Here is a 57,485-nt window from a genome sequence, read left to right on the forward strand (position 1 = left end):
GGCCCGTACCCGTGAAGCAGTGGAGGCGGCTATCCAAACGGCCGTGGACTGGATTTCCAGCAAGGACGCCAAAGCCTGGTTCAACCATTGCGGCTATCATGTATACCGTTCATGAATCCGCTATAGCAACTGACAATAGCGAGAAAAATGGACGAGCCACAAAACGAAACACCCAACCAACTATCTGCCAATACCCCCAAAGTGACAGGCATTGGCGGCATTTTCTTCTTCTCCGACAAGCCAAAGGAAACGCGGGAGTGGTACGCCCACAACTTGGGGCTGGAAGTCAACGACTGGGGCTCCACGTTCGAATCTCGGAGCGTGGACAAGCCGGAACAGGTCAATTCGCTGCAATGGAGCCCGTTCCAGACCGGCAGCGACTATTTCGCGCCATCTACCAAAGGCTTCATGATCAATTACCGAGTACAGAACATCGAAGGGCTGGTGGCGCAACTAAAAGCCAACGGCGTGACGGTGCTGGACGATATTGCCAGCTACGACTACGGCAAGTTTGTGCATATTCTGGACGCCGACGGGAACAAGGTGGAGCTGTGGGAACCTGCGGGCTAGGCTGTTTAGAAAGTTATCAGCCTATTTTGAACGTCATGCAGAGCGAAGCGAAGCATCTCGCGTGCTGACGTTGCATAGCGTTCAGACGTCAGCACGCGAGATGCTTCGCTTCGCTCTGCATGACGTTTGGTTACTTACAAAACGTATTCAACACCAGAACCGCCACTTAGCACCGGTTGTGAGTAGTTCTTAAACAAGAAGCCCCGCCTCACACCCGAAAAGGTGCAAGGCGGGGCTTCTCAACTCGCTAAATGCTCTATTCGTTGCCGGTGAAGCTTGGCGTGCTGATGCTCCGGTTCTTGTTGCGGTTGTAGAGATACGCCGCACCGGCCGCCAGCAGGGCCCCGCCCAGTAGTTTGTTGTTGAATCCGCCGGAGCGTGGGGCTGCACCAGTAGAATCGGAGGTAGAAGTGTTGACTGCTTTGCGGCCGCCAAATAGGCCCGACAGGAGGCCTCCTAGTGTACCGCTCGGGCGGTCAGAACCAAAGATGCTCATGATTGACAAAGGAAATGGTGGAGTTTCTAATACGTATACCGCACCGCGCGGTTGTCCGGGTTTCTCCCGGTAGCTTTGGGTATCTTCGCTTCTGTTCCTTCTTCCATTTACCCTATGAAACTACCCATCCTGCTGACTTGCCTGGTTTTCACCGCTGCTGCCCACGCCCAGACTTCTCCCGTGAAGGTAGAAGTCCGGCAAACGCAGGGCCGCTATGAGTTGGTGCGCGCCGGTAAGCCCTACTTCATTAAGGGCGCGGGCGGTGGCCAGTTTCCGGAGCGGGTGCGGGCCTACGGCGGCAATTCCCTGCGCACCTGGGGCACCGATGGTGCCGCTAAAGTGCTGGCAGATGCCAACAAAAACGGCCTCACCGTGATGCTGGGCCTGGATGTGGCCCGGGAGCGGCACGGCTTCAACTACGACGACCCGCAGGCCGTGGCCGCCCAACTGCAGAAAATCAGGACTGAGGTACTCAAGTACAAGGACAACCCTGCGGTGCTGTTTTGGGGTATCGGCAACGAGCTGAACCTGGAGTACAAGAACCCCAGGGTGTGGGACGCCGTGGAGCAGATTGCCCGCATGATTCATGAGGTAGACCCCAACCACCCCACCAGCACCGTGCTGGCCGGCTGCAACCCGCCGGAAGTGGCTTACATCAAGCAGCGCTGCCCCTCGGTGGATATTCTGAGCATTAACACCTACGCCGGGCTGGCAGCCATACCGCAGCAGGTGCGCACCGCCGGCTGGGCCGGGCCCTACGTGGTGGCCGAGTGGGGCCCCACCGGCCACTGGGAAAGCCCCGTAACGCCCTGGAAAGCCTCCGTAGAGGAAACCAGCAGCCAGAAAGCCGCCGTGTATCAGAGCCGCTATGAGGCTTCGGTACAGAAAGACACCATTCAGTGTCTGGGCACGTACGTGTTTTTGTGGGGCCAGAAGCAGGAGCGCACGCCTACCTGGTACGGCATCTTCACGGAGGATGGGAAGGAATCGGAGGTGGTGGATGTGATGCAGTATCTGTGGAGCGGCAAGTGGCCCGCCAACCGCGCCCCGCACCTGGCCTCGTTCACGCTTGATGGCAAGCAGGCTACCGACAACGTGTACCTGCAGCCCGGCAAAAAGTATCCCGTGCAGGCTGCCATTACGGACCCCGACAAGGACCGCCTGACCTACCGCTATGAGCTGTTGCCCGAAAGCACCGACCTGAAAAGCGGCGGCGACCGGGAAAGTCGGCCTGCTGCCGTTGCCGGAGCCGTGCCAGCCGGAGCTACGGCCACTACTACCCTTAGTGCGCCTAGCAAAGAAGGAGCCTACCGGCTGTTCGTGTACGCCTACGATGGGCACGACAACGTGGCCGTAGCCAATATTCCGTTCTACGTGCGCGGCCGGTAGCGCCGCCAGATATTGAAGCTGTTTAGGAAGATATAGGCTGTTATCAGAACGTCATGCTGAGCTTGTCGAAGCATCTCTACCACTTCGTCAGGTAACATGCAACGAAGTGGTAGAGATGCTTCGACAAGCTCAGCATGACCGTGCCGGACTTTTTAAACAGCTTCATTGGTTGCTGCCTGACTTCCGGTGGTAGGCAAGACCGGGAATATTTGTCCGACGATTGCCGGGCATTTTTGCCATGTTTATTCTGGGCTTCTTCTGGAAGAAAACGACTTCCACGGCGACCCTGTTTGCTACTACCGGTAGCTTTTTGCTGTCGGTGCTGCTCAAGCTCCTGCCCAACTTCGCTAATCTGTCGTTTCTGGCCCCCTTCGGGTTTGCGGTGCCCAATGCAGCCGGCATCTACGAAATCCCCTTCCTCGACCGGATGGGTTTCGTGTTCCTCATCTGCGTAGCCATGATGATGCTCATCAGCCTGGTTGAAACCAGCCGGGGCGTGAAAACCAATGGTCTGGAAGTGGATCAAAGCATGTTTAAAACCACTCGCGGCGTTGCCATTGGGGCCATCACTATCATGGTGCTGCTTACCGTGCTATACACCGTGTACTGGTAGCCGGTGCTCCGGGCATACCGCAGGCACTGGCAGAAGCTCCCGGCTACTTCAGCTCCTGCACCCAGATGTTGCGGAAGCTGAGCGGCGCGCTCGGGTCGCCGTGCGACTGGAGCTTGATGGGAGCGGCTCCGTGGGCCTCGTACTGGGGCAGGCCAATGTAGCGGGTGGGGCCGGCCAGCGCCACGTTTTTCTGCACCGTTACGCCGTTGAACTCCACCGTCACGCGGGCGGGGGTGTTCACCGTGCCATCAGCCTTGAAGGAGGGGGCCGTCCACCACACGTCGTACGACTGCCACTCGCCGGGCTTGCGGCCAGGGTTAGCCAGCGGGATGCGCTGCTTGTATATGCTGCCCGCCATGCCGTTCACGTAAGTCGGGTTCTGGTACGGGTCGAGAATCTGGAGCTCGTAGCCCAGGTCGCCTTTGCCCAAAGAGGCCAGGAATACGCCGCTGTTGCCGCGCAGCTGGCCCTGTCCGGTAATATCAGCGGGCACGCGCCACTCCAGGTGCAGGCGGTAGTTGGTGAAGGTGCGCTTGGTTTCGATGTTGCCCTTGGGCTTATCCACCGTCAGCAGGCCGTCGGCCACCGTCCACTGGGCCGGCTGGGTGCGGTCATCTGCCGATACCCATTCGCTCAGGCTTTTGCCATCAAACAGCACAATGGCCTTGGCCGGTGGCGGCGTGGTTTTCAGCTTGCCCACTACCGTTTTCGGCACGGGTTTCCATACCTCGGTATCTTCCGGCTTACCGGCTTGTTGCGCGTAAGCGGCCACGGAAACACTGAACAGAGCGGCAGTCAGAAGCGGGAGTTTCATGAATTGGGAGGTTAGAACGATGTAGAGACGCGACACTTCGCGTCTACCCGGTGAACTGAGCAATGATATCAACATCAGCAACGACGAGACTCGAAGTGTCGCGTCTTTACATCAATCAAACGTCGCAGAGCTGCACCGCCTGGCGCAGGGAAGCCAGCTTGTCGGCCTGCTTGGGGATGAATTCCTGAGCTACGTATCCTTTGAAGCCGGTGGCCTGGATGGCGCGCATAATGGCCGGGTAGTTCAGCTCCTGGGCGTCATTCAGCTCGTGGCGGCCGGGCACGCCGGCGGTGTGGTAGTGGGCAATATAGGCGTGGTGCTCGGTGAGGGTGCGGATAACGTCGCCCTCGTCAATCTGCATGTGGTAGATGTCGTAGAGCAGTTTGAAATGCTCGGAACCGAGGCGTTTGGCCAGTTCCACGCCCCAGGCCGTCCGGTCGCACTGGTAGTCTTTGTGGTCGATTTTGCTGTTGAGCAGCTCCATTACCAGCACCACGTTGTGCTGTTCGGCCAGCTTCATTAGGGGTTTCAACCCGGCTACGCAGTTGGCCCAGCCCTGCTCATCGGTTTTGCCCCGGCGGTTGCCGCTGAAGCAAATCAGGTTACGGTAGCCGGCCTTGGCTACCTGCGGAATCATATCGGCGTACTGCTGTTGCAGGCGGGTATGAAACTGCGGGTCGTTGAAACCGTCGGTGAGGTTGATTTCGGCCCCGTTGCACATGGGCGAGTCCAGCCCGTACTTTTTCAGCGTGGGCCACTCCTGTGGGCCCACCAGGTCAATTCCCTTGATACCCATTTCCTTAGCCGCGGCGCAGAGCTGGTCCAGCGACAAATCGGAAAAGCACCAGCGGCACACCGATTGGCGGATGTTTCCTTTCAGGACAGTGGGCATATTGGTTCGTTTTTCTTCAGGCGAGCAGGCTTCAGCCAAACCAATAGTGCCCACGGCGGCAGTAGTGGTGAGCATGCCCTTCAGGGCGGCGCGGCGGTTCCAGGTGGTGGGCATGTTTTGAGTGTATGGAATGAGCCGAAAGGTGGTCAGGCAGAGGCACAGCCGAGGCATTTCGCGTCTGAATAGTATTACAACGTCAGCACGCGAGATGCTTCGGCTGCGCCTCTGCATGACGTGCTAGTTGGCGTTGGCCAGGCGCGGAGCCGCGTTAGCACCGGTGGTTTCGGTGGGAGCGGGGGCGGGGTTGCGCTCCTTGAACAGCAGCAGGAACAGCAGCAGCACGGCGGCGGCAATACCGGCCGGAATTAGCCAGATCATGCGCCAGTCGTGGGCTCCGGCGGCCAGCTGGTACTGGTCGAAGATGCGGCCCGAAAGCAGGGTGCCAATCAGCATGCCCACTCCGTAGGTAGCCAGCGTGATGAAGCCCTGGGCGGAGCTTTTGAACTGTTCGCCGGCCAGGTTGTCGGTGTAAATCTGGCCCGTCACGAAGAAGAAATCATAGCAGATGCCGTGCAGCACGATGCCCGCAATCAGCAGCCAGTAGCCATTCTCCCCGCCACCGTAGGCAAAGCACACGTAGCGCAGCACCCAGGCCGCCATGCCAATGGCCAGCATCTTCTTCACGCCCAGCTTGCTGAAAAACAGCGGAATGGCCAGCATAAACAGCAGTTCCGACACCTGCCCCAGGCTCTGCACGCCGGCGGCGGCCTTCATGCCCACCTCGTTCAGGAAGGGGTTGGTGAAGCCGTAGTAGAACGCCAGCGGAATGCAGATGGCAATAGAAGCCAGAAAAAACGTGAGGTAGGAACGGTTTTTCAACATGCCAATGGCATCGAGCCCCAGCAAGCTGCCCACGGAGCTGGACTGGCCCTTTTTCACGGGCGGCGTGGCGGGCAGCGTGAAGCTGAACACACCTAGCAGGGCCGAGGCCCCGGCGGCCATCAGAAACGTAAGCTGCAGGCTGTTGCTCTGCTCCCAGTTCAGCCAGCCAATGGTGAGGCCGGCCACAATCCAGCCTAGCGTGCCCAGCACCCGGATGGGCGCAAACTCCTTCTGCGGGTTCTGCATCTGCCGGAAGGCAATGGAATTCACCAGCGCCAGCGTGGGCATGTACAGAATCATGTAGGTGAGGATGCTGGGGTAGAAGCTGCCGAAATCAGGGGCCTGAGAAGCCCGCCACAGCAGCACCGCCCCGGCCAGGTGCAGCACGCCCAGAATCTTCTGCGCCGAGAAAAATCGGTCGGCAATGAGCCCCACAATGAACGGGGCCACAATGGCCCCGATGGACTGCGTGAGAAACGCCACGCCTACCTGCGTGCCCGAGGCCCCCAGGTTGCGCAGCAGATACGTGCCCAGCGTGACAAACCACGCGCCCCAGATGAAGAACTCCAGGAACATCATAAGGGACAGTTTTACCCGGATTGTAGAAGTCATAAGCAGATGGGCGTGGGAAGAGGGTCGTGGTTGGGTTAACAGAGCGTTTCGCAGAACGTCATTCCGAGCGAATGCGCAGCCGCAGCCGAGGAATCTCGCGTGCTGGCATCGGTGTGGTAACTGTCATGCTGAGCGAAGTCGAAGCATCTCTACTGCTTCGACTTCGCTCAGCATGACGGTCTAGGGGCGTGCAGCTTCAGCTTTTACTTCAGGCTGAGAATGTAGCGGGTCATTTCCTCGGCGTCCTTCTGGGAGAGGCCTGCATGAGGCGTCATGGCCACGTCGCCCCAGTTGCCGCTGCCGCCCGATATGATTTTCTTGGCCAGCATCGTCACGTTGGCAGCCGTGTTGGGGTACTTGGCGGCAATATCCTTGTAGCCTGGACCCAGCAGCTTCTCGGCCTCGCGGTGGCAGGTGTTGCAGTCGGAGCCGGCAATGAGCTTGGCCCCGTCGGCGGCCGGCGTGCCGGTGGGCGTGGTCCCGATTTTGGTGGCGTTGGTATCTACCTGGGGCTGGCGGGCCACGGCGCTGAGGTTGGCGCCGGTGGTGCTATCCTGGGCAGTTTCAGCCTCATCGGCGAGGGTGTAGGATTCCTTGGCGGCGGGCTTGTCGGATTCGGAGCTGCAGGAAGCCAGACCGGCGCAGAGAGTCAGGAGCAGGAGGGCGTTTTTCATAGGAAAGGCGGGAAGGTTAGAGGCCGAGCAGGCCGTGGTTGCGGGCCGCGTCGATGCCGGAAGCGGCAAAGTCGTCGAAGGCCTTATCGGTGACGCGGATGATGTGGTTCTGGATGAAGGGCGCGCCTTCGCGGGCACCATCTTCGGGGTGTTTGAGGGCGCATTCCCACTCCAGCACGGCCCAGCCGGGGTAATCGTACTGGGTTAGCTTGCTGAAAATGGCCTTAAAATCTACCTGCCCGTCACCCAAGGAGCGGAAGCGACCGGCGCGGTCTACCCAGTTCTGGTAGCCCCCGTACACGCCCTGGCGGCCGGTGGGGTTGAACTCGGCATCCTTCACGTGAAAGGCCCGGATTCGCTCGTGGTAGATGTCGATGTACGCCAAGTAATCCAGGCACTGCAGCACAAAGTGAGAGGGGTCGTAGAGCAGGCAGACGCGCGGGTGGTGGTCTACTTCCTGCAAAAACCGCTCGTAGCTCACGCCATCATGCAGGTCTTCGCCGGGGTGGATTTCGTAGCATACGTCCACGCCGCACTCGTCAAACGCATCCAGGATAGGCCGCCAGCGGCGGGCCAGCTCCTCGAAACCCGTTTCCACAAGGCCGGCCGGGCGCTGGGGCCAGGGGTACACGTAGGGCCAGAGCAGGGCCCCGCTGAACGTGGCGTGGGCCGTGAGTCCCAGCCGCTGCGAAGCCTGCGCCGCGTACTTGAGCTGCTGCACCGCCCACTGCTGCCGGGCGGCGGGGTTGCCGCGCACCGCTTCGGGCGCAAACCCATCAAACAGCTGGTCGAATACAGGGTTCACAGCCACCAGTTGACCCTGCAAATGGGTAGACAGCTCGGTGATTTCCAGGCCGGCCGCCTGCACGGTGCCGCGTAGCTCGTCGGCGTAGGTCTGGCTTTCGGCGGCCAGCTTCAGGTCGATAAAGCGGCTGTCCAAGGTAGGCAGCTGCACGCCCTTGTAGCCCAGGCCCGCCGCCCACTCGCAGATGCTGGCGAGGCTATTGAACGGGGCCTGGTCGCCGATGAACTGGGCCAGAAAAATACCGGGTCCTTTGATTGTTTTCATGCTTTGAGCTGTTAGCTGATGGCTGTTAGCTGTGTTGGACGTCATGCAGAGCGCAGCGAAGCATCTTGCGTGCGATGGTATTCAGATTACTATGGCAACATCAGCACGCGAGATGCTTCGCTGCGCTCTGCATGACGTTCGATCATAAAGGGCGGCTAAACAGTAAAATCAGTCCACTTCTGCTCGGAGCGGCCCGAGGCAATGACGGTTTCGATGAAGGCCATACCCCGCACGCCGTCCTCAATACCGGGGAAATCCCGGGCTTCGGGAGGCGCGGGCTGGCCGGTTTGCTCGGCCAACAGGGTTAAGGCGAAGTTGCGGTAGAGGTTGGCAAAGGCTTCGAGGTAGCCCTCGGGGTGGCCGGCCGGAATGCGGCTGTTGTGGCGGGCGGCGGCGCTGAGGTAGCCCGCGCCCGTCCGCCGGATTTCGGTGGGCCGATCCAGCCACTTCACTAACAAGGTATTGGCATCGGCCTGCTGCCAGTCGAGGCCGCCTTTTTCGCCGTAGAGGCGCAGGCGCAGATTGTTTTCCTCGCCGGCCGCTACCTGAGTAGCCACCAGCACGCCGCTGGCCCCGCCCGTGAGGCGCAGCAGCACGGCCCCGTCGTCATCGAGCTGGCGGCCGGGCACTACGGTGTTGATGTCGGCGCAGAGCCGGGTAACCTGCCGGCCGCTTACGTATTCGAGCAGGTTGAAGGCGTGGGTGCCAATGTCGCCCATGGCCCCGGCCACGCCGCTGCTGGCGGGGTCGGTGCGCCAGGCCGCCTGCTTGTTGGCGCCGCCTTCCTCAAAGTTGCTCAACCAGCCCTGCGGATACTCCACGTACACCTTCCGGATGGTGCCCAGTGCCCCGGATGCAGCCAGGTGGCGGGCTTCCTTGAGCATGGGGTAGCCGGTATACGTGTGCGTCAGGCAAAGCTTGCGGCCGGTGGTTTCGACTACCTGCTGCAACTCCCGCGCCTCCGCCAGAGAAAACGTCATCGGCTTATCCAGCACCACATCAAAACCACTTTCCAGGGCCAGCTTGGCCGGCGCAAAGTGCAGGTGGTTGGGCGTGACGATGCTGATAACCTGCACCCGCTCAGCCGCCGGCCGCCGGGCTTCCTGCTCGATAAGCTCCTGATATGAGCCGTACACTCGCTCGGGGGCCAGGCCGAGTTCCTGCCCGGTGGCTCTCGATATTTCGGGGTTGCTGCTGAACGCCCCGGCCGTCAGCTTATACAGGCCATCCAGGGCAGCAGCCATGCGGTGCACCGCCCCGATGAACGCGCCCTGCCCGCCGCCAATCATGCCCAGTCGTAATTTCATTCAGTTGCTTTTCAGTTTCTAGTTGTCAGTTGCTGGTTGTTCGCTGTCAGTTGCTGGTTGCTTGTTGATGATTTGGAATACAGATCTGACAACTAGCAACTAACAACTAACAACTCATGTGGTGGCCCAGGCCCGGTCGCCTTTTTTGTAGGGTACGCAGCCGTCGTACTTGCCGGGAACGGGCAGGTAGCGCAGGGCTTTGGTGGCACCCACTTCGGAGGTGAAGTAGCCCAGCAGCGTGAGCTCCTTGATCATGCGGAAGTAGTGGTTGGGCTGCTCCGGGGTTTTGGTTTTGGCGTAATTTTTCTGCTCCGCGTCCAGGGCCGTGAGCAGGGCCGTGCGCTGGTCGGCATCCAACTCCATAAAGCCTTTGCTGTACTTCTGTTTGGCGGCAGCTTCCAGCTTGGTCAGGCCCTGCGTGAAAATCTGCTGGTCCTCGGGCTTGTAACAGTCGCGCACCATCACGGCCATAAAGCCACCCACGTCGGCCGCCTTGGCTCCCGGTGATTTGGTGGGGGGCAGAATGGTGTCACCCACCTCGTTCAGGTAGGCCACCTGCTCGGCATTCAGCACGGCGGGCAGCTCCTTCGGAATGGTGGCCGTAGGTTGTTTGGCCTTCGTTTTTTCCTCGCTGGGGGAGGAACAGCTGGTCAGGAAATAGTCGCCCCCGATAACGACTCCGCCCATCAGCAGAGCTACGCGGGCCAGGGCATCACGTCGGTTCATCATCGTTGGTAGGGGTTAGATGTTCTGTTTTTTCAACTCACCCACGGCGTGGTCCACGGCGCGGGCCGTGAGGGCCAGATAGGTAAGAGAGGGGTTCTGGCAGGCGGCGGAGGTCATGCAGGCCCCGTCGGTTACGTACACGTTGGGAGCGTCCCACACCTGGTTGTGCTGGTTGAGCACCGAGGTTTTGGGGTCGCGGCCCATGCGGGCGGTGCCCATTTCGTGAATGCCGCCGCCCAGGGTGTAGCCGTTGTTGTAGGTTTTCACGTTTTTCAGCCCCGCTTTTTCCAGCATCTCCTGGGCATCGTTCATCATATCGATGCGCATTTTCTGCTCGTTGTCCCGGATGGTGGCGTCGATGGCCAGCACGGGCAGGCCCCACTTGTCCTTGGTGGTTTTATCGAGGTAGGCGCGGTTATCGTGGTAGGGTAGGGTTTCGCCGAAGCCGGTGAGGCCCATTGTCCAGTCGCCGGGCTCGGTGAGGGCGTCCTTGAAGTCGCCCCCGATGCTGAGCTCGGCCACGTCGCGGCCCCAGCCTTCCCGGCCGGCTCCGCCCTGGTAGCCGAAGCCGCGCAGGTACTCGCGCTTATCCCCAAACAGGTTGCGGTAGCGGGGCACGTAAATGCCGTTGGCGCGGCGGCCGTAGGTGTATTTGTCCTCGTAACCGGGCATTTCGCCGTGGGCCCCCACCCGGAAGTGGTGGTCCATCAGGTTGTGGCCCAGCTCGCCGCTGCTGCTGCCCAGGCCCTCGGGCCACACGTCGGTAGCCGAGTTCATCAGCACCCAGGCCGAGTTCAAGGCCGAGGCGTTCAGGAACACGATTTTGGCGAAATATTCGTACGTCTGGTTGGTTTCGGCGTCCAGCACTTCCACGCCCTTGGCCCGCTTGGTATCCTTGTCGTAAAGGATTTTGGTAACAATAGAAAACGGCCGCAGCGTGAGGTTACCCGTGGCCATAGCCGCCGGCAACGAGGCCGACTGCGTGCTGAAGTAGGCCCCAAACGGGCAGCCCAGCCAGCACTTGTTGCGGTACTGGCAGTTCACACGGTTGTTGTGGGGCCGGGTGATGTTGGCCGTGCGGCCAATGACCATGTGCCGGTCCTTGAAGTTTTTGCGGATGCGGGCGGCCACGTCCTTCTCCACGCAGTTCATCTCCATGGGCGGCATAAATTCGCCGTCCGGGAGCTGGGGCAGGCCGTCCCGGTTGCCGCTGATGCCCGCAAACTTCTCGGCGTGGCTGTACCAAGGGGCCAGGTCTTTGTAGCGGATGGGCCAGTCCACGGCAATGCCATCTTTGGCGTTGGCCTCAAAGTCGTACTCGCTCCAGCGGTAGCTCTGCCGGCCCCACATTAGGGAGCGGCCGCCCACCTGGTAGCCCCGGAACCAGTCGAAGGGCTTTACCTCCACGTAGGGGCTTTCCTTTTCCTTCACCCAGAAATCCAGGTTGCTCTCGTTCAGGGTATAGTCGCGGCTCAAGACCGGATAATCCTTAATCATCTGTTGGGTTTTGCCGCCCCGGTGAGCAAACTCCCAGGGAGCTTTATTGGCATTCACGTAGTCTTTGATGTGCTCTACGTTGCGGCCCCGCTCCAGCATGATGGTTTTCAGGCCTTTCTCGGTCAGCTCCTTGGCCGCCATGCCGCCCGAAATGCCGGACCCGATGACGATGGCATCATAGGTATTCTTTTCCATGTCGAAAAAAAGTTTCTGGTTTCTGGTTGCTTGTTTCTGGTTAGTAGTGCGGTCTTGTCAGGCTTAGTTAAACAACTAGAAACCAGGAACAAGCAACTAGAAACTATACCAGGTTGCGCTTGATGTGGGTAATGCTCTGCTGAATGCTGTCGAAGGGCGAACCGGGTGTCTGGTCCTGCTCCACGAAGAAGTATTTCATGCCCGCCAGCTTGGCCTGGGCGAAAATGCGCTTGAAGTCGATGCTGCCGTTGCCCACTTCCGTGAAGCCGTGCTGGGGCGTCTTGTCCATATCCTTCACGTGCCAGAGCGGGAAGCGGCCGGGGTTCTTTTTAAAGAGGGCCACCGGGTCGTGGCCGGCTTTGGTGGCCCAATACAGGTCCAACTCCATCTGCACCAGGTTTTTGTCGGTTTCCGTGAGCAGGATATCGTAGGGCAGCTTCCCGTTCTGGGCCGCAAACTCGAAGTCGTGGTTGTGGTAGGCCATTTGGATGCCGGCCTTCTTGCACCGCTCACCGGCTTTGTTCAGGCGCTCAGCTAGCAGCTTGTAGTGGTCCAGGTTGCCGCGCTCCGAATCCAGTAAGTAAGCGCACACCATATACTTGATGCCCACCTGGGCGGCGTCGTCCACGGCTTTGTCCCAGCCGTGTAGGATGGTGCCCTGGGTGGCCTGGCCGTTGTTTTCCTGTTCTCCCAGCAGGTAGTGGCTGCTGGGCATCATCAGCCCGTTCTGCTTCAGCACCTTGGCAAAAGCGGCCGGCTCCATGCCGTAGAACTTCTGGTTGCCGGTGTAGGTAGCACCTTCCACCGAGTTGTAGCCCAGCTTGGCTACGCGGGCCAGCGCGGCGGCCGGGTCCTGCTGCATGGCGTCGCGCACGGTGTACAGCTGCAGGCCAATGGTAGCAGGCGACTTCGCCAGCAGGGACGGGGCCGTCAGCACACCTGCCGAGAGCAGGGCGGCGGACTTTACAAAGGCACGACGAGAAGTCATAGAGCAAATAAGAGTAGGAGAAAGGATGGGGTGACTCCGTAAAGATTCAGCACCCAGTTTCCCCGCTTATGCTCAAATCGTGCAGGTTAGGTTTTATTTGATAAAAATATGTAAAATAATGAAATTCAATATTTTATAATGAAAATAAATCGAAAGGAGGTGCATTTTCGTGTGTGATGTAAGCGTTCTGTGCACAATTATTTCAACTAACCCCGGTCTGATGGCGGGTGCGGAACTCGGATGGAGCTACGCCGTAGCGTGCTTTGAAGCTGGTAGAGAAATAGGAGTGCGAAGCGTACCCCACCTCATAGGCTACGGCCGTCACGCTCAGCGAGTCGTCGCGCAGCAGCTCACAGGCTTTCTGTAGCCGCACGCTCTGAATGAAGTCGGTGATGCTGGTGCCGAGTACGGCTTTTACTTTCCGATAGAGCTGCATGCGCGAGAATCCCAGCGCGTGGGCCAGCTCCTCCACCGTCAGGTCGGTGCGGGTAAGGTCGGCTTCCACCTGCGCGGTGAGTGCCTGAATAAAGGACTGGTCAGGGTGGGGCGCGGCGGTGGGTTCCGGCAGGGTCAGCAGCTGCCGGCTCAGGTGCTCCCGCTGCCGGGCCCGGTTGGCCAGCAGGGTGCGCACACTTTCCAGCAGAAAGGCCGGATTGAAGGGCTTGGTCAGATACACATCGGCCCCGGCCTGCACGCCCTCTACCTGCTGCTCGGGGGCGTTGCGGGCCGTGAGCATGATAACGGGGATGTGGGAAGTACGCCAGTCGGCGCGGAGCCGGGCCACTACTTCCAGCCCGCTCAGGCCCGGCATCATCACGTCGCACACTATCAGGTCCGGAATCAGATCGGTGGCCAGTTGCAACCCGGTCTTGCCATCGGCGGCCGACTGCACCCGGAAGGAGGGTCGGAGCTTGCGGGCCACAAACTCATTCACATCAGTATTGTCTTCGATGACCAGCACCAGCGCCTCCGCCTCCGAGGCCGGGCCCTCGGCGTCGCCGGCCGGCAACACCAATGGCTCATCTAGGGAAAACGCCTGTAGCGGGGCCGCATCAGTGGCGCGCAGCTCCGTGGGCAGCTCCCGGGGCAGCGTTACGGTGAAGGTGCTGCCCTGGCCCACCTGGCTGCTGAACGTGAGCTGGCCCTGATGGAGCCGCACCAGGCCCTGAGCCAAAGCCAGCCCCATACCGGAACCCTTGCCCGTGGCCGGCTGCTCGCCCTGGTAAAACCACTCGAAAATGTGCGGGCTGTCCTGGGCCCGGATGCCGCGGCCGGTATCGGTTACCTGCACCTGTACGGCGCGGCCTTCCTCGGCGGGCTGCACACGTACGGTAATCCGGCCGCCGCCGGGGGTGTATTTGAGGGCGTTGGACAGCAGGTTGAAAAAGACCTTATCCAGGACGTTGCGGTCAATCCAGGCCGGTAGCGCGGGCTCAGGTGCTGCAAACGTCAGGGCTACCTGCTGCACCCGGGCGGCCGGCTCAAAGGTTTCTACCAGCTCCCGCACAAAGGCCACCACGTCTTCCTGGTGGGCCTGCACGGCCATCTTGCCCACTTCAATCTTGCGGAAGTCCAGCAGTTGATTGACCAGCTGCAGCAGGCGCTGGGTATTGCGCCGGATCAGGCCCAGGTCGTGGCGCTGGGTGGGCTGCAGGGTGGCACTGTTGTGGCCGGTCAGCATTTCCTCCACCGGGCCCATAATCAGGGTGAGCGGGGTGCGCAGCTCGTGGGAGAAGTTGGTGAAGAACCGTAGCTTGGCTTCGGTTTCGCGCCGGGCCTGCTCGGCCAGGTCCGCAATCTGATTGCGCTGGGCCCGTATTTCTTCGTTCTGAGTGCTGAGCTGGCGGTTAATGGCGTCGTTGGCCGCATTCTGCCGTACCAGCTCCTGGTTGATGGCGTCGTTGGCCTTATTCTGCCGGGCCAGTTCCCGGTTAATGCGGCGGTTGTTACGGGCCGCCCGCCAGGCACTGGCCCCCAGTCCCACCGCCGCCAGCAGCGAAACCGCCAATCCATACAGCACGGTGCGCTGACTGGCGTACGTAGCCTGCAGCGTGCGTAGTAGCAACTGCTGCTGCTCAATGCCTTCCTGCTGACTAGTCAGCTTGGCGGCCTGCTGTTGCAACGTCAGCGCGTTGGTGGAATCGATGACAATGGTACCCAGGATATTTTCCCGCTCGTATGCCTGGTGATGCAGAATCCGAAGGGCTACGCGAATGGCCTCCTCGCCGCCGGGCGAGTAGAACAGGGAGGCGGTGCTGCGGCCCTGCTGCACCATTTCCAGCCCGTTGCCTTTGCCAGCCAGGCCGTCTACCCCGATAATGCGGATATCCGGCCGGCCCAGCTTCCGGCACACTTCGTACACACCCTGCGCCATCAGGTCGCTGTGGGCAAAAACCAACCGGGTTTCCGGGTTCTCCCGCAGCAGCTTTGTCAGGGCCGGCTGGAGGGAGGTCGAGCCCCAGTCGCCCACAATGGTGCCTGCTACGCGTATGTGTGGAAACGCCTTCAAGGCCTGTACAAATCCCTGGTGTCGCTCGTTTGCAACCAACGACGGAGTACCCGTTATTTCTATCACCTGGCCGTGCTGGCGAAGTAGTTGGGCGGCATAGCGGGCCGCCGAAGCCCCGGCTCCGGTATTGTCGCCGCCCACGTACGCGGCATAATGGGGCGAGGTGGTTCTGTGGTCGAGCAGAATCACGGGTACCCCGCGGCGGTAGGCTTCCTCAATGGCCGGCGACAACGCATGCTCCTCATTGGGGGCCACAATCAATACTTCCGCGCCGGCTTGCAGCAAATCATGAATCTGCTGCTGCTGGCGTAGGCTGTTGCTTTGCGCATCACGGGTCAATAGCTGAATTTCCGGATGAAAGGAAAGCTCCCGCTTCATGCCCGCCAGCATCGCCTGCCGCCAGTCGCCGGAACTCACACTTTGCGAGAAACCAATGCGGTAGGTGGGTGGCGCGGGGGCTACCGTGCAGGCTGGCAGTAGCCCCAGTAACCCCAACGACAACAAGATGTGGTGCTTCTTACGCAAGGCCAGGCAGGTTAGGAGTTCTTACAATAGGGAGCTTCACCGTGCCGGGCTTGCGGCATGTCTGGCAGCTACTCTGCCGCCATCCGCTTAGGCTTCCGGAAAAGGAGCGGCATATGCAGCACACGTCTTCCGCCGTGGCACGCACTGGCAGCAGCCCACACCCCGCCGGCATGGACTACCAAGCTACATATGTTCCAGCAACTCGTCGAAGGCGCGTAGCAGCTCGGCGCGACTCTCGGCGGGTTCGGCTTCCAGACGCTGCTCAAATACCTCCCGCTCCGTAAAGTCGTGCAGGCTGCGGGTCAGGGGCGTATCGGTGTCCTCGGCTTCACCCAAGGCCCGGAGCTTCACCAGGCGGAAGTGCCGCCGGGCCAGTACCTCCAGCTGGCGGCGGTCCAGCCCCCCAATGATGGCAAGTAGCGCCTCCGCCACTTCCAGCTGCGTCAGCTCGGAATGCACCTGCACATCGGCCCAGGCAGGCAGCAGGTAGCCAGTATTGTCGTACGTGGTCAGGCCCTGCGTCACCTCATCCAGGGTGCCATGAAACCGCACCAGCCGCCGCACACTGGGCACCGGCAGGCTCACCAGCTCCTGCAGCTTGCCCGCCTGGAAATCCAGCAGCAGCACTTCCTTCGGGTGGTCTATTTCGGAGAAGGACAGGGCAATAGGGGAGCCGGAGTAGCGGATATGGTCCCGGCCGCCCACGCGCTGGGGGCGGTGCAGGTGGCCCAGCGCCACGTAATCGAACACGACCGGAAAGTGGTCGGCGGTTACCTGGCCGAGGTTGCCCACGTGAATGGTGCGCTCCGAATCGGAGGGAGCGGCGCCGGCCGCGTAGAGGTGACCGGTAGCCAGCACGGGCAGCCCCAGGTCTTTCAGCTGCCACACGGTTTCCACGTCGGCTACGCGGGCGTAATGGTCGGCAATGCCCTGTTTGATGCGGGCCTCCCGTTCCTCGGCCGGTTCACCCGGCACCGAGAGTCGCACGTCCCGGTCGCGCAGAAAAGGTACGGCGCACACTACCAGCCCCGGTTTGCCTTGAGCATCGTCAAGCACCAGCACCTGCTCCTCAAAGCACTCGGGCACGCAGCCTACCACGTGCACCCGCAGGTGGCGCAGCAGCCGGGCCGGAGCATTCAAGGTGGCCGGCGAGTCGTGGTTGCCGCCCACCACCACAATGTCGTGGCACGGCGTCTGGCGCATGTTCAGCAGGAAGCTGTAGTACAGCTCCAGGGCTTGGTTGGAAGGGGAGCCGGTATCGAAGATGTCGCCGGCCACTACCAGCACTTCCACCTGCTGCTCGCGCACGGTCTGCACCAGCCAGTCCAGAAAATGGCGGTGCTCGTCGGTACGCTCGTTGCCCTGGATGAAGCGTTGACCTAGGTGCCAGTCGGCGGTGTGTAGTACGCGCATGGCAACGAAGATACTCAGGACCGCAGCAAGTTGGCAACCGGAAGGCCGGTGCCGGGTCTACTTCTGCCAGATGGTACGCTGGTATTCCGCCTTATCGAACGACTCGCCGTTGATAATGGTGTTGCCCGCAAAGCCACCCAGGAAGCCCAGCCGTTGGCAGTTTTCGCTAATTACTTGCGCGCTGCCGTCAGAAATGCAGCTGCCCTGGTCCAGTACGTACACCGTCTGGCCCTGAAACCGGTATTCCTTCACGCTGGCACCAATGGTGCGGTTATCAGTGGTGCAGGCCGCGCTCCGGGCAAACTCCTCGGTTTGCGTACGGATGCAGGTGGGGGTGTTTTTCGCAATGTCAACCTCGTCGCAGGCCGATACAAGGCTGCTGGCCGCTCCAGCCAGCAGGAAGTAAAGAATTCGTTTCATATACGGGAAATAGCAAGGGTAGAGAAAGTAAAAAGACCAGAACCCGTGTAGGGCTCTGGTCTTGATAGGAGGGGGGCCACCCCGAAAAGGTTGCACGGCTACGCGACAGTGGCTTACGCGTGCGCCGATTGGGGCTGGAACGTGGCAATGGCCTCACCCAAATCGTATACGGGCACCTCGGCCGGCAGGGCGGCCTGCACAATGCTGGAGCCGGCGGCCGAGCGGTAGCCGCCGGCGCAGTGAATCAGTACGGGCTTATCGGTCGGGATTTCGTGGGCCCGTTCGCGTAGCTCCGGCAGCGGAATCACCAGCGCATTCTCAAAAACCGGCTGTTTGGCCTCGGCATAGTTGCGGATGTCCACGATGGTAAAATCGTGGGGCTGGTGGCGGACATGCTCTACCTCCACGGCCGGGCTGGTGGCGGGCAGTTCCCGGGGCGTCAGCAGAGCTCCTTTGATGTTGCCTTCGTAGCCAATTTTGGCCGCCTTGCGAATGACGGTATCCACGGCAATCTGCGAGTCGGCAATCAGGTAGAACGGTTCCGTGGGGCCCACTATCGAGCCCAGCCAGGTTTCAAACTTGCCGCCATCCATCAGGTTGATGGCACCGGGCACGTGGCCCTTGCGGAACTCGGCGGCCGGGCGGGTATCAATTACCACCACGCCGGGAGTCAGCGTGGCGTCGGGCTGCAGACGCGGCACGGCCCGGATGCTGTCCTCGAACGGCAGCGCGCCCTGCTTGTTCAGGACCACATCGTGCCCAAAGTATTTGGGCATGAACGGCTGGTCTTCCAGCAGCACCTGGATAAACTCCTCCTCCGACATCGGCTGGAGGGCGTAGTTGGTTTTTATTTCCTTGCCAATGGTACTGTCAAGGTCCGTGGAGGTGGTTTTGCCGCAAAGGGAGCCGGGGCCGTGGGCCGGGTACACCTTGGTAGTAGCGGGCAGGGTCATCAGCTTCAGGCGGGTGCTCTGGTACAGCTGCGCGGCCAGGGCCTCGCGGCTGTGGCCACCTACAATGTCCGATTCGCGGAGGTCAGGGCGGCCCACGTCGCCCACAAACAGGGTGTCGCCGGTAAATACAGCCCGGGTCTGGCCCAGGTCGTCGATGAGCAGGATGCTGATGGAGTCGGGGGAGTGGCCGGGGGTGTTGATGGCGTGTAGCTCCACCGTGCCGAGGCTGATGCGCTGCCCGTCGTCGAAGGACTGATGGGGGTAGCCGGCTTTCACCAGCTTGCTCACGTAGATGGTGGCACCGGTTTCCTGGGCAATTTCCAGGTGGCTGCTCACAAAATCGGCGTGGGGGTGGGTTTCGATGATGGCAATGATGGTTGCATCATGCTCATCGGCGAAGTCATAATACTGTTGCGGGTCGCGGGCCGGGTCGATGATGGCTACCTGGCGGCCGGAGCGGATGGCGTAGCTGGCGTGGGCCAGGCCTTTGTCGTAGAACTGCTGAATCTGTACCGAACCGGTACTACTGGGCAGAGGACTCATGGGGTGTTGGATGTGGTGACTGCCGACCGGCCTGTGTTAACCTGACCAGGGGCGCATAGTTTCAAATATAGCTAACCAGCGTCTTTTACCAGCCCAACAGATCCTGAAAAGCTTGTGCCACCCGTTTGGGTAGCTCTTCAGTAAGTAAAAAGCCCCAACCTGTCAGGCTGGAGCTTTATAACAGAGAGTCAGTGTGATAAATTAGGTGCCGGGCTAGTTGACCCGGCGTTGCCGCACTTTGTCCATCCGGTCTTCGCGCAGCTGTGTATACTTTGTGTACTGGTCGGTGGTCAGCACCGCTTTTAGCTGCGCATCATACTTCTCCTGCGTGGCTTTCAGATCCTGGCCCATGCCTTGGCGGCTACCGGCAGTGGTGTATTTATCGCGCAGGGTTTGCATTTCCTGCGCCTGAGCCAGCGCAATAGCCCGCACCTTGGGGGTTTGGTCGGCGGAGAGGGAAAGCTGCCTGGTGAGGTTCTGGGCCTGACGGTCGGCCCGCTGCTCGGGCGTCAGATTCTGACGGTTCTGGTCCATGCCGTCGGGGCGGGGCAGGGGAGTAGCCGTGGTTTGGGCGGCGGCAGTACCAGCCAGGACGGTGGCTGCAAAAAGCAGCACAAGCATCTTTTTCATCGGGAAGGAGTCTGTGGGTGAACGTGTAGCAGATTAGAGGCTGCCGGGGGCGGCGGGTTTAATTGGGCATGAAAACCGGTCACTTGCGGTTCGGCCCGTCACGGCAATCAGTCAAAACGCCTATATTCGGGCCACGTAGCTGCTTGCAGGTAGCTTTTCTTGCAAATTTTATAATCACCTTCTCACCTTTTCCTTTTTCTCTCATCAACCTGTATGGCAAATATTTTCGCCAAAAAACCGCTGGCCCAGCTGCTGGGCGAAGCCAACTCCTCCGGAGAAGGCTCGCTAAAGCGCACCCTGGGCGCGGGTAACCTTGTAGCCCTGGGCGTAGGGGCCATCATCGGGGCCGGTCTGTTTGTGCGCACCGCTGCTGCCGCCGCCCAGGCCTCGGGACCGGGTGTTACGCTGGCTTTCATCGTGGCGGCCATTGGCTGCGCCTTTGCCGGCCTGTGCTACGCCGAGTTTGCTGCCATGATTCCCATTGCCGGCTCGGCCTACACCTATGCTTACACGACCATGGGTGAGTTTGTGGCCTGGGTTATCGGCTGGGCTCTGATTATGGAGTACGCGCTGGGCGCGGCCACCGTGAGTATTGCCTGGAGCGAGTACCTGAACAAGCTCTTGGAGGCGTTCCATATGTCACCGATATCCTACGAGCTGAGCCACTCACCCTTCGAAAGCGCCGCCGTTGATGGCGTCATGCACAGCGGCATCATCAACCTGCCCGCTTTGCTGGTTATCGTGGCCCTGTCGCTGCTGCTGATCAAAGGCACCCAGGAGTCGGCGCTGTTCAACGCCGTGGTGGTTTTTCTGAAAGTGGCCATCGTGCTGGTATTCATTGCCGTAGGCTGGCAGTTCATCAACCCCTCCAACCACGAGCCCTACCTGATTCCGGAAAACGCTGAGCCCGTGAAAAACGCGGCCGGTGCCGTAGTACGCGAGTACACGGCCTGGAACAAGCACGGCTGGGGCGGTATTCTGGGTGGCGCGGCCATTGTGTTCTTTGCCTTCATCGGGTTTGATGCCGTATCCACGGCCGCCCAGGAAGCCAAAAACCCCAAGCGCGACATGCCCATCGGTATTCTCGGCTCTCTGGCCGTGTGCACCGTGCTTTACATCCTGTTCGGCCACGTGCTGACGGGCGTTGCCAACTGGCGCGAGTTTGCCGACCCCGCCAAGGGGGGCGAGGCATCGGTTACCTACGCTATTAAGGCCCACATGCCCGGCTACGAGTGGCTGGGTACGGCCGTAACCATGGCCATTCTGCTGGGCTTCTCCTCGGTAATTCTGGTAATGCTCATGGGGCAGAGCCGCGTGTTCTTCTCCATGGCTAAAGACGGTCTGATGCCGAGGGCCTTCTCGGAACTGCACCCCAAATTCCACACGCCCTATAAGTCGAACCTGGCTCTGCTGGTGTTTGTGGGCGCGTTTGCCGCTTTCGTACCCGGCTCCCTGGCCGGCGACCTGACCTCGTTCGGTACGCTGCTGGCCTTCGTGCTGGTATCGGCCGGTGTGTGGATCATGCGTAAATCGGACCCCGCACAGCCGCGCCCGTTCCGCGCCCCACTTTCCTCGCCCTCGTTCCCGCTGGTGCCCATCCTGGGTATGCTGGTGTGTCTGGGTATGATTGTGGCCCTGGATGCCTTCACGCTGAAAGTGGCCCTGGGCTGGATGCTGCTGGGCTTCATCGTGTACTTCATCTACGGCAAGAAGAACTCCAAGCTGCAGCAAGGCATCGTAGTGGTGCCTACTGAGATGGAAGAGCAGGCCTTTATTGAACCAGACCGCAAGAACGCCTAAAAAGTAGGTTTACATGCCTGCAAAACGCCCCGTCGGAGTTCCGGCGGGGCGTTTTGCATACTGGCTCCCGCCCAGTTGTGTTGTGCCTGGAAACCCTATAGCTTAGAGGCTGAATCATTCACTTCTGCCAATGCCCCGACTTCTACTGGCTGTGATATGCTGTAGCATGGTGCACCTGGCCTGGGGAGCGTCTCCCAGTTCCCGGGCCGATAGTCTGCAACGGCTGCTTTCCACCTCGCGCCCCGATACCAACCGGGTGAGAATACTCATTCAGCTGGCCTGGGAGCGTACCGACGACAACCCGCTGAAAGGGGTGGAGTACGGGCAGCAGGGAGTGAGGCTGGCGCGGCAGCTGCACTTCCGCTCAGGCGAATGTCGGGCGCTGTTGATGCTGGGGTGGGCCTTTATGCGCACGGGCAACTATGCCACGGCCATCCAGACGCAGGTGACGGCCCGGCGGCTGGCCGAAAGCATCGGCTACGCCGGAGGGGTGATTCATGCCGACAATGCCATGGGCTATGCTCACCTGGAGCAGGGCAACCGGCAATTGTCGTTGCGCTATTTCCGCCGGGCCGTTGGGCAGGCAGAACGCTACCACGATACGGTACTGCTCACGCCTATTCTGGGCAACATTGGGCGGGCCCATCTGGAGCTGGGCCGCCCCGACTCGGCCTGGTATTACACCTGGCGCGGGTACCAGCTGGACCTGGAGCAGCAGGATGTACACAGTGAAATAGGCGACCTGTCCATTCTGGGTGATATTGAGGCCCGGCGTGGGCACATCCATCAGGCCCGCTACTTTTATCAGCAGGCTATCAGCCGGGCGGTGGGTATGCCGGTATCCTATGCCATCAGTCGGGCATACCTGGGGTTGGCACGGCTGGTGCGCAACCAGCAGCCCGCGGCAGCCATGCAGTACGCCCGGCAGGCCCTGGCCGCCGGTAAAGCCGGCCGCTACGCCAAAGGCGTGTTTGAGGCCAGTGACTATCTGGCTGATTTATATGCCGACACCGGCAGTAATGCGGAGGCCTACCGCTATCTGCGGGCCGCTGCTGCCACCCGCGACAGTCTGTTCAGTCAGTCCCGCATGGCACAAGTGCAGGCCCTGAGCTTCAGCGAAGAACTCCACCAGCAGAAGCTGGCTGAGGAAGGAGAGCGGGCTGCGGCCCGCCGATGGCAGTTTATTCTGGCCCTCGCCCTGGCCGGGGCCGTGCTGACGGCAATAGTGGGCTATCTGCTCATCAGCCGCCGGCACCTGCGCCGGGAGGTGGAGTTTGTGCAGGAGCGGCAGCGGATGGAACGAAGTCATTCCCGGGCTATTCTGGATGCGGAGCAGAACGAGCGCCGCCGGGTAGGGGCCGACCTGCATGATAGTGTGGGCCAGCTGCTGAGCGCCGCCAAGATGACGCTGGGAGCCTTGCGCCGCCGCCTGCCCCTTACTGATACGGTGCATCAGGAACTGTTTGGCAACTCTATGGATATGCTGGATGAGGCCGTACGGGAGGTGCGCAGTATCTCACACAACCTGGTACCTACCACTTTTACGCGCCACGGGCTGGTGCAGGCGGTACGCTGCCTGCTCGACCGGCTGGCGCTGGGGCCGCGCCAGCTACAGATTCAACTCGAAGTAAATGGTCTGCAGGACCACCAGCTGGATTCCACGCTGGAGAATATTCTATTCCGGATTCTACAGGAGCTCATCCATAATGTGACCAAGCACGCGCAGGCCACCGAGCTGACGGTGCAACTAAGTTGCCAGCAGGAAGAGCTTCAAATCAGCATTATCGATAATGGCGTGGGCTTCAATCCGGCCGCGCAGCACGAGAACGTGGGCATTGGGTTGCGCAACGTGGCCAGCCGGGTCGCGTACCTGCACGGCGAGTTTGCCATTCACTCAACTACGGGGGGCGGCACCTGTACTATCCTCAAAATCCCGTTGCGTATGGGCGCAACAGCTGTTTTGGTGTAAATTTACCGTCCCGGCTGCCGGAAGACTACTGGATTTCAGAGTCTATATTGGATTTTGCTATATTTAGTAAGGAATATAATTACAGTATCTTTCTACACTTGCTCAGACCTGCTACCGGGTCGTTTCGCTTCTTCTGCATCCCACACCGTATGACACTTCCCGTACCTGAACTGGAAACCATTCCCGTACTGCTGGTCGACGACCATCCGGTAATTGTGGAGGGTATCAAGATGATGCTACGCCCCGAAACCGATTTGCAGGTGGTGCTGCAGGCCCACAGCGGTGCCGACGCACTACGGCTGCTGCCTGCCCATCCGGAAATCCGGGTGGCTGTGCTGGACCTGAATATGCCCGAAATGACGGGCGTAGAGCTGGCTCGCGCCATCCGTACAACCTGGCCCACCATCCGCGTGCTTATTCTGAGCATGTTTCATGACCACGCCACCGTGGCCGAAGTGCTGGAAGCAGGGGGCTCGGGCTACATCCTGAAAACCGCCAGTCGGGCGGAGCTGAGCACGGCTATCCGGCAGGTCGCCGCCGGCCAGAACTATTTCAGCCAGGATGTTGCCGATACCCTGCTGCAGAACCTACAGATTCCGGCCTCCATTCAGGCCCGGCGCGCCGTAGAGCTGACTGGCCGGGAACAGGAAATTCTACAGCTGATTGCCCGTGAGTATTCAAACCAGGACATAGCTGAGGCCTTATTTATTAGTGAGCGGACGGTGGAAACGCACCGCCGTAACCTGTTCACTAAAACCAATTCCAAATCGGTGGTAGGACTCATTCAATATGCCCTTCGGTACAAGTTAATACCATAATATATTATATAGTTTATAGAGTCATTGTAGAAGTTGGCAGAGCATTGGCAGTGATAAAAACCGGGAAGCAGACCCCGATGAGGTCAGTGAGCTTAGAAAAGCAACGAAGCCAGTAGGTAGCTTCTAAAGTTAATGGTGGGCGGCCTGTAAAGAGAGCTACAGGCACTGTATAAGCGTTTTAAGGAAAAATGACAACGGTACTGCGACAGTGCTGGGAAACGCTGTATCCGTACTGGTACGGAGATAAAAATCAGGGCTGCTACTTATTTACTTGTATTGGGTAAAAAATATACCTTAGCATCGTTCAATCAAATGATAATATCTTTATATTACATCAATCAAATAGTGCAGTAGCTCGCTCTTTCTCAGTTGTTTTCACTCTCACCTCATTTTGCAGCCGTGTCGAAACATTTAACCCCTAACGAAAAGCAGACCATGCCATCAAAAATCCTCTCCTTCATCTGCCATGTACCCGGAATGGCTCCTGGTACTTATCCAGCCGTTCCAACCACAACCAGCACCCATAAGTCTGTAGAGCGCCGGGCCGAACCAAAACAGGCCGGTGGCCACTTCACGGCTATCTATGAAAACGACCGGTTTGTACGGTTTAAGTACATCAACAACAACTAGGAAGCACCTGCATCGGTAGCTCTTCTGGGCAAAACGGCGGGCGGCCGTGGTTGCGCGGGAGCACAGAGTATAGGCTTTCGTACCAAGAGGCGCTGCACTTTCGTTAGAGAAGGCAGCGCCTTTTGCGTGGTAGTCGGTACCGGGCCCGGCATTTCGCCTAACTTGCGCCCCGGTTCATCCGTTTTGCGTGCATGATTAATTTGTTGGTTCGCGCCACGGCGCCGTGGATATTGCTGATATGTGTGCTGATTTCTGTTCCGGCCCGGGCTCAGGCAACCTTCACTCCCGACGAAAATGCTTGGTATGGGGTAGTGGCCCGCAGTAGTGGCCGCTCTCTGGATGTTACCAATGCCTCCTCGGAGGCTGGTGCAGCCACGGTCCAATGGGAGTTTACGCATGCCAACAGTCAGCAGTGGCGTTTTGTGCCGGCCGCGAAAGGCAGTGATTTTTATCGGATTGAGGCGCGGCACAGCGGAAAATGCCTGACGCTGGAAAAGCCCGACGAGAATGCGCCGCTGGTTCAGCGCCCCTGGACCGGTAGCTTTTATCAGCAGTGGAAGCTGGTGCCCTCGGGGCCACTTGGCAGCTTCATGCTGATTAGCCGCGGCAACGATAAGTGTGCCGCATTGGCCGCCGCCGACAAGTTCAACGGCACGCCGGTGGTGGGGCAGCGGGTGCAGAACCGCGCTACCCAACAGTGGAAACTGTTTAAACTGCGCCTGAATGTGGACCCCACCCAACCCGGCTTCGGGCCGCCGGAGCCGCTGCTGAGCCTGAATACCACAACCGGCAACGAACTGCAGCCCGTGGTAACGCCCGATGGTAATACTCTGTACTTCAGCCGCACCCGCTACAGCGGGAATAAAGAGGGCGTTACTGAGTCGGGGGATATCTGGATGAGCACCTCCGCCAACAACGGCCGCACCTGGGCCCCCGCCACGCGCCTCGATGCCCTGAATACTACTCAAAACAACGGGGTAATGTCCGTTGTACGGGAGGGCCGTACGCTGCTCGTGCGTGGCGACTACCAGCGCGACGGGACATTCCGCGACGAGGGTATAAGCCGCGTGGAGCGGGAAGCTACCGGGAAAAATGTGAAGCCGGTAGCCGTGGAAATAGCCAACTACTATTCGGCTGGTCCGGCTACTTCGTTCTATATGACGCCCGATGAGCAGATTCTGCTGCTGAGCCTGGAGCGGGGTGACTCGCAGGGAGCCAATGACTTGTATGTGAGCCGCCCTACTACCGATGGCCTCTGGACGGAACCTTTTAATCTGGGTGGGGTGGTAAACTCACCCGGCTTTGAGTTTGCCCCCTGGCTGGCTCCTGATGGCAAAACACTGTACTTCAGCTCCTACGGGCATGCTGGCTACGGCAGTGCCGATATTTTTGTAACCACCCGGCTGGATGAAACTTGGACCCGCTGGACGGAGCCGCGCAACCTGGGTGCGCCACTTAACGGCCCGGGTTTCGATGCTTACCTCAGCCTGACTGCCGACGGCAAGCAGGCGTATTACGCCTCGTCGCGGACCGCCAATGGCCCCGCCGATTTGTTCCGGACGCCCACCGGCGTGCTGCCGGTGGCTGATACGAGCAAGCCGGCGGCCCCGGAGCCCGTAGTGCCTGCGGTGGCGGCCCGGATGCTGCTCACGGGCCGCACATTGGATGCTAAAACCCGACAGCCGTTGGTGACAGAGGTAAAAATCGTGCGCCTCGACCCGAACATCATCTTCAATGCCACTGCCCGTACCGATGCTACGGGTGGCTCTTACCAGTTTTCGGTGCCACCCGGCCGCTACCGCCTGCAGGCCACCCGAGCCGGCTACCTGACGGCTACCGACACGGTGAACATGACCGGCTCCCGCAGCGTGGAGTTAGCGCTGGTGCCTGCCGCCGTGGGTTCCAGTCTGGAGTTGCCCACCCTAATTTTTGCCCAGGGCAAGTACACGCTGCTGCCGGCTTCCTACACCGAACTGAACCGACTGGCCCGCACGCTGCAGGACAACCCCACGGTGAACATCCGCCTGGAAGGCCACACCGATAACCAGGGCCGCGCTGACCTGAACGTAAAGCTCTCCGAAGACCGGGTGGCCGAAGTGAAACGGTATCTGGTGACCCGGGGCGTAGCCGAAACCCGCATCAGCACCGTGGGCTACGGCGGCAGCAAGCCCCGGGCCTCTAACGACCGGGAGGAAACCCGGAAGCTGAATCGCCGCGTAGAATTTACCATTGTAAAGTAACGGCCGATAGAAAGTGGCCGGACTGGCGCCCTTCCCGCTTTGGTGGGGAGGGCGTTTGTGTAACTCTTCAGGCATTGCCGGAGTACTTCCGGCAATACCAATACAGCTAGTAGTAGTATGCAGGCCTTTATTCGTCGGGAAGTTGTGCTGCCGGATCTGCCTTCGGCGTCGGGGGTAGAAATAGTGGGTGAAACCGCGTATATCATCGGGGATGACGCGCCATTTCTGTACCAGCTCAACGCGGCCACTCTGATAGCCGGGGCGCGTACCACTCTGTTCGAAACGGCTCACTTCAGCACCGGGCGCATTCCAAAAGACCTTAAACAGGACCTGGAATGCCTGACCTCCCTGACCGTGCCGGGCGGCGAAACCGGGCTGCTGGTACTGGGCTCGGGCGCAACAGCGGCCCGGGAGCAAGGATTCTGGGTGCCCCTACAGCCTGCCGGAGCGGCCGGGACAGTGTATCCGCTGAGCCTGAGCGGGCTGTATGCGGCGCTGCGGCAACTGCTGCCGGCCGGTATTTTACTGAACCTGGAAGCTGCCGCTGCCACCTCCACCGAACTGCTGCTGTTTCAGCGTACCGTGGGTGCTAGTAGCGGCAACCTGCTGTTTCGGCTGCCGCTGGCGGCTACCTGGGCCTACCTGCGTCATCACACGGCGCAACTACCGGCCATTACGCGGCAATTGTTTGAGCTGCCGATGGTGGAAGGGAAGCCGGCCGGTTTCTCGGGGGCGGCGTGGCAGGATGGACGGCTGCTTGTAACGGCTTCGGTGGAAGATACCGTGGATGCGGTATTGGACGGGGTAGTGCTGGGTTCGTTTGTAGGTGAGCTGGCCTTGCTACCGGCCGGACAGCAGGCGGTACTGCCCGTTAGCCTGGCGTTGCTGCAGTGGCCCGATGGGCGGCCATACCGGGGTAAAGTAGAAGGGGTGGCGGTGTACCGGCAACTGGCCCCCGGCCGCCTGGAACTGCTACTGGTAACCGACGACGATGCAGGCGGCTCAACGGCCGTGGTGGTGGAGCTGGTACGGTAAACTATACCTGTGCAACCGGTTATACAAGGGAATTATTTTGCGCGGATCAACTGTTTTTCAGAGTCTTCCATAAGGAAGAAGCGTCTACCAGTTGTTTGCGTATGATTCTGTTCAACACTCGTTTTCTGTACCCGGTAAGTGCGGTGAAGCTACAGGAGCAGGAAGGTATCCTGCCAGCGGAGTTTCTGCCCACCATTGAATTGCTACGCCCGTTTCTGGAAAAAGAAAAAGCTTACGGGGAAGTATGCTCAACGTCGGTAACCTCCGTGCGGGGCCGGCAGGTCACGGTGTTTTACCGCAAAACCTACACGCCGGAGCAGGGCTTTGTAGTGGAGATACTGGACGCCCAGTTGGCCGTATCCGTAGTCCGGGCGGCGTAGCCGGTTACCCGGTATTTCTAAAGCAGCAAAACGCGTCGGCTCGTGCAGCCAGGCGCGTTTTTTTGATGTTGATAACTACTGCGCGCGCCGACGCCAAATAAAGCCATCCAGCACGTAATGGGTAGCCTGGGGCAGGGCCAGTAGCGGCACCAGCCACATCAGCAAAGCCGGTGAGGCCACGGTGGGTAGCTGCTGAAACCACCCGAACAAGCCGGTGTGCTCCCGCCATACCAAACCGTCCCACAGACCTTCCTCCAGGAATGCCAGCCCCACCACCATGCCCAGAAACAGTCCCAGCCCGTAGCGTCCGTGCCACCAGGGGCGGGTGGCGGCTGCCTCGGGCCGGCTGCTGGTCCAGACCAAGGCAAGGTACGGAATTCCATGCGCCACTACGTTCAGCAGGGTAAAGGCCAGGTCGCCGTTGAGCAGCACAATGCCCACGTACCACGAGGCCGCCGTGCCCAGCAGCAGCAGGTTGCGGGGCCAGTTCAGGTGGCCGGTTTGCTGCCACTGGCGGATTTCTTTCCACAGGTAATTCAGCAGCAGCAGGCCGTATGCACCTGTGAGCAGCTGCCGTCCCAAGGGCCAGTTGAAATGCACAAAATCCCCCTCCACAAACCAGGTAAAGTTGCGGGGCTCGGCCAGATGCCACCACAGCAGCGGATACAGCGTGGCGCTGTAAATCAGCACGGTGTCTAGGCGGCGGCTTCGGGGGCTGGCGGCCTCATGGCGACTATAGAGACGCAAAAAGCCGTATTGCTGCCGGACGAAGTGAAACACGGCGGCGTAAGCCAGTACCCGCCAAAACCAAAGTCCGCCCGCCCAATGTAGTGCCACTCCCAAGGCGTAGCACCCCAGCGGCACGGCCCATAGCACGGTGCTTAACTGCCGGCGTCGATTGGCATCGAAGTACGTGCGAAACAAGGTGCTGTACACGTGCGCTACGTCAATGAGTACCACCAGCCCTGCCCACGCCCATACCGGCATTCGGGCTGTGGAGCGGTATTCGGCCGGTAGCCCGGCCACCAGCAGCAGCGCCAGAAACGGCGGGGCCAGAATCCAGAGGCCATCAAATCCCGCGGAGCGAATCCAGGGCTGACGACGCATGGGAGTAGTGGCAGAAAGCGTACGGGGCATGGCCAACGGAGAAGTGTGCGGCCCCAAAATACAACCCTACGGCCGGGTTGCCGCCGAAACCGGCGGTACATAATCAAGTGGCAGAAACTCGCCCATTTTCTCGAAGCCCCAATAGCCTTCCGTGAGCAGGCCCAGTGGGTTCAGCGGGGCCCCGTTAGGCTGCAGCTCCACCCGCGGCTCCTGCAGGTGCAGCACCGATACCTGCTTGCTGAGGCCGGCCGGCAGCGGCTGCCCGAAGGAAGCATTGCGGGCCGTATAGGCCACGTAGGCGGGGTCGGCGGGTTCCCGGTTGAAGGTGACCTGCAGCAAATCCGGAAACTGCAGGGCCACGGCCCCGGTGGGCAGCACAGCCCGGTATTGGGAAGTGGGCAGGGGTTGGGTAAACAGGTAGGTAAGCTGCCGAGGAACCTTGATCAACTGGTTTAGTGAATCATCGAACTGCCGGGTGTTGAGGGGGCGAAGTGTGGCGGCCTGGGCGCGCAGCAGGGCTAGCAGGCTGTCGGTGCGGGGGCGGGCGGGGTTGGGCACGCGCCGCAGCCGTTGCACCAGAAAGCCCTGGTCCACTACGTTATCGGTTTGCACGCTACGCAGGAAATGGGGCAGGGAGCCTGTGTAGGCCTGCTGCCGGTTGGCCTCCCAGCGGCGCTGCTCCTTGCGGGAGCGAGGTTTCAGCGGCTCAAACACCGGGGAGCCATAGAATGACATCCACTGCTCCCGGAAGTTCAACCGGAAATCGAGCCCGTAGTACCGGATGCGGTAGCCCAGGGCCCGGTTTTCCACCGTCAGAAAGTCGCTGCAGGTGGCCGTCAGCTCGTTGCGCTCCTGGTCGTAGTCCACGCGCACGGCGTTGGGGTTGCGGATGTGGCACTGTTGCGAAAACGTGGTGCTGCCCAGGAACGTGCTGGCAAATTTCTGGTAGTCGTTGGGGTTGTTGGGGTGGGGGCGTACCACCACTTCGCGCAACGCATTGGCCGAAGGCGGCAGCCGAAACGTGAGCTCCTGGGGCTGGGTGCCCACGGTAACCGTCTGGCGGCGCAGCTGGTAGCCCAGGTAGGAAGCCACCACCTCATAGGTACCCACCGGCACCCGCGCGAAGGCAAAGCGCCCGGCATCATCGGTGGTGACGCCCAGCGTGGTGTTGGCCAGAAACACGGTGCCAAACGGCAGCGGCTGCCGCGTTACCGAATCAAGTACTACGCCACTCAGGCGGGCTTGCCCCAGGGCCGGGCTAAGCTGCCCCAGCCACAGTACGCTCAATAGTAAAAAGGCGCGCAGTAATTGGGTGCGGACAACAAAAAAGAACGACTGCATGCTGTTAAGGGGTGCCGGGTGCAAGGCGGGTGGGCGTACTCTGGCCACTGACAAGTGAGGCGGCACCGGCCGCAATGGCCTGTACCACCGCGCGCATATTGCTGAAGTTGAGGTTGGCTATTTCGTCGTCTACCGTGTGGTAGTACGTGGCGCTGGGCAACTGCACCGTGCTGATGGTATGGGCCGGAATACCAAGTTGTGCCAGCTTGTAGTTATCCGAGCGGTAAAATAAGTACTGGTCAGGATACGGATCGGGCTCGAAGCGGAAAGCTGTAGCGGGCACATTGCGTTGCAGAATAGCACCCAGGTCCGACTTCTCGAAGCCCGTTACAAAAGCCGAGCGGAGCCCAAATTTCGCCGGTGTGCCAATCATTTCGATGTTGAGCATGGCCGCTACTTGGCGGGGTTGCAGCTGCCGGCTGAAATACTCCGCCCCAAAGCCACCAACTTCTTCGGCCGTAAAGGCCACAAATACTAGAGTGCGGGCATTATCGTGGCGCTTATGATAGTAACGAGCCAGCGCCACCACGGCGGCCGTGCCGCTGGCATCATCATCGGCTCCGTTAGCAATAGAGTCGCCCTGCACGGCGGGCCGGATACCCAGGTGGTCGTAATGCGCGGAGAAAATCACTTGCTCATTCCGGTGGGCTGGGTCGCGGCCTGGTAACACACCCACTACGTTGCGCAATTGCACGGGCCGGACGCTGGTGCGGCCGCTGACGCTGAACGAAGTAGCCTTTGTATCAGTGGTGAGAAGCAAGACCACCGAGAACGGGTCCGGTGGCGTGAGGCTGTATTGGCTGTTGCTCCAGTAGTGCGCCACCAGCGAGTTAAACCAGCGACTATGGTCCGGGTGCACCAGCACCAACAAGTCCTGTTGGGCCTTAAAAACCGAATCGACATACGGCCTCAGCGGTACACCGGCCGGGACGACGAGCAACCGCGGCGGCCGCGCCTGCGTGGCAGTCCAGGAAAAGGACGGCTGGCCCGGCAACAGCACCGAGTGGCTGTGGTCGATGGGCTGCCCGTTGAGCGAAACAGTAAGCTCTTGACTGCGGCTTTGGTACACCGTAAACTCCTGCGCAAAAGATGCCGCGCCGGGCAATGGCTGCAAGCCCGCCCGTTGAAACTGCTTTTCCAAGTAGCGGGCCGCCAGGACGGACCCGTCGCCCACGCTGCGTCCGCGCATGGCATCACCGGCTAACTCGCCCACCACCCGGCGCAACGCCCGCTCAGAAACTACCGATTGAGCCGTTGCCGGCAGAAAAACCAGCACGTTCAAGCATGTAGTAAGGACGAAAATGAGGCAAGAATGAGGAGCCCTGAGCATAAGAATTACGATTATATCGTAATAGTACGAATATTTCGTAATAACGTATCAGGCAGAGCTACAGATACAAGCTCCCGGCGTCAGGCATTAGCGGAATGCTATGCGGTAGAAAAGTGCCTCCGGCTAAGCTGCTGCTTGATAATCAGGGCGCAACTAGCTGAATTGAGCCTGATATAATGAGGCGTTTCTACGAAAAATAAGTGAGGTGCCGAGCCGCTGCCGCCTCGTATGCTGCGCGCAGGCCCTGGTAAAAGCCTTCCTCGAAAATGGAAATGCCGCTGAGGTCGGTGTGGGCCAGGAACAGCTGGTTTCGCCAAGGTTGGGCGGCCTGCTGCCGGGCGGGGCCGCTCACGAAACCGGGCGTGGGGGCTACCATGCCGTGGCCCCACACCCACACATCGGCCCGCTGTACCAGGGCGGTGATGCCGGGGTGGGCGGTTTCCAGCTCCTGCAAGGCCTGGCGCACCCATTCGTCGTAGCTGGTTTGGTAGGCCCGGCGGCGGGCGGCCACCGGGTCGGCGGCGGGCAGGGGCAGGTACCAGGTAATGACGTGCGGACTGTCGGCGTTCAGGCTCAGGCTTTGGTGGTTGGCGTGCACGTAGCCCACCGAGGCGCAGCCGTACAGCACGTTGTCCCAGCTAAGGGGTTGGCCGGGAGCCTGGGGCAGATACTCCACCGTGAGGTTCACCACTACCCAGGGCGCGCGGTGACAGGGCAGGGCGCGCTGGGCGCTGGCGGGCAGGCCGGCCAGCAGCCGCTCCGTAATAAACAGCGGTGTGGACAGAATCACCTGCCGGGCCTGCACGCGGGTGGTCTGGCGGGTGGGCACGTGGTAGCAGTCGGCGGCCAGGCCGGTGGGGGTGGCGTGCAGGGCGTAGGCCACCGTATCGGGCTGAATCGGCGAGGCGGCCTGCCGGCGCAGCTGCTCCACCAGAAACCCGTTGCCCTGGGGCCAGGTGAGCACATCGGCGCCGGTGGCGTTGTGGGCCTGGCCTTTGCGGGCCGCAAAGTAGTGCAGCCCCGCCCACGCCGACACCTGCGCCGGGGTGGCGCCGTAGTCGTCGCGGCAGCAGTAGTCGAGGTACCAGAGCAGGTGGGGGCTGGTGAAGCCCTGGTGTCTCAGGTACTGGGCAAAAGTGAGTGTATCCAGCTCTCGGTACCGGGCATCGTGGGAGGCCTCCTGCACCGGAATGCGGAAGGCGTCGCGGCCATCAGAGCCCACGGCCCGGCGCATTTCCTCAACCAACTGAAAAAAACGGGCAATCTGCGCTTTTTCGGGGGTGGGCACGCCCAGCTCCGGCACCAATCCGCTCTGCCAGTGGCCCTGCAGCAGCAGGCGCTCCTCGGGGTCGTGGCAGAGGTAGTACTCGTTGTAGATGGGCAGACCCGAGGCCGCATCGGTGCCGGTGATAACATCGGCTTCGCGCAGAAATGCCAGCAGCGCGTGGTTGCGGGCGTCGGGTACGGGCAGGTAGTGGGCCCCCCAGGGGTAGGCCGAAACCAGGTTGTGGCCCGCCCGGGAGTTGCCGCCCACCTGCTCATCCAGCTCCACCAGCAGGATTTCCTGGGGCGGCACGCCCAGTCGCTCCAGTTCCCGGCGCGCCGCCAGCCCACTCACGCCGCCACCCACAATTAGCATCTCCACCGTGCGGGTGGCAGTGGGCGCAGGCAACGCCGCCGCGTTGCGCAGCAGGTGCCCCGTGGCGTGGTTGGCCCCGTGTAGACTTCCGCGAATGTGGCTGCGGCTGGTGCCCGGCGCGCACGACTCCAGCCCCGCCAATGGAGCCAGCAGCAGCCCCGCCCCGCCCCGCGCGGCCTGTTGCAGAAAGTGACGACGGGTAGGCATGATGGGTGGTTGGGTGGTTAGTGGTTAGGTGGAGCGGGTTTTTTGGTAGTTGATGGTGGCGTTGATTTCCTTGGCTAGTTGCTCCAACTCACTGTCTAAAGCGAGAAACCGGGATTCGTTGATGAGCATCCGTTTAGCGGCGCGGCGGAGGAAGAATTTGGTTTCGCACAGTGAGCCCCGGGCGTAGTACAGAAACTGCCGCACTTCGCCCGGATGAAAACGGCCGCCCCCTTCCGCAATATTGGCCCCAATAGAGTCGGCCGCGCGCACGAGCTGTTTGCCCACCGTGTCCCGCGTAAACTCCGGCCAGCCAGCTATCAATTCCCAAATTCCATCCGCCACCAGCTCCGCCCGCACATACAGCCGGCGCTCCTCCAACGGTTCATAAGCCATACACCAACAAAATAAATTACTCATCAATATATTATTTCTAACCAACCACCCAACCAACCACCCAACCACCCACCTAATGCACGTACGGGCCCCAGTCGTCTTCAAAGTAGCGGACCAAGGCCTGGTTGTTGAGCTGGTTGATGTCGGTGGGGATTTCGCTCATGTCGGGCGGGAAGAAGCGCATGTCGCGAATGGTGGCGGGCGTGACGTAGCGCAGGCCGGCGGGCAGGGGGCCGGCATCGGGCCGCCAGTGCGGGTTGCGGCCGGCCAGCACAAAGCCCCATTCCCCGAACGAGGGGACGTAGCAGTGGTAGGGCAGGGTGGTGAAGCCGGCGGCCTGCAGGGTGTGGGCCACGCACCAGAACGAGCGGCGCGCCACGTAGGGCGAGGTGCTCTGCACCACCACCCAGCCGCCCGGGGCCAGCCGCTTTTCCAGCTCCCGGTAAAACGCCGCCGAGTACAGCTTGCCGATGGAGTAGTTGCCGGGGTCGGGGAAATCCACCACAATGCACTGGTAGCGGGTAGTATCCTGGCGCACCCACTGGTAAGCGTCGCCGTTGATGACTTCTACTTTGGGGTGCAGCAAAGAGCTCTGGTTCAGCGCGCGCAGCATCTGGTTGCGCTGGAACAGGCGCGTCATACCTGCGTCGAGGTCGACCAGCCGAATATGCTGCAGCTGCGGGTATTTCAACAACTCGCGCACGGCCAGCCCGTCGCCGCCACCCAGCACCAGCACCTGCCGGGCCCGGGGCAGCGCCTGCATGGCCGGGTGCACCAGGGCCTCGTGGTAGCGGTACTCATCGAGGGAGCTGAATTGCAGGTTACCGTTGAGAAACAGGCGCAGCTCCCGCTGATTTTTCGTGAGCACCAGCCGTTGGTAGGTGGTGCTTTTGGAGTAAATGACCTGGTCCTGAAAGGCCATGCCTTCGGTGTAGGTCTGGATGCGCTCCGCGTAGCCGAAACCTACGCCCAGGGCCACCAAAGCTGCAACTAGCGCCCCGGTGAGGCCACGCCGGAACGGGCGGGTTTCGGGGAAGCGGTACAAAGCCACGCCGGCCACCACCACGTTCAGGGCCCCGCATAGCAGCGAGGTGCGAATGAGGCCCAACTGCGGTACCAGCACCAGTGGAAACACCAACGAGGCCAACAGGGCCCCAATGTAGTCGAAGGTGAACACTCGCGAAACCAGGTCCTTGAACTCGAAACGGTTTTCCAGAATCCGCATCAGCAGCGGAATTTCCAGCCCTACCAGCACGCCCGTGAGACCCACCAGCGCATACAGAATCAGCCGGAACGATACGGCGTACTCGAACAGCACGAACAGCAGCGGGGCGGAAAAGCCCCCCACCAGCCCCACCAGAATTTCGAGTCGGATAAACCACCGCAGCAGGGAGCCCCCCAGGTAGCGCGACAGCCAGGAACCGATGCCCATCGAAAACAGGTAGGCCCCGATGATGGTGGAAAACTGCATCACCGAGTCGCCGAGCAGGTAGCTGGCCAGGGTGCCCGCAATCAGCTCATAAATCAGTCCGCAGGTGGCAATAACAAACACGGAGCCCAGCAGCAGCGCCGAGCGGTAATCCGTCGGGGCGGCGGCCGGTTCGGGAGCCGGCTGCCGCTTCCGGCGCACGGGTACTTTATCCATGAATAGCGGAGCTGATAATCAGGGCTACGGCAATCATGAAGGCCGCTGCCATAATAGCCAGGGCCGTGTTGTGCTCCTCGATAATTTCTTTCCAGAGCGTGCGGGGTGTGAGTTTTTCAATCACCACAAAGCTGATAACCAGAATGGTGATGCCCAGCACTGAGTAAATAACCGAAGCCGCAATCAGCTTGAAGTTGAGGTATTCCATAGGGAAGGAGGTTCGTTGGCAGTTACTGATTGTCAGTTGTTCGTTGTCAATTTCCGAAGCGTCATGCAGGGGCGCAGCCGAAGCATCTCGCGTACTAATGTCTGGGTTACCGTTGCAGCGTCAGCATGCGAGATTCCTCGGCTGTGCTCGAAACAACGTGCTGTTCGCAACTGGCAACAGACAACCAGCAACTAACAACTCATTTATGGAAATACGTGGCGCGGCCCCCGGTGCCGTGGTAGCCGCCGTTGCCGTTGAGGTTGGGTTCCTGCTCATTATCGTCGCCGAGCAGGCGGTAACCCGAGAGGCCGGCCCACACGAACCCGCCGTACGTAAGAGCCGCAAACAGGGCATAGAAGCGGATTTTCCAGAGGGAGCGGAGCCAGTTCATAAGCGGCAGCTGGTTAAGAATCAGGAATCGGAGGAGGCGTAGGGGCTGAAGTCACTGTTTTCCCAGCGAGTCCGCTCGTGCAAGGCCCGCCGGAGGTATAAAATGCCAGGATACAGCAATAGTAGCAGCAGGGCTAGTACGGCATTGGAGCCTGCCGTCGCCCGCGCCTCTACCCGGGCCCGAAAGTGAATGCCAAAGGTATTGACCGGGTCGGTGACAGGATAAAAATTGAGGTGGTAACGGCCGGTAGGCACCGTGTTCAGTAGCAGTTCCTGTTGTTTGTTGCCTTCGCTCCAGCTTTCCCCGTCCTCAACCCCGGAATAGTATTCGATGCTGCCGGTACCCGCAAACTGCTGTCCGGTTTGCTCATTTACCAGCGTGAAGGGCACTTCTACCCAGGTATTGTTCACCTCTGCCTGCAGGTTTATGTTCAGCGCCCCGGTGCCCGGTACGGTGAAGGAAGGGGATATCAGCGGCTGCCGCTCCTGCGCGGTGCCGGTGCCGGGTACGGCAAGGCGGGCCGAATCGGGGGCTGCCACAACGGGCACCTCACTTACAAACTCCTGGTTGAATACCGTTTCGTTGCCCCATAGCATCAGGTACAAGTGCGTAACCACTACCAGCAAAGCCATCAGCAACGAGAACGTGCGCAGCTGGGGCCAGATGGCCGCGCCGGGGGCGGGCTGGGCGGCCCCCACGCCGTTGCGGTAAGGCAGCTGCTCCGGTTGCAGCCCGAAGGCTTCGGCTACTTCCCTGGGCTCCAGATGGTGGGCTTTAAACCAATGATTGTAGCTCTTGTTTTTCCGCTCCCGCACCAGCATAAGGGGCGGACTGATGTACTCAGAAATCGTCAGGCCCTCATCGGCCAGCACGTTCCAGTCAAACTCCCCCTCGGCATATAGAATGCGGGGCGAATACCGGTTATAGAGGGCGTAATCGGTTTCCGGGGTTTCCACCACGCCGCCCAGGCTTACGCGGTACTGCTGCTTCGTAGCCGTAATCAGCAGCCAATGGCCTTGAAAAACCGCCAGCTGCCGGTACGCGCCGGTGGCCTCTTCACGCAGCTGGAACTCTTCCCAGCGGTAGGACGCGTGCTTGGCTTCGCAGCGCCACATGTAACCCGTTACCCGGTAGGTCTTGCCCTCCAGTTGGCCGGTGCTGCCGATGGCCAGAACGGGCGAATGAGTTGGCACCTCCTTGAACTTGCGCAGCTGCTTGGGCGCGCCGGTTTCGGGGTATTCAAAAAACGTCCGGCACTGTGCGCACCCGAAAAAGGCGCTGTGCACGGCGTCGTAGTAGCGGACCTCATGGCCGCAGTTGGGGCACTTTACGGCTGCCGGAGCCAGGCTAAAAAGCTGGCTCATCGGCGGACTTCGGTTTTGCTGGTCTCGGTGGCCCCGAAGAACGCCAGGGTGGCAGCGTATAGCTCCCGGGCCCGGTCGGCATTGTCGCGGCGAAAGTTGCTCAGGAACACGTCGAAGGTAGCCAGGCCGTGTTCGGGCCAGGTATGAATGCTCAGGTGCGACTCGGTGAGAGCCACCACGGCTGTGAAGCCGCCGGCCGGGAAAGCGTGGTAGGCGGCCCCCACTGCCGTAAGGCCCTGCGCTGCTACCTGGGCCTCGAAGAATGCCCGACAGGCCGGCATATCGTGAAGAGCGGCCACCGGGGCAGTGAAAGTGGCCAGAATATGCAGGCCCGGAGCATAAAGATTCATTGGCACAGATAAGCGTAGCTGTCCGCCCGCCGGGGCAGTGTCCGAAGACAATACTACACAGGTACCGGCACGTATCAAAACCGCCCTCCACGACCGGGGCGTGGAGGGCGGTTGCGCTGCGGGGCGGGCTCACGGGCGGCGGCCCGCCTATCTGTAACGGCCGGATATGGAACCGCTACCGGCCGCGCCGAGTCTGGTACAGCTAGTTTTTAGCGTTCTGCCGGATTTCCGGCGCAGTGGTCGGCTTGCTGGCCGGCGCCAGGGCCTGTATCCAGTTGCGCATGATATCAAGGGCTGCGGTAGCCACAACCGGGGAGGGTTGCCCATCAATAAGAGGCCACTCAGTAACCGGGGCCTGAAACAGATGATTCAGGCCGTCGAGGCGGCGCACCTGCAGCTGCCGGTTGCTCTTGAGGCCTTTTTCCAGGGCGCCGAGGTTGGCCGTAGCGTTTACCAGTAAGTCATCGGAGCCGTGCAGCAGCAGCACGGGGCATTGCACGGCGGCCAGCTCCCGCTGCGGATAGAAGCGCAGGTAGGAGCGGGTCCAGGGGCTGGTGAGCCAGGCGGCGCCGGCCTGGTACGTGGAGTCGGCTTGGCCGGGGTGGGCCTCCCGCAGCATGGGTGTCAGCAGGGCCTGGGCCGCCAGGTCGTCGGGCATCTGTCGCACCATTTCCAGCACGGGCCGCTGTGCCTTCATCAGGGCATCCAGCCGTTTCTTTTCCTCCGCCTTCTGGCGTAAGTATTGCTGATCAAGGTAAATCTGAATCTGAGCAGCATTCGAGCCATCGGCCCGCATTTTTTCCACCTGCTCCTGAATAGTGGTGGTGCGCCGCTGCTGGTCGCGCAGGGCTTTGTTGAGAAGGGTATCAGCCACGGCCTGGGGCTGGGCCAGACCCGGCTGCACGCTGAGCACATCGGAGCCGGGCAGGCCGGCGGCCGCCAGCGTAACCACAAAAGCGGGGGGCAGCGGACGAGCCGCCGCCAGCAGGGCCACGTTTCCGCCTTCGCCATGCCCAATCAGGCCGATGTGCTGCGCATCAACCAATGGCTGCGTGCGCATGAAAGCCAGTGCCGCCTGCGCATCCCGGGTACGGTCATCAGGACTGGCTAGCTCCGTCTGGCCGCCCGACTGGCCTACGCCCCGGTCGTGGAAGCGCAATACGGCAATGCCGCGGCGGGTGAGGTGGTCGGCCAGGCCGCCCAGCAGCTTGTAGTTGCCGTACTGGCCATCCTGGTTCTGCGGACCCCAATCGGAGAGCAATACTACGGACGGAAACGGACCCTGCCCGGCGGGGATGGTAAGTGTGCCCTGAAGGGAAATCTTATCTGCTTCATTACGGATGCTGACCTCCTGTACCCGGTAGGGGGGAGGAAAGCGAAACGTTTTGGGGGCGCTGGGCGGTGGCGGGATAAACTCCAGAGTAAGCGGTGCCTTAAACCCTGGCTGCGTCCAGGTGCCCGTAATGTGCTTGCCATCGGGGGTGCGGGCACCAATAAACCGGCAGCCTACTTCCTCCGCCACAAACAGCACCGTGTCGCCTTTCTGGGCCACGGCGGTGGGGATTCGGTTAATGCGCTGCGGCACCACGTTCAGCACGGCAAAGCGGTTGCCGCTAGCCAGCTCAGTTACAATAATCTGGATGGGTAGGCTGCCGCCGGGCACCTGTAGCGGGCCTTTCCACTCACCCTCCAAGCTATACTTGTTCAGTACCTGTGCACTGGCCAGAACAGGAGCCAGCAGCATTAATCCCAGGACCAGCGCCCGCCAGAATTTCCGGCTGCCGCTCCTGTTAACTCGCCCAACCTTCATATGCTGTAACACACTGCCTTAAAAAGTGCAAAGAATACCTGAAACTGCAGAAAACACTTATGGAAGCAGTACCCGGTTGATGACGTGCACCGTGCCGTTGGTGCACTGCACATCCGGAATAACCATGGCAGCGGGGGCCGCATTGTTTTTGCCCTGTACCGTCAGCACCCCATCTGTAAAGGCCCCCAGCCTGAGCGGCGAGCCACCCAGGGGGGTAACCGTAGTGTTTTCGGGTAGCTCGGGTGTGAACTTGCCGCCCGGCACCACGTGGTTGAGCAGCACGGCCTGTACCGTGGCTTTCGGCAGCCGCCGGATATCGGCCGGCACGTTCAGCGGCACGCCCAGCAGGGTGCCCAGCTCGCGGAATGCCTGATCGGTAGGCGCAAACACAGTGAGCTGCGGACTGCCCGCCGATGCCGACAGCGGCCCCACCAGCTCCGCATACACCACGGCCTCTACCAGAAAGCTCAGCTCCGGCGTGGTAAACACCTTGGCATCCTTGAGCGCAATGGCCGACTGCACAATGTCCAGTCCGGTAGCCAGCATCACCTTATCTACTACATGCACGGTGCCGTTGGCGGCTTTTACATCGGTAGCCAGAATGCGGGAGCCGTTAATGTACCGTACGCCGCTGCGCTCAATAATACGGCGGCTCACGCCCAGCGCCGACACAGAGCTGGACCCGGGGGTAAGTGCTGCACCGGGTAGGTCCCCATTGGATACGTGGTACAGCAGCGTGCTCGTCAGGAATGAGGTCTGCAGTCCGGCCAGGTCAGGGGCGGAGCGGAAACCCAGCCGGGCAAAAGCCGAATTGTTAGGGGCAAAAACAGTGTAGTTACCGCTGGCGTCATTTGGATTCTTATTGGATAGTACACCGGCTACTCCGCCCCGTACAGCAGCATCTTCCAATAACTGGAAGTCGTCATTCCCAACAGCAATACTGGCAATGGATGGTGTAGCGTCTTGGTCCTTGCCGCAACCAGTCAGGAGTAGCGTGCCGGTCAGGAGTAAGGCTAAGGGGCTGTAAAACAGTTTTTTCATACAGTAAGATGCTTTTTCAAGGTTCTTTCAGCTACTTTTGTGGCCGAACCCGGATACTAACGAGAACAAAAGTTCAACGGATTTATCTAATCCGCAAACCGAACGAATAATTGTTTTCGTAGGTGATGCCGAGCGACTGGGAAAAGTATTTCTCTTTTTGGGAATAATATGAATTTTGTACTTTTCTCATTCGTGTTAGTTTACCTCATTTCCCGGCACCAACCTTCTTCAATTCGATGAACTACCGTTACTTCTCGCCCATCGGGGCTATTTTGTTGTTGAGCAGTCTGGCAACCCAGGCTCAAAGTCTGAGTAGTGGCTTCATGTCGGGCCGCAAGCACGGATCCGTGTCGGTGTCGGGCACGCAGGAGTGGTACGAGAGTGTGTACCTGGTACCAGAAAAAATTAATCAGGTACCCATCTTCCGTCGCATCAATGTGCAGTCCGTCAGCCTGTATGCCAACTACGGCATCACCGATAAGATTGAAGCCGTAGTGAGCCTGCCGTACGTGCGCTCCGAAGGCCATGCCAGTTCCATCATCACCCAGAACTCGCCTTATACCAATGTGCGCGAAGGGCTGCAGGATGTTTCAGGTCTGCTGAAGTTCAAAGCATATTCTACGGAGGTGGGCAGCAGCATTCTGAACCTGCTGGGCGTGGTGAGCCTGAGCACCCCCGTCAGCAACTATAAGTCGGAGCAGGGGCTGGAATACATTATTGCCATTGGGAACCGGGCCACGAAGGTATCCACGGCCGGCATTGCACATTTGCAAACTGCATCGGGCGTATTCTTTACGGGTCAAACCGGCTACAGTGTGCGTTCCGGTCGGGTGCCTAATGCCTTTACGGCGGAAACCAAGGTTGGCTACGCGGGCCCGCGCTTTTATATTGATGGCTGGGCCGCTTTTCAGAAGTCGGCCAGCACCGGTACCGATATTCTGCAGCCCGGTTTCGATGGCGACTTCACCGCCACGCGGGTCGACTATACCCGGTTGGGCGTCAGCGCCTTCCGACCACTGGCGCAGGGGTTTGGGCTGGTGCTGGGAGCCAGCACGTACGTGTCGGGCCGGAACGTAGGCAAATCAACCGGCGTAACCGGCGGCCTGGCCTATAACTTCTAGGCTGCTGCTTCCGGCGTACCGGACTACACCGCAAACAGGCTTGCAAAATGCCCCGCCCAAGTTTGGCGGGGCATTTTGCATTAACCCCGGCCGGTCAGATGCAGTAAAGGAAGTTGCTGCGCGTTGCCCAGGTAGCAGCACCGGTAAGTCGGCTACCGGCACTTACCTTCACGCTTTCTTTCCATATCCCACCTCCTTTCCTAACGCACTTTCTTATGAGTACTTCCCGGCTTGAACACGATTTTTTGGGCGAGCGTGAAATCCCGACGGATGCGTATTACGGCATTCAGACGCTGCGGGCGCTGGAAAACTTTCACATCACTGGTATTCCGCTGAAGGTAGAGCCCCTGTTTGTGCAGGCGCTGGCCTACGTGAAAAAGGCGGCGGCCCTGGCCAACCACGAGTTGGGCGTATTGCCCGCCAACATCGCCCAGGCCATTGCCCAGGCCTGCGACCGGGTAGCCGCCGGGGAGTTTGATAACCAGTTTCTGACCGACATGATTCAGGGCGGGGCGGGAACCTCCGTGAACATGAATGCCAACGAGGTTATTGCTAACGTGGCACTGGAAATTATGGGCCACCAGAAAGGGGAATACCAGTTCTGTCACCCCAATAACCACGTCAACTGCTCTCAGAGCACCAATGACGCGTATCCCACAGCCTTCCGAATTGCACTCAGCAACAAGCTGGTCGGGTACAGTGAGGTACTGGGAGAACTGGCGGATGCCTTTGCGACCAAAGGTGTAGAGTTTCGTAACGTGCTCAAAATGGGCCGTACGCAGCTGCAGGATGCCGTACCCATGAGCATGGGCGACGAGTTTCGGGCCTTTGCTACCAACTTACGGGAGGAATTGCTGCGCATTGAGGATTCGCGCCGCCTGATCAGTGAGATAAATATGGGCGCCACGGCCATTGGAACCGGCGTAAACGCGCCCCACGGCTACGCCGATCTGGTGACCAAATACCTGCGCGATATTACCGGCCTCGACCTGAGCCTCGCCGGTGACCTGATTGAGGCAACATATGACACGGGCGCCTACGTGCAGCTCTCGGGTGTGCTGAAGCGCACGGCCGTGAAGCTTTCCAAAATCTGCAACGATTTGCGCCTGTTGTCCTCGGGGCCACGCTGCGGTATCAACGAAATTAATCTGCCCCCGCTGCAGCCCGGCTCCAGCATCATGCCCGGCAAGGTAAACCCTGTGGTGCCGGAAGTGGTAAATCAGACGGCCTTCTACGTAATCGGAGCCGACCTCACCGTAACCATGGCCGCGGAAGGGGGCCAGTTGCAGCTGAATGTGATGGAGCCGGTTATTAGCTTTGCCCTGTTCACCAGCATCAGTTACATGACCAATGCCTGCCGTACGCTGCGTGAGAAGTGCGTGGTCGGCATTACTGCCAATAAGGAGCACGCCGAAAATCTGGTGCGCAACAGTATCGGTATCGTAACCCAGCTGAATCCGGTGCTAGGCTACGAGAAGTCGGCCGAAATTGCCAAGGAAGCCCTGAAAACCGGTAAATCAGTGCATGACATTGCCGTAACCGAGCGTCAACTCCTGACGGAGGACAAGTGGAATGAAATCTTCACCTTCGAAAACCTGATCCGGCCGGACTTTATCCAATAGCATCAGCACTATTCGCAACAAAAAAGGCTCCTGGTTTCCACCAGGAGCCTTTTTTTGTACCCGGAGCCGGGGTCGAACCGGCACATCTTTCGATATCGGTGTTTGAGACCGACGCGTCTACCGATTCCGCCATCCGGGCTTTTTCTGAGCCGTACCTGTCGGTAATTCAGGAACGGGTGGCAAACTTAGCCAGACTTTCGCGGATGCGCAAGAGGTAGCGCTTCTTCAGATAATATGTCTGTACCTGTTTCAGGGCCAGCGGGCGGGCGTCAGCAGGTAAGCTTTCATAAGTTGCCAGCACCGGCTCAATGCCGGCTTCCAGCGTGTCAGACAAGGAGTTGACGTCGGCTTCGACTTGCGCAGCTGCAGCTGAATCGGGTTCAAATTCCAACTCCATTAGTTGCTCATTCAAGTCCATTACTTCCATCAAAAAATCTGCAGGAAGCTCCTGTTTTCCTTCTTCCAGCAGGCCATGCTGCCCTAAAATATAGGCCATGCGCAGTTCCGTATCGGCGAGGGTGCGGTAGGCATCCGTATTTAGCGTCGCCAGCTGTAGAATTTCCTGCTGCCGCTCAGGGGAGGAGGTGGCGTGAAAATCAGGGTGATACTCGCGGCTGAAAGCATAGTACTGGCGTTTCAGGGCCGCTACGTCCGGTCGGAAAGATTCAGGCAGGCCGTAAAATTCAAAATAGTTGGGAGAGGTCATGTACAAGGAAAACGTGCGTCGGACGGCAGAGTTGAACTCAGGAACCGACGCCTGCTGAATTAGTTACCGAAACAGATGCTGGCTGTACGGAAAATGCGAGTGGTGGAGCGGCAAACAGCGCCTTGGTGGCCGGCCATACCTGCCCAAATAAGGCAGAGCGCCGGTAGGCATTCAGGGCCTCTTCCGACTCCCAGTGACTGTGCGTGCAATACACATTAGCGTGATTAGTATCCTGCCAAAGCTCCAGAAACCGGCAGCCGGGCATGTGGCGGATATGGTCTTCAGAAGCGTGAAACAACTCCAGAAACTCAGATATTTGTTCCGGCCGGAACGTCATGCGCACGATACGGATCAGCATTGTTGAATACGATTTGAAGAACTGCCAGAATGTCGTTAATAGCTTAACATAATAAATATACAATGTGTAAATAACTAATTGTCAAGTATTTATTTATATGAATAGTCGATACATCAACCAACAAAACGCACGTCAATCTGCGAGTCGAAGTGGAGGCCCAGCAGTTCCGAAGCATTGCCTTGGTTGATACCGATGCACAGCCGGTCCTGGCTATTGAAGATGCACACGGCCTCGCCGGGCGCGGCAGCCTGAAAATGCGGCACAATTTCCCGCACCGTTTCGCGGGCAAAATGAATGGTGCAAGGTCGGTCACGCCCTACCACTTCAATGGCTGTGCGCGAAATATCGGTAATGAGGTTACCGTAATGATCCACATGCACCACGTGGCCGGTAATGCGGTTATCCTGCAGGCGCATCTGTCGATTCAGGAGTTGGTAGACCTCAGTAGTGGCCGGACCCAGCTCGGCAAGTGCACCGCCCTGCGCCAGATGCACGGCTGCCGGTACCAGCAAGTCGCGGGTAGGGGAGGCGGTGGCGTGGTGGTTGGTGCCAAGTATCACGAGTTCATCCGGCGTCCCATCGCACAGCAAAGGCAACAGGCCATTGTCGGCGGATACAAAGAAATGCTCCTGAAAACGGGCTGCGTGCCAGGCAGCTTTGGGCGAGCCCAGATCATTCACGCCTACCAGGTGTACGGTGCCGGGCGCAAAATCCGCATACACCGCCCCCAGCACGTGTACGGCGTGCGCAATGTTGAATGGCTCAATGCCGTGGGTGATATCCAGCACCGGCACCTGCGGGGCCAGCTGCAGAATCCGCGCCTTCACGGCTGCCACGTAATGGTCGCGGTAGCCGAAATCGGACAGAAACGTAATCAAGCCCATGACCGGAAATTGGGAGTTATTCGTACTATTGCCAAGACCCCTCGGGGGCGGCAAAAGTAGCCCTTTTGCCGCGAAACGGCAGCAGAAACGAACTACTCATTTTTGCTGTTATTGCTTTGAACGATGCGTGCTGTATCCGTCCGGCGCGTTGTTACTTTCCTTTCGCTCTTAAATTCCCTCAGTTTGGTCGAAAAAATCATCACCCTGGAGAATGTGTCTCTGGTTGAATTCCTGGGACCCGATAACCAAAACATCCGTCAGCTGGCGGCTGCTTTTCCGGGCAGTAAAATCATATCCCGCGGAAACGAAATCAAAATTCAGGGCCAGACGGCCGTCATCAGCCGTATCAACGATATTCTGTCGGCGCTGCTGGAACATTACCATCAGTACGGCCAGATTACCGATAAAACCGTGAGCCAGTTCCTGTCGTCGGCCGATGAGGAGCTGGATGAGGCTCGTATGGCGGCCTCTCCCGACGTTATTCTGTTCGGGGCTAAAGGCGGTGTTATCAAAGCCAAAACGGCCAACCAGCAGCGCCTAGTGGATGCCGTGCTTCGCAACGACTTGGTGTTTGCGCTGGGGCCGGCCGGTACCGGCAAAACCTATATTTCGGTGGCGCTGGCCGTGCGGGCGCTCAAAAATAAAGAGGTCAAGAAAATCATCATCTCGCGGCCCGTGGTAGAGGCGGGGGAAAGCCTCGGCTTTCTGCCCGGCGACATGAAGGAGAAGGTAGACCCCTACCTGCGCCCGATTTACGACGCGCTGGAAGACATGCTGCCGCCCGAGAAGTTCAAATTCTACCTCGAAAACAAAACCATCGAAATTGCGCCGCTGGCCTACATGCGGGGCCGCACGCTCAACAATGCGTTTGTGCTCCTGGATGAAGCCCAGAACACCACCCCTTCGCAGCTGAAGATGTTCCTGACCCGTATGGGCCCGAACGCCAAGGTGATGGTGAACGGCGACCGAAGCCAGATTGACCTGCCTACCAAGCAAAAATCGGGTCTGATTCAGGCGCTGGATATTTTGCAGGGCGTGAACGGCATCGGCTTCGTGGAAATGACGGCCGACGACGTGGTGCGTCACCGCTTGGTGAAGCAGATTGTGCAGGCGTACGACAAGTTCGATGTACAGCAGCAGAAGGAGCAGGCTAACCGCCCGGTGCGGGAGTACCGCCCCAGCTACCAGCGCCGCCAGGATGAAATTGCGCATCACGACCCCGGCAAGCACCCCGACGCCCGCCGGGAGGACGATGGCACGCAGGCGCTGCCCGTCAATCATGAGCAGTAAACGGCGGTATGGAGTATGTTTGAAACAGCGGCTGCCGCCCAGGCAGCCGCTGTTTTATGTTTTTAGGCAGCAAGCGGCGTATGGTTGAACCTGCTGCCCTCAGTTCTTTCTAAATTACCGACAGGCTTTGACCAGCCCTTTTGCATTGTCTCCCATGATTCATGTACACCGCGTTACCACCCAACAGGACTTACTTGCGGCCCTGGCCATCCGCCATACGGTGTTTGTGCTGGGCCAGAATGTGCCGGCTGAACTGGAGCACGACAGCCACGACCAGACTGATGCCACCCATTACCTTGCCCGCACCGGAGACGGTACGCCCTGTGGTGCAGCCCGCTGGCGCGTGACGGAGAATGGAGTGAAGCTGGAGCGGTTTGCCGTGCTGGCAGAGTACCGTAACCAGCAGGTGGGAGCGGCACTGCTGGCGGCAGTGCTTCGGGATGTAGCAGTGGCTCACTCCACAGCGGAAGTGTATTTAAATGCGCAGGTGCTGGCCGTGCGGTTTTACGAGCGGCACGGCTTTGAGAAGGTAGGTGAAGCCTTCTGGGAGGCTGGCATTGAGCATTACCGCATGCGCTGGCAGCGACCTGAATAACCTTCGGGAAATTGAAAATTACAGAAGACCCGGTCCGGTTTCTTTCATTCCAAGGAAGGGAACGGGCCGGGTTTTTTGTGGTTCAGCGGATTTTCTTCATTTTACCTGTCGGCTCTGGCAGCCGTTTAGTGCACTTATTTCGAATGACTATCTGCGTGTACCTATGGTGATTAGCTGGGCTCGTAATCCATTCATCCGGCTGGTATTACCCCTGATGGCCGGTATTTTAACGTACCTGTATGCCGGTGCCGCGTTGCCCAATCTGGGTGGTGCGGTGGTAGGCGTGTTTATACTATTTCTGGTGGTGCAGGTGTGGGCCGCCCGCCGCCCTACGCCTGGGGCTACCGATGTAGCCGGCCTGCTGGCCGTGCTCATGTTGTACGTAGCCGGGGCAGCTCTTACCCAGCAGGCCACGGAAAGCCATGCCCGCAACCATTTATACCGGTTTGCAGGCCGCGTAGAGTATTATCGGGCCGTGGTGGATGAGTATACAGTAGTGCGGCCCGCTACCTATGCTACCACAGTGCGCGTATCGGCGGTGCGGGTGGCAGGGCGGTGGCAGCCGGCTCAGGGCGGGGTGCGGGTGTCTGTCCCGCGCGAGGAAGGGCTACCGGTCCCGCAGTACGGCGACGTATGGGTGGTGCGCGGGGCCCCGGCTCCCAGCAAAGCCCCGCTCAACCCCAGCGAATTTGACTACCGCCGCTACCTGCAGTATCATCAGGTATATCACCAGCAATTCATCCACCCTGATCAGTTTTTGAAAGTAGCCAACGACCCACCCAGCATATTGCGGGCCATTGCTATGCGGGCCGCCCGGGTGCTGGATGGTGTGTTCCGGCACTATGTGCACGCCAAGCGGGAATATGCACTGGCCTCGGCACTGGTACTCGGCATTAAGGATGATGTGGATCAGGAAACCAAGCAGGCTTACGCCAACACCGGCACCACGCACATTATGGCAGTATCGGGGCTGCAGGTGGGGTTATTGTTTGGGGCCGTAACGTGGCTGCTGGGCCTGCTGCCCGGCCGGCGAGGGCCGTTATTCCGGCTGTTCACGGCCCTGCTGGGGCTGGCCGTTATCTGGAGCTATGCATTTGTGACGGGACTATCAGCCTCGGTACTGCGGGCGGCGGTGATGTTCTCCTTTATTATTGTGGCCCGGGCTACCAGCCGCCAGACTTCCATGTACAACCTGCTGGCGGTAGCGGCGTTCTTTCTGCTTTGCTACGACCCGTATCTGCTCTGCGACGTGGGATTTCAACTGTCCTTTCTGGCTGTGCTCAGCATTGTGTACCTGCAGCCCCGCATTGCCGGCTGGCTTAATCCCGCAGGATATTTCCTGAAAAAGCAGCGGCCCTGGCAATCCAGCGCAGTGCAGAAAAGCTGGAAATGGCTCGGTATCGGGCTTAAGTACGTGTGGCAGGCGACGGCGCTTTCTTTGGCTGCCCAGGTAGCCACGTTTCCGCTGGGGCTGTACTACTTCCATCAGTTTCCGCTGAGTTTCCTGTTCTCCAATCTGGTGGCGGTGCCCATTTCCAGCGGGGCCGTGTACGTAGGGCTGGCACTGCTGGTACTGAAAGGGCTGGTGGCCGTGGTGGGGCTGATGTCGCCGGCGCTGGCAGCTTTCCTGGATTATGGTCCGCAAGCCCTGGCCTTCGTGTTTGAAAAGATGATCTGGGCCTTCAACGAATACATTTTCGGGGTAGGGCGGCTGATGCCCGGTGCGTTGGTTTCCGGTATCCACGTTACCACACCGCAGGTCTGGCTAATTGGAGGCGTTATTATGGCTCTGCTGTTGTTCTTCGCCCTGCGCAAACTGCCCTGGCTGGCCCTGGGTTGTACGCTGCTGGGAGTGTTTGCCGGCAGTCGGGTGTGGGCCGCCTACGAGCTGGCCCCCACTGAGCAACTGGTGATATACAGCATTCCGCGCCGTTCCGTAGTGGGGTTCTGGCAGGGGGCCAGTGCCGATGTCGTTATGCTTGACTCGCTGCCGCTTACTGAAACCGAGCGGACGTACCGGATTGTGCCCGGTATCATTCAGCGGAATGCCCGCCGGGTGGCGTACCATCCGGGATGGCAGGCATGCACGGTGCCGGCGGTAGTAGCCGAGCCGGGCCTTACCCTGGCAGCATGGCGGGGACGGAAGCTGGCTTTCGTAAACGGACCGCTGAGTGGGGCCACGGAGCCGGTGCAGGGGCTTACGGCCGTGGTGTTGCGCCGCAATGCCCGCGTCAAACCGCAGGAATTGGCGGCTACGTTTGGTACGGCTGCGCCGGTGGTCTTTGATTCATCCTGCAAAAGCTGGTACGTGCTCCGGCAGGATTCCGTACTGCGGGCGGCCGGTTTCCGCACACACGATGTGACGCTGGCGGGGGCTTTTGTCGTTCAGGGAAGGCAGTAGAAAGGCGCGGACCGGGCGTTGGCCGAAACCGTATACCCCCCAACAGGAGTATATCCTATACTAGCAGCGTAGCACCAATTTTGTTACGTTTGATTTTCGCGCCCCGTTCTGTTTCAGCCTCTGCATCATTCCTGCCCGGAATACCGCACCTGCTGAGTTGTTTCACCGTACTGCAACTCCCTGGTTATGGAAGATATGCCCACTCAGGAACTGGAAGACCTCCGTTTTATTCGCTACGATGCGCAGGATTCCATTGGTTATATAACGCTCAGCCGCCCCGATAAGCGCAATGCCCTTAGCGCCGAAATGGTAACGGAGCTGAAGCAGGCATTTGAGTATGCCGAAAATGACGACACCTGCAAAGTAATTGTGCTGCGGGCCGAAGGGGACGTGTTCTGCGCCGGTGCCGACCTGGCCTATATTCAGGAGCTGCAGGGGTTCGGCTACACCGATAACCTGGCCGACTCCACCCACCTCATGCAGTTGTTTCACCAGATCTACACCCTCAAAAAGGTGGTTATCGGGCAGGTGCAGGGCCACGCGCTGGCCGGTGGCTGCGGGCTGGCTACCATCTGTGACTTTGCCTTCGCCGTTCCGGAGGCCAAGTTTGGGTACACCGAGGTGAAAATCGGCTTTATTCCGGCTATTGTGAGCGTGTTTCTGCTGCGCAAGATTGGCGAGGCCCGCACCAAGCAGCTGCTGCTCACCGGCGACGTTATTTCGGCGCAGGCAGCCCTGGATTTTGGACTGGTGAATTTCCTGGTGCCCCGTGAGGATCTGGCAGCCAACGTGTACAAATTTGCCCGACGCCTGTGCGTGGAGAATTCCGGCCAAAGCATGGAAATAACCAAGGAAATGCTGGCCCGCATTCCAGAAATGCAGCTGGAGGACAGCCTGCGCTATGCCGCCCGCATGAACGCTGAGGCCCGGGGCTCCGACGACTGCCGCCGGGGTATTGCGGCCTTCCTCAAAAAGGAAAAGATAACCTGGGAAAATTAACCTCTTAGTCAGGCAAGCAGTCTGCAACGCCGCCCCGGAAGCTGTGGCCTCCGGGGCGGCGTTTTTAGTTGCCTGTCAATTTTTTGTACCTTTCTCCCTAACACGCTTTTTTAAACTTCTCACTTTCGCGCTGGTTTGCCTTCTATGACGACGCTGGCAGCCGTAGCCGTAACCACGGCTACTTTTCTCGGAATGGAATTCGTAGCCTGGTTTATGCACCGGTTTGTGCTGCATGGGCCGCTGTGGTTTCTGCACCGCTCACACCACGTGCGGCACCCGCACCGCTTTGAGCGTAACGACTTCTTTTTCCTGTTTTACGGTACTTTATCGATGCTGCTGATTATGTACGGATCAGCCGGGAAGGATTACCGGTTTTGGATGGGAATTGGCATTGCCAGTTACGGAACGCTGTATTTTTTCGTGCATGATGTGCTGATCCATGGCCGGCTGCGGTTCTGGCGCAAGTCGCGCAACGCTTACTTGCGAGCCCTGAACATGGCCCACAAGATGCATCATAAAACCACCGGCCGCGACGGCAGCGAGGAGTTTGGATTGCTGTGGGTTTCTCCCAAATACTATCAGCTGGCCCTGCGGCGGCCGGCCCCTGCGCGTATCCTTCGAGCGTCGCGCAGTCAATCACAATATCATCAGCAAGAAAGGGAGGGCTAGCATCGTGGGACATTTCTCTATCAGCGACCTGGAACAGCTTTCGGGCATTAAGGCGCATACCATCCGCATCTGGGAGCAGCGCTACGGCATTCTGCGGCCTGTACGTACCGCCACCAACATCCGGACTTACTGCGACGACGACCTGCGTCGCCTGCTCAACGTGGCTACGCTCTGCGACCGGGGCTACCGCATTTCGCAGGTGGCGAAGCTCACGGAGCAGGAGCTGGCCAAGGCCGTTATTTCCTGCGACGACGAAAGCCACGCGCACCGCTACTGTCACCACGTAAACGGTCTGCTGGCGGCCATGCTCGAAATGAATGAGAGCCGTCAGGTGTGCATTCTCAACCAGATTGTGGAGCAGTATGGCTTCGAGCAGGCCGTTCTGCAGGTAGTGTACCCGTTTCTGCAGCGCATTGGCGTAATGTGGCAGGCCGGCACCGTTAACCCGGCTCAGGAGCACCTGATTACCCACCTGATTCGGCAGAAGCTTATGGCTGCCGCCGATGCGCTGCCCTGCGTGCAGCCTGCTACGGCCCGGCGCTGGGTACTGTTTCTGCCCGAAGGCGAAATGCACGAGCTGGCGCTTCTATTCATGAACTACGTGTTGCGCAGCCGGGGACACCACGTGTTATACCTGGGGCAGAACCTGCCCATGGCCGAACTGGGGCAGGTGTGTACTTCTTACCGGCCCTACGCCGTGGTAACCGTACTGACGGCCGTGCCGGAGCGCCATGAGGTGCAGGATTTTGTACAGCGACTGGGGCAGCTCTGCCCCGATATTCAGCTATACCTCTATGGTCCGCTGGCGCAACTGGTAACTGAGCTTCCGCAGAATGCCACCCGGTTGGCTCTGATAACGGATTTCATTCAACTGGCCAGCAACCTCGTGGTGGCCGAAACGTGCGTAGCACAGCTGGAGTTAACAGAAGGATAATCTGCTGCGGCCCAACTAAGCCCTGCCCCGGCCGTACTGCTTATTGCAGTAGGCCGGGGCAGTGTATTTAACGACCTAAGTCCAAATGGTGAAGTTGGTCGTATATCCTTATTGACGAGGCGGTTAAAGGTTAGAAAGTGGCCCAGCTGTACGAAATACGGGCATTACCTAAAATAAATTGATGTAGGTACGCACAACTTTCAGATCGGCGCGTATATTTGTTTAACTTTTTGCCACGAAAAGCTAAACAGCATGACCTCTCTGGAATTCACCGACCAAGTACAGAAGATTTCTTACTCCCTGAAGCCCGTGGCAATGAACCTGACGCGCGACGCAGACGATGCCAAGGACCTGGTACAGGAAACCTTGCTCAAAGCCATGCTGAACAAAGACAAGTTCAAGGCGGGCACCAACTTGAAGGCGTGGTTGTACACCATCATGCGCAACACCTTCATCAACAACTACAACAAAATCACCAAGCGCAATAGCAATATTGACAGCACGGAGTACTTCCAGTACTTCAATACCAACGAAAATTACATTACGCACAACGGTGCAACGTCTGACTTCGTAGTAACGGATATCAACGAAGCTATTGCCGGTCTTTCGGCCGACTACCGGACTCCGTTTATGATGTACTACATCGGTTACAAGTACCTGGAAATTGCGGAGAAGCTGCAAATTCCGATTGGAACCGTTAAAAACCGTATTCACATCGCCCGCAAAGAGCTCAAGCAGGCGTTGAAGACATACGCCCCCGGCGTGTAGGGAATAGGGAGAGAGTACAGACCCGCCCCGGGCGTATCGCGGGCCGCAGATTACGTTTACCATCCCAGGTAGCGTAGTTTGCGGCCCGTCTGTTTGGGCTAGAGGCTACGCTGATTTCGGGTAGTAAGGAGTTGCGGGTGGCTGAATGTAGCGGTGCTTGATCCGCATATCCTGCCCGGCAAACGGGCCGGTGCCCGTCGCAAATACCTGCAGCTGTGGCTGCTGCCCCTGCGGAATCATTCGCCACGATTCCCGGAAATCTTGGTTAAGCCGCCGGAGCTCGGCAAAAAAGGCGGTTTGCAGCTCCGGTAGGTCGGTAGCCAGCAGGGCCTCCCGAATTTCCAGACACACGCGCAGCTGCTTGGTGGCGTTATCATCTTCGGGGGTGAGCAGGGTGAAGGAACTGACGATGCCCGCCAGCAGCGGCAGCCCCAGAATGGCCTCCTGCACATCGGCCGGCGTGAGCTTACAGCCGAAGTATGCCACCGTCATATCGGCGCGGCCATAGTGCAGCAGCAGGGGTAAATCGGTGTGAGTGGGGCACAGGTCGTGGGGGGTGAGGCCCACGGCGGCCAGGTGGCGCTTCAGCTCCGGAAACCGAATGATGTGGCCCCGGTCGTGCAGGTTGTAGCGGATTTTGGGCGAGAGGTAAGTAGGCCGGCACAGGGTAATTACCAGCTCATCGGTGGCGGTTGACTCCATGTGAAAATCGGCTGGGTTGAACTGGAACAGCACGGGCAGCGCGCCCGGATACTTTACCAGCCGGGCGGCCAGCGCCTCGTTCACGAGCAGTTCCCGGCGCAGGGCAATGGTGAAGTCGTTTTCGGCTGCCAGGTTCAGCTCCAGATCAGAAGCGCCCAGGGAGCCATACACCCGCCGGATGCCCCGGTTCAGCAGGTACGTGCGCATCTTCTCGCTCATGCCTTCGCCGCCGTAAATCATGGTGACCTGATACTGAAACCAGTCGAGGCCGGCTGAATCTACCAGCAGCTTCAGAAACGGCGGGTAGCCCATGATAACGTACTGGTGGCCGGGCCCGAACTCGCGCAGGGTATTCACGATTTTGGGAACGTCGGGACCCAGAGACTTCAGCGTGGAAATATCGGTGAGGGCCATGGTGATGTTGACGCCCGTGGCCCAGGGGCCCATGGCAAAAGCGTTCAGAATGAAGTGCGGACCCGGCCCCAGCAAAGAATGCAGCCCGAATTCCAGCATCCGCTTGTTGGCCCGCCGCTCGGCCCGGCTGCGTGCCCAGTTGGTTGCCGCCCCACTGCTCCCCGACGACTCATCGATGATGACGCCGCCCACCGGCACCGCGCCACCCAGGCAGCGGGCCGCCAGGGGGTAGGCTTTCACGTAGTTTTCCTTATCCATGATGGGCAGCGCGGCCACATCGGGCACGAGGCCGCGCCAGGGCAGGCCCTGCACCCCGTGGTGGGCCAGAAACTGCTGGTAGGCCGGGGTGCGGTGCGCGGCCCGCCAGAATACAAAGCCTGCTTTCCATTTGCCGATGTTCCAGCGCCAGCTTTCCATACCGGGCAGATACAGCAGGCGCATGGAACCATCGTGTATTTCCAGAAGCCGCCGCCAGCCCCGCAATATGTTTACCGTCAGAAGCAATACAAGCGTTTTCATACAGATATAGGAGGTAAAGGATGAATACTGATCCGGGCCGGGACCTACGCAACGGGCAGCAGCAGGGCCGAAGCCGGGAGGCGCAGGCTGCGGGGCGGCTCAGCGCTGTAGCCCAGCCGCAGCAGCAGCCACAGCGGCTGCCCCGACTCAGGGCGGGCCCGGGCCAGAAACCGGGCGTGGGCCTCGGGGTTGGTCACCACCGAGCCGAACGGGTGCAGATACAGGCCCTGTTGGGTCATGTGCAGCCACAGCTGCTGGAGCAGCGTACCGGCGGCCAGCCACTCAGCGCGGTTGCCGAAAGGGCCCTGCAGCCAGGCCACCGTGGAGGTGCCGTGCATGGAATGCACGTACACCTGGCCCAGAATCCGGCGCTTCCAGGCCGCCCGAAACCGCTCGTGGTGGGTGAAGAAATTGCGCATCAGTCGGCCCGGAAAATGCATGCAGCGGTTCCAGAGGCCATCCTGCCGCTCCTGCGCCTCCGCATCGGTCGTCCGGATCCAGCGGGCTATTTCTTGGCGGGTACCCGCATCATCCAGGTCCGAGAACAGGGTCTGGCGGTTCAGGTCCAGCACGAACTCCACAAAGCCCGGCTCGGAAGAGTGCTGGAAGGAGTGGCCCTGCGCTGCGGCCTGTTCAGTGAGAGCCTGGAGGTGCGCCGCCGCTACCGGCCGGCCGGAGTAGGGCAGCCGGGATGTGCACCGCTGCCGCAGCAGCTCGCGGCCGGGAGTTGCCACCGCGCCGGCCGATGCGGGCTCCAGGTACAAGGTGGCGAATAGCCGGGGCACAGTTCCGGTGAATTGCAGCTGAGGCTCCGGCTCATGCTCCACCCGCAACGCCAGCCCCCGCGGTGCCGCCGCCACCCGCAGACACTCCAGAAACATGCCCAGCGCCACCGTCATGAAGGCAGAATTGGTATCGGTGTGGGGCAGCAGGCGGGTGGGGTCGTAGTAAAAGGCAGCCTGAGTAACCGAGAGAGGCTGCAGCTTCCAGGGCTGGGTATTGTGGGGTGAAGGGCACCAGCGGGCGTATTCCAGCAGTTCCAGCCATACCTTCTCGGCAGTGGGCTGCTGCTGCCCAAGCCCAACCCGCGGCATAAGCGCCAGCCCGGCTCCAACTCCCAAATACCGAAGAAACGTGCGCCGCTGCATGGCCGAAGTATGTAAGCGGCCCCTGAGCACAATTGCCGAACCGCTGGGCTAAGATGTCAGCGTATACCTGCCAGCGTCAAGCGGATTTTCGTTGTGATTAGACTTTTGATAAACTTAATAGGTTTGTGTAATTGGTTGTTATTGTAGTAGTTGTGGTGATATTATTCGTCTTTGTAAATAGTATCTGAAGTATGCTGCCGCACAGGTTAGCGTAAGGGCTGCAGAGCTGATACCCAAGCATCCTGGACCACAACTGACGCACACCTTACCGCAGCACCACGAACCGATGCGGTTGGGTGAGTGGCTGATCTAAAAATCCACTAACGAACCGAATACACCGCTAGAATTGGGCAGCCGGCAATCATACAACAAAAATGCAGTGAACTACCAATAGCTCATCGGTGCGCAAAACAATTGGGTATGCCCGCCGGATTGTAGCTTGCACCCTTTCCACCCAACCTCTACCGTTTGGCTTCTCCTGCTTCCTCCCAACACGTTCTAGTCATCGGTGCCGGCTTTGCGGGCCTGTCGGCGGCTACCTCCCTGGCCCAGCGCGGCTACCGCGTTACTATTCTGGAGAAAAACGAAGGCCCCGGCGGCCGGGCGCGGGTATTCCGGGAGCAGGGCTTCACCTTCGATATGGGGCCGAGCTGGTACTGGATGCCGGATATCTTCGAGCAGTATTTCGCCCGCTTCGGCAAAAAGGTGTCCGATTACTATGAGCTGGTACGGCTGGACCCCTCGTACCAGGTAATTTTCAAAGGCCCCGAAGCCGTGGATATTCCGGCGGCCATGAGTGAGCTGCGGCAGCTGTTTGAGCGGTACGAGCCCGGTAGCGGCGCCCGGCTGGATGAGTTTCTGCGGCAGGCAGCCTACAAGTACGAAGTGGGTATCGGCAAGTTCGTGCACATGCCCGGCCGCTCTTTGCTGGAGTTCATGG

The 57,485-nt window shown here is 59.8% G+C and carries 52 protein-coding genes and 1 tRNA gene (1 of these 53 running past the window's edge); 20 read left to right on the top strand and 33 right to left on the bottom strand.

The annotated features are described in order from the left end of the window. Positions 1–147 precede the first annotated feature (147 nt). On the top strand, positions 148–570 hold the full coding sequence (locus EI291_RS16625; protein WP_125422525.1) for a VOC family protein: 423 nt from the start codon (positions 148–150) through the stop codon (positions 568–570). A 256-nt stretch (positions 571–826) separates the two neighbouring features. Here the strand turns inward: EI291_RS16625 and EI291_RS16630 are convergent, their stop codons facing one another. Then, positions 827–1,066: a hypothetical protein gene (locus EI291_RS16630; RefSeq protein WP_125422527.1), complete on the bottom strand. Its 240-nt coding sequence runs from the start codon at positions 1,064–1,066 to the stop codon at positions 827–829. Between the two features lie 114 nt (positions 1,067–1,180). Between EI291_RS16630 and EI291_RS16635 the strand changes: the two genes are divergently transcribed. Next, complete coding sequence (locus EI291_RS16635) at positions 1,181–2,455, top strand: glycoside hydrolase family 2 TIM barrel-domain containing protein (RefSeq protein WP_125422529.1); 1,275 nt, start codon at positions 1,181–1,183, stop codon at positions 2,453–2,455. A gap of 238 nt (positions 2,456–2,693) precedes the next feature. Next, a complete protein-coding gene (locus EI291_RS16640) occupies positions 2,694–3,068 on the top strand; it encodes a hypothetical protein (protein WP_148103421.1) in 375 nt (124 codons plus the stop codon). A gap of 43 nt (positions 3,069–3,111) precedes the next feature. Here EI291_RS16640 and EI291_RS16645 read toward each other — a convergent pair whose 3' ends face one another. From EI291_RS16645 to EI291_RS16710, 14 genes are all read right to left on the bottom strand, one after another. After that, positions 3,112–3,882 carry a 3-keto-disaccharide hydrolase gene (locus EI291_RS16645; RefSeq protein WP_125422533.1) on the bottom strand — a complete coding sequence of 257 codons (771 nt, stop codon included), beginning with the start codon at positions 3,880–3,882 and terminating at the stop codon, positions 3,112–3,114. Between the two features lie 115 nt (positions 3,883–3,997). Beyond that, positions 3,998–4,888, bottom strand: coding sequence for a hydroxypyruvate isomerase family protein (locus EI291_RS16650; RefSeq protein ID WP_125422535.1), 891 nt, complete (start codon positions 4,886–4,888; stop codon positions 3,998–4,000). A 123-nt stretch (positions 4,889–5,011) separates the two neighbouring features. After that, a complete protein-coding gene (locus EI291_RS16655; RefSeq protein ID WP_125422537.1) occupies positions 5,012–6,268 on the bottom strand; it encodes a nucleoside permease in 1,257 nt (418 codons plus the stop codon). A 203-nt stretch (positions 6,269–6,471) separates the two neighbouring features. Continuing rightward, a complete protein-coding gene (locus EI291_RS16660; RefSeq protein WP_125422540.1) occupies positions 6,472–6,942 on the bottom strand; it encodes a c-type cytochrome in 471 nt (156 codons plus the stop codon). A 16-nt stretch (positions 6,943–6,958) separates the two neighbouring features. Then, positions 6,959–8,011 (bottom strand): sugar phosphate isomerase/epimerase family protein, encoded by a 1,053-nt coding sequence (locus tag EI291_RS16665; protein WP_125422543.1) that lies wholly within the window; start codon positions 8,009–8,011, stop codon positions 6,959–6,961. A 155-nt stretch (positions 8,012–8,166) separates the two neighbouring features. Beyond that, positions 8,167–9,318 (bottom strand): Gfo/Idh/MocA family protein, encoded by a 1,152-nt coding sequence (locus EI291_RS16670; RefSeq protein ID WP_205701619.1) that lies wholly within the window; start codon positions 9,316–9,318, stop codon positions 8,167–8,169. 114 nt (positions 9,319–9,432) lie between these two features. Further along, positions 9,433–10,047 (bottom strand): gluconate 2-dehydrogenase subunit 3 family protein, encoded by a 615-nt coding sequence (locus EI291_RS16675; protein WP_240635577.1) that lies wholly within the window; start codon positions 10,045–10,047, stop codon positions 9,433–9,435. Positions 10,048–10,059: 12 nt separating this feature from the next. Beyond that, complete coding sequence (locus EI291_RS16680) at positions 10,060–11,736, bottom strand: GMC oxidoreductase (RefSeq protein WP_125422546.1); 1,677 nt, start codon at positions 11,734–11,736, stop codon at positions 10,060–10,062. Between the two features lie 103 nt (positions 11,737–11,839). Continuing rightward, a complete protein-coding gene (locus EI291_RS16685; RefSeq protein ID WP_125422549.1) occupies positions 11,840–12,724 on the bottom strand; it encodes a sugar phosphate isomerase/epimerase family protein in 885 nt (294 codons plus the stop codon). A gap of 202 nt (positions 12,725–12,926) precedes the next feature. Further along, positions 12,927–15,758: a hybrid sensor histidine kinase/response regulator transcription factor gene (locus EI291_RS16690; protein WP_125422552.1), complete on the bottom strand. Its 2,832-nt coding sequence runs from the start codon at positions 15,756–15,758 to the stop codon at positions 12,927–12,929. A 183-nt stretch (positions 15,759–15,941) separates the two neighbouring features. Continuing rightward, the gene (gene sbcD, locus EI291_RS16695) at positions 15,942–17,171 is read right to left on the bottom strand and encodes an exonuclease subunit SbcD (RefSeq protein ID WP_125422555.1); all 1,230 of its coding nucleotides are present in this window, start codon (positions 17,169–17,171) and stop codon (positions 15,942–15,944) included. Positions 17,172–17,228: 57 nt separating this feature from the next. Then, complete coding sequence (locus tag EI291_RS16700) at positions 17,229–17,591, bottom strand: DUF6970 domain-containing protein (protein WP_125422558.1); 363 nt, start codon at positions 17,589–17,591, stop codon at positions 17,229–17,231. A 113-nt stretch (positions 17,592–17,704) separates the two neighbouring features. Continuing rightward, positions 17,705–19,087, bottom strand: coding sequence for an MBL fold metallo-hydrolase (locus EI291_RS16705; protein ID WP_125422561.1), 1,383 nt, complete (start codon positions 19,085–19,087; stop codon positions 17,705–17,707). A gap of 213 nt (positions 19,088–19,300) precedes the next feature. Next, positions 19,301–19,717: a hypothetical protein gene (locus EI291_RS16710; RefSeq protein WP_125422563.1), complete on the bottom strand. Its 417-nt coding sequence runs from the start codon at positions 19,715–19,717 to the stop codon at positions 19,301–19,303. Between the two features lie 213 nt (positions 19,718–19,930). Here EI291_RS16710 and EI291_RS16715 point away from each other — a divergent pair, with 213 nt between their 5' ends. The 7 genes from EI291_RS16715 to EI291_RS16740 all read left to right on the top strand — a co-directional run bounded on the left by EI291_RS16715 (position 19,931) and on the right by EI291_RS16740 (position 28,589). Further along, positions 19,931–21,517, top strand: coding sequence for an amino acid permease (locus EI291_RS16715; RefSeq protein WP_125422567.1), 1,587 nt, complete (start codon positions 19,931–19,933; stop codon positions 21,515–21,517). A gap of 130 nt (positions 21,518–21,647) precedes the next feature. Further along, positions 21,648–23,486, top strand: coding sequence for a sensor histidine kinase (locus EI291_RS16720; protein WP_125422570.1), 1,839 nt, complete (start codon positions 21,648–21,650; stop codon positions 23,484–23,486). Between the two features lie 149 nt (positions 23,487–23,635). Next, a complete protein-coding gene (locus tag EI291_RS16725; protein WP_125422572.1) occupies positions 23,636–24,304 on the top strand; it encodes a response regulator in 669 nt (222 codons plus the stop codon). A gap of 399 nt (positions 24,305–24,703) precedes the next feature. Further along, entirely contained in the window at positions 24,704–24,934 is a 231-nt protein-coding gene (locus EI291_RS22640; protein ID WP_148103422.1) for a hypothetical protein, read from the top strand. 242 nt (positions 24,935–25,176) lie between these two features. Next, entirely contained in the window at positions 25,177–27,174 is a 1,998-nt protein-coding gene (locus EI291_RS16730) for an RICIN domain-containing protein (RefSeq protein ID WP_170172691.1), read from the top strand. A 117-nt stretch (positions 27,175–27,291) separates the two neighbouring features. Beyond that, positions 27,292–28,209: a DUF6929 family protein gene (locus EI291_RS16735; RefSeq protein WP_125422578.1), complete on the top strand. Its 918-nt coding sequence runs from the start codon at positions 27,292–27,294 to the stop codon at positions 28,207–28,209. Positions 28,210–28,310: 101 nt separating this feature from the next. Next, entirely contained in the window at positions 28,311–28,589 is a 279-nt protein-coding gene (locus EI291_RS16740) for a hypothetical protein (RefSeq protein WP_125422581.1), read from the top strand. Between the two features lie 75 nt (positions 28,590–28,664). On the opposite strand, the gene EI291_RS16745 is transcribed toward EI291_RS16740, so the two are convergent. The 12 genes from EI291_RS16745 to EI291_RS16800 form a co-directional block, all read right to left on the bottom strand. Continuing rightward, a complete protein-coding gene (locus EI291_RS16745) occupies positions 28,665–29,726 on the bottom strand; it encodes a hypothetical protein (RefSeq protein ID WP_240635578.1) in 1,062 nt (353 codons plus the stop codon). A gap of 36 nt (positions 29,727–29,762) precedes the next feature. Next, positions 29,763–31,037: a carboxypeptidase-like regulatory domain-containing protein gene (locus tag EI291_RS16750; RefSeq protein ID WP_125422584.1), complete on the bottom strand. Its 1,275-nt coding sequence runs from the start codon at positions 31,035–31,037 to the stop codon at positions 29,763–29,765. A 4-nt stretch (positions 31,038–31,041) separates the two neighbouring features. Continuing rightward, positions 31,042–32,313 carry a M20/M25/M40 family metallo-hydrolase gene (locus EI291_RS16755; protein WP_240635579.1) on the bottom strand — a complete coding sequence of 424 codons (1,272 nt, stop codon included), beginning with the start codon at positions 32,311–32,313 and terminating at the stop codon, positions 31,042–31,044. A 241-nt stretch (positions 32,314–32,554) separates the two neighbouring features. Then, a complete protein-coding gene (locus EI291_RS16760) occupies positions 32,555–34,213 on the bottom strand; it encodes an NAD(P)-binding protein (RefSeq protein ID WP_125422590.1) in 1,659 nt (552 codons plus the stop codon). A gap of 24 nt (positions 34,214–34,237) precedes the next feature. Next, positions 34,238–34,606 (bottom strand): four helix bundle protein, encoded by a 369-nt coding sequence (locus EI291_RS16765; protein ID WP_170172693.1) that lies wholly within the window; start codon positions 34,604–34,606, stop codon positions 34,238–34,240. A 73-nt stretch (positions 34,607–34,679) separates the two neighbouring features. Next, positions 34,680–36,251, bottom strand: a complete 1,572-nt coding sequence (locus EI291_RS16770) for a polyamine aminopropyltransferase (RefSeq protein ID WP_125422596.1) — start codon at positions 36,249–36,251, stop codon at positions 34,680–34,682. Continuing rightward, complete coding sequence (locus EI291_RS16775; RefSeq protein WP_125422599.1) at positions 36,244–36,459, bottom strand: DUF350 domain-containing protein; 216 nt, start codon at positions 36,457–36,459, stop codon at positions 36,244–36,246. The genes EI291_RS16770 and EI291_RS16775 overlap by 8 nt, the downstream gene beginning before the upstream one ends. A 199-nt stretch (positions 36,460–36,658) precedes the next feature. Beyond that, on the bottom strand, positions 36,659–36,850 hold the full coding sequence (locus EI291_RS16780; protein WP_125422602.1) for a hypothetical protein: 192 nt from the start codon (positions 36,848–36,850) through the stop codon (positions 36,659–36,661). Positions 36,851–36,870: 20 nt separating this feature from the next. Then, complete coding sequence (locus EI291_RS16785; protein WP_125422605.1) at positions 36,871–38,214, bottom strand: DUF4178 domain-containing protein; 1,344 nt, start codon at positions 38,212–38,214, stop codon at positions 36,871–36,873. Further along, a complete protein-coding gene (locus tag EI291_RS16790; protein WP_125422608.1) occupies positions 38,211–38,564 on the bottom strand; it encodes an S-adenosylmethionine decarboxylase family protein in 354 nt (117 codons plus the stop codon). Before EI291_RS16790 ends, EI291_RS16785 begins: the two co-directional genes overlap by 4 nt. A gap of 202 nt (positions 38,565–38,766) precedes the next feature. Continuing rightward, on the bottom strand, positions 38,767–40,308 hold the full coding sequence (locus EI291_RS16795; protein ID WP_170172694.1) for an alpha/beta hydrolase: 1,542 nt from the start codon (positions 40,306–40,308) through the stop codon (positions 38,767–38,769). A 123-nt stretch (positions 40,309–40,431) separates the two neighbouring features. Further along, positions 40,432–41,415, bottom strand: coding sequence for a fasciclin domain-containing protein (locus EI291_RS16800; protein ID WP_125422614.1), 984 nt, complete (start codon positions 41,413–41,415; stop codon positions 40,432–40,434). Between the two features lie 236 nt (positions 41,416–41,651). On the opposite strand from EI291_RS16800, the gene EI291_RS16805 reads away from it, so the two are divergent. Then, complete coding sequence (locus EI291_RS16805) at positions 41,652–42,536, top strand: hypothetical protein (protein ID WP_125422617.1); 885 nt, start codon at positions 41,652–41,654, stop codon at positions 42,534–42,536. Between the two features lie 215 nt (positions 42,537–42,751). Continuing rightward, positions 42,752–44,158 carry an aspartate ammonia-lyase gene (gene aspA / locus EI291_RS16810; protein ID WP_125422620.1) on the top strand — a complete coding sequence of 469 codons (1,407 nt, stop codon included), beginning with the start codon at positions 42,752–42,754 and terminating at the stop codon, positions 44,156–44,158. Positions 44,159–44,215: 57 nt separating this feature from the next. Here the strand turns inward: aspA and EI291_RS16815 are convergent. The 4 genes from EI291_RS16815 to EI291_RS16830 form a co-directional block, all read right to left on the bottom strand. Beyond that, positions 44,216–44,297: transfer RNA gene (locus EI291_RS16815), tRNA-Leu, on the bottom strand. 27 nt (positions 44,298–44,324) lie between these two features. Continuing rightward, positions 44,325–44,864: an iron-sulfur cluster co-chaperone HscB C-terminal domain-containing protein gene (locus tag EI291_RS16820; RefSeq protein WP_125422623.1), complete on the bottom strand. Its 540-nt coding sequence runs from the start codon at positions 44,862–44,864 to the stop codon at positions 44,325–44,327. 37 nt (positions 44,865–44,901) lie between these two features. Continuing rightward, a complete protein-coding gene (locus EI291_RS16825) occupies positions 44,902–45,222 on the bottom strand; it encodes a putative quinol monooxygenase (RefSeq protein ID WP_125422625.1) in 321 nt (106 codons plus the stop codon). Between the two features lie 113 nt (positions 45,223–45,335). Then, positions 45,336–46,106 (bottom strand): SAM hydrolase/SAM-dependent halogenase family protein, encoded by a 771-nt coding sequence (locus EI291_RS16830; RefSeq protein WP_125422628.1) that lies wholly within the window; start codon positions 46,104–46,106, stop codon positions 45,336–45,338. 183 nt (positions 46,107–46,289) lie between these two features. Between EI291_RS16830 and EI291_RS16835 the strand changes: the two genes are divergently transcribed. The 7 genes from EI291_RS16835 to EI291_RS16865 all read left to right on the top strand — a co-directional run bounded on the left by EI291_RS16835 (position 46,290) and on the right by EI291_RS16865 (position 53,762). Continuing rightward, complete coding sequence (locus tag EI291_RS16835) at positions 46,290–47,396, top strand: PhoH family protein (RefSeq protein WP_125422631.1); 1,107 nt, start codon at positions 46,290–46,292, stop codon at positions 47,394–47,396. Between the two features lie 154 nt (positions 47,397–47,550). After that, positions 47,551–47,991, top strand: coding sequence for a GNAT family N-acetyltransferase (locus EI291_RS16840; protein ID WP_170172696.1), 441 nt, complete (start codon positions 47,551–47,553; stop codon positions 47,989–47,991). A 214-nt stretch (positions 47,992–48,205) separates the two neighbouring features. Beyond that, positions 48,206–50,392: a ComEC/Rec2 family competence protein gene (locus EI291_RS16845; RefSeq protein ID WP_170172697.1), complete on the top strand. Its 2,187-nt coding sequence runs from the start codon at positions 48,206–48,208 to the stop codon at positions 50,390–50,392. 186 nt (positions 50,393–50,578) lie between these two features. Further along, positions 50,579–51,391: an enoyl-CoA hydratase/isomerase family protein gene (locus tag EI291_RS16850; RefSeq protein WP_125422637.1), complete on the top strand. Its 813-nt coding sequence runs from the start codon at positions 50,579–50,581 to the stop codon at positions 51,389–51,391. A gap of 144 nt (positions 51,392–51,535) precedes the next feature. Then, entirely contained in the window at positions 51,536–52,060 is a 525-nt protein-coding gene (locus tag EI291_RS16855; protein ID WP_125422640.1) for a sterol desaturase family protein, read from the top strand. 4 nt (positions 52,061–52,064) lie between these two features. Beyond that, the gene (locus EI291_RS16860) at positions 52,065–52,994 is read left to right on the top strand and encodes a MerR family transcriptional regulator (protein WP_170172698.1); all 930 of its coding nucleotides are present in this window, start codon (positions 52,065–52,067) and stop codon (positions 52,992–52,994) included. Positions 52,995–53,246: 252 nt separating this feature from the next. Continuing rightward, on the top strand, positions 53,247–53,762 hold the full coding sequence (locus EI291_RS16865; protein WP_125422645.1) for a sigma-70 family RNA polymerase sigma factor: 516 nt from the start codon (positions 53,247–53,249) through the stop codon (positions 53,760–53,762). A gap of 105 nt (positions 53,763–53,867) precedes the next feature. On the opposite strand, the gene EI291_RS16870 is transcribed toward EI291_RS16865, so the two are convergent. Both EI291_RS16870 and EI291_RS16875 read right to left on the bottom strand, forming a co-directional pair. Beyond that, positions 53,868–55,397, bottom strand: a complete 1,530-nt coding sequence (locus EI291_RS16870) for a phenylacetate--CoA ligase family protein (protein WP_125422648.1) — start codon at positions 55,395–55,397, stop codon at positions 53,868–53,870. Positions 55,398–55,441: 44 nt separating this feature from the next. Next, positions 55,442–56,518, bottom strand: coding sequence for a hypothetical protein (locus EI291_RS16875; protein WP_125422650.1), 1,077 nt, complete (start codon positions 56,516–56,518; stop codon positions 55,442–55,444). Between the two features lie 495 nt (positions 56,519–57,013). Here EI291_RS16875 and EI291_RS16880 point away from each other — a divergent pair, with 495 nt between their 5' ends. Beyond that, positions 57,014–57,485: the 5' end (the start) of a phytoene desaturase family protein gene (locus EI291_RS16880; RefSeq protein WP_125422653.1), read on the top strand. The gene runs 1,025 nt beyond the window's last position; the window shows 472 of its 1,497 coding nt (coding positions 1–472); its start codon is at positions 57,014–57,016; its stop codon lies beyond the right edge, outside the window.

Origin of the sequence: Hymenobacter rigui (assembly GCF_003944715.1) — a bacterium.
Taxonomy (GTDB): Bacteria; Bacteroidota; Bacteroidia; order Cytophagales; family Hymenobacteraceae; genus Hymenobacter; species Hymenobacter rigui.

Excerpts from the sequence above, each read along its gene's own strand:
- EI291_RS16800 (WP_125422614.1), bottom strand. The coding sequence starts at position 41,415 with ATGAAAAAACTGTTTTACAGCCCCTTAGCCTTACTCCTGACCGGCACG.
- EI291_RS16645 (WP_125422533.1), bottom strand. The coding sequence starts at position 3,882 with ATGAAACTCCCGCTTCTGACTGCCGCTCTGTTCAGTGTTTCCGTGGCC.
- EI291_RS16670 (WP_205701619.1), bottom strand. The coding sequence starts at position 9,318 with ATGAAATTACGACTGGGCATGATTGGCGGCGGGCAGGGCGCGTTCATC.
- EI291_RS16865 (WP_125422645.1), top strand. The coding sequence starts at position 53,247 with ATGACCTCTCTGGAATTCACCGACCAAGTACAGAAGATTTCTTACTCC.
- EI291_RS16850 (WP_125422637.1), top strand. The coding sequence starts at position 50,579 with ATGGAAGATATGCCCACTCAGGAACTGGAAGACCTCCGTTTTATTCGC.
- EI291_RS16830 (WP_125422628.1), bottom strand. The coding sequence starts at position 46,106 with ATGGGCTTGATTACGTTTCTGTCCGATTTCGGCTACCGCGACCATTAC.
- EI291_RS16820 (WP_125422623.1), bottom strand. The coding sequence starts at position 44,864 with ATGACCTCTCCCAACTATTTTGAATTTTACGGCCTGCCTGAATCTTTC.
- EI291_RS16700 (WP_125422558.1), bottom strand. The coding sequence starts at position 17,591 with ATGAAACGAATTCTTTACTTCCTGCTGGCTGGAGCGGCCAGCAGCCTT.
- EI291_RS16725 (WP_125422572.1), top strand. The coding sequence starts at position 23,636 with ATGACACTTCCCGTACCTGAACTGGAAACCATTCCCGTACTGCTGGTC.
- EI291_RS16640 (WP_148103421.1), top strand. The coding sequence starts at position 2,694 with ATGTTTATTCTGGGCTTCTTCTGGAAGAAAACGACTTCCACGGCGACC.
- EI291_RS16665 (WP_125422543.1), bottom strand. The coding sequence starts at position 8,011 with ATGAAAACAATCAAAGGACCCGGTATTTTTCTGGCCCAGTTCATCGGC.
- EI291_RS16855 (WP_125422640.1), top strand. The coding sequence starts at position 51,536 with ATGACGACGCTGGCAGCCGTAGCCGTAACCACGGCTACTTTTCTCGGA.
- EI291_RS16870 (WP_125422648.1), bottom strand. The coding sequence starts at position 55,397 with ATGAAAACGCTTGTATTGCTTCTGACGGTAAACATATTGCGGGGCTGG.
- EI291_RS16660 (WP_125422540.1), bottom strand. The coding sequence starts at position 6,942 with ATGAAAAACGCCCTCCTGCTCCTGACTCTCTGCGCCGGTCTGGCTTCC.
- EI291_RS16770 (WP_125422596.1), bottom strand. The coding sequence starts at position 36,251 with ATGGATAAAGTACCCGTGCGCCGGAAGCGGCAGCCGGCTCCCGAACCG.
- EI291_RS16785 (WP_125422605.1), bottom strand. The coding sequence starts at position 38,214 with ATGAGCCAGCTTTTTAGCCTGGCTCCGGCAGCCGTAAAGTGCCCCAAC.
- EI291_RS16635 (WP_125422529.1), top strand. The coding sequence starts at position 1,181 with ATGAAACTACCCATCCTGCTGACTTGCCTGGTTTTCACCGCTGCTGCC.
- aspA (WP_125422620.1), top strand. The coding sequence starts at position 42,752 with ATGAGTACTTCCCGGCTTGAACACGATTTTTTGGGCGAGCGTGAAATC.
- EI291_RS16680 (WP_125422546.1), bottom strand. The coding sequence starts at position 11,736 with ATGGAAAAGAATACCTATGATGCCATCGTCATCGGGTCCGGCATTTCG.
- EI291_RS16705 (WP_125422561.1), bottom strand. The coding sequence starts at position 19,087 with ATGAGTCCTCTGCCCAGTAGTACCGGTTCGGTACAGATTCAGCAGTTC.
- EI291_RS16840 (WP_170172696.1), top strand. The coding sequence starts at position 47,551 with ATGATTCATGTACACCGCGTTACCACCCAACAGGACTTACTTGCGGCC.
- EI291_RS16685 (WP_125422549.1), bottom strand. The coding sequence starts at position 12,724 with ATGACTTCTCGTCGTGCCTTTGTAAAGTCCGCCGCCCTGCTCTCGGCA.
- EI291_RS16750 (WP_125422584.1), bottom strand. The coding sequence starts at position 31,037 with ATGCAGTCGTTCTTTTTTGTTGTCCGCACCCAATTACTGCGCGCCTTT.
- EI291_RS16765 (WP_170172693.1), bottom strand. The coding sequence starts at position 34,606 with ATGGCTTATGAACCGTTGGAGGAGCGCCGGCTGTATGTGCGGGCGGAG.
- EI291_RS16735 (WP_125422578.1), top strand. The coding sequence starts at position 27,292 with ATGCAGGCCTTTATTCGTCGGGAAGTTGTGCTGCCGGATCTGCCTTCG.
- EI291_RS16790 (WP_125422608.1), bottom strand. The coding sequence starts at position 38,564 with ATGAATCTTTATGCTCCGGGCCTGCATATTCTGGCCACTTTCACTGCC.
- sbcD (WP_125422555.1), bottom strand. The coding sequence starts at position 17,171 with ATGCGCGTACTACACACCGCCGACTGGCACCTAGGTCAACGCTTCATC.
- EI291_RS16650 (WP_125422535.1), bottom strand. The coding sequence starts at position 4,888 with ATGCCCACCACCTGGAACCGCCGCGCCGCCCTGAAGGGCATGCTCACC.
- EI291_RS16630 (WP_125422527.1), bottom strand. The coding sequence starts at position 1,066 with ATGAGCATCTTTGGTTCTGACCGCCCGAGCGGTACACTAGGAGGCCTC.
- EI291_RS16740 (WP_125422581.1), top strand. The coding sequence starts at position 28,311 with ATGATTCTGTTCAACACTCGTTTTCTGTACCCGGTAAGTGCGGTGAAG.
- EI291_RS16710 (WP_125422563.1), bottom strand. The coding sequence starts at position 19,717 with ATGAAAAAGATGCTTGTGCTGCTTTTTGCAGCCACCGTCCTGGCTGGT.
- EI291_RS16625 (WP_125422525.1), top strand. The coding sequence starts at position 148 with ATGGACGAGCCACAAAACGAAACACCCAACCAACTATCTGCCAATACC.
- EI291_RS16775 (WP_125422599.1), bottom strand. The coding sequence starts at position 36,459 with ATGGAATACCTCAACTTCAAGCTGATTGCGGCTTCGGTTATTTACTCA.
- EI291_RS16805 (WP_125422617.1), top strand. The coding sequence starts at position 41,652 with ATGAACTACCGTTACTTCTCGCCCATCGGGGCTATTTTGTTGTTGAGC.
- EI291_RS16780 (WP_125422602.1), bottom strand. The coding sequence starts at position 36,850 with ATGAACTGGCTCCGCTCCCTCTGGAAAATCCGCTTCTATGCCCTGTTT.
- EI291_RS16655 (WP_125422537.1), bottom strand. The coding sequence starts at position 6,268 with ATGACTTCTACAATCCGGGTAAAACTGTCCCTTATGATGTTCCTGGAG.
- EI291_RS16845 (WP_170172697.1), top strand. The coding sequence starts at position 48,206 with ATGGCCGGTATTTTAACGTACCTGTATGCCGGTGCCGCGTTGCCCAAT.
- EI291_RS16675 (WP_240635577.1), bottom strand. The coding sequence starts at position 10,047 with ATGATGAACCGACGTGATGCCCTGGCCCGCGTAGCTCTGCTGATGGGC.
- EI291_RS16825 (WP_125422625.1), bottom strand. The coding sequence starts at position 45,222 with ATGCTGATCCGTATCGTGCGCATGACGTTCCGGCCGGAACAAATATCT.
- EI291_RS16795 (WP_170172694.1), bottom strand. The coding sequence starts at position 40,308 with ATGCTGCTGGCTCCTGTTCTGGCCAGTGCACAGGTACTGAACAAGTAT.
- EI291_RS16760 (WP_125422590.1), bottom strand. The coding sequence starts at position 34,213 with ATGCCTACCCGTCGTCACTTTCTGCAACAGGCCGCGCGGGGCGGGGCG.
- EI291_RS16745 (WP_240635578.1), bottom strand. The coding sequence starts at position 29,726 with ATGCCCCGTACGCTTTCTGCCACTACTCCCATGCGTCGTCAGCCCTGG.
- EI291_RS16715 (WP_125422567.1), top strand. The coding sequence starts at position 19,931 with ATGGCAAATATTTTCGCCAAAAAACCGCTGGCCCAGCTGCTGGGCGAA.
- EI291_RS16720 (WP_125422570.1), top strand. The coding sequence starts at position 21,648 with ATGCCCCGACTTCTACTGGCTGTGATATGCTGTAGCATGGTGCACCTG.